This window comes from Ruegeria sp. CL7 (assembly GCF_056536445.1).
Window position 1 is genome coordinate 1,292,541 of the sequence record NZ_JBQFPQ010000001.1, and the last position, 57,671, is coordinate 1,350,211.

Consider the following 57,671-nt stretch of genomic DNA (forward strand, 5'->3'; position numbering starts at 1 on the left):
TTCGTCCAGCATGTTTTCCAGATCCTGAGGGTTCAGCGACCCGGTTTCGGGGTCGATCTGCCATTCCCTCACCTCTATCCCGGCCTCGACCAGACGACGCCATGGGCCAGAGTTGGCTTCGTGATCCTGATTGGTCACGACGATCGCCTCGCCGGGCTTCATCCATTGCCGGAACGCCTGCGCCAGGACATAGGTGTTCTGGGTGGTTGAAGGGCCAAAACTCAACTCATCCGTGTCGACTCCCAGAATTGCAGCCATACGCGCACGCGCCTCGTCCATTTCGGCACCCGCAAGGCGGCTGGCCTCATATGGGGCGTAAGGCTGAACCTTGCGCTGCGTGTAGAACCGCGTCAGCCGGTCGATTACTGGTTTGCAGGTGTAAGACCCACCTGCATTTTCGAAGAACGCCTGCCCTTGCAGGCTGGGTTCTGAAAAGGCCGGGAACTGCGCCCGAACGAAATCGATATCCAGAGATTTCATGCCTCATTGCTCCTTAGTTGTGCAGTCAGATCAATGAGATGCCCGCGCATGTTTCCGGACATCTCAGAAATCATGGCAGGTCTTCCAGCCCAGCCTGTGCTTGGGCCTTTGGCCGACGAAACACGGGGCAGCCCTTCGTCTTGGAAGGACAGCGATACTTAGACAGGGCCGTTCACAACCGTCAAGCGAAAGCAAAACAAAAAAGCCCCGGCTCGATGCCGGGGCTTTGAAAGCTTGCGGAATTGTCAGGCGACTCCTTTGGCTTCAACCCTGAACCTTGGTATAGGTCCCCTCGCCCGCGAGAATTCCGCGGAAGCCGCCGGGCTCATCAAGCCCAAAGACGATCAGGGGCAGATTGTTGTCGCGTGCCAGCGCGATGGCCGAAGCATCCATGACCCGCAACCGTTTGGCCAGCACGTCATCATAGGTCACGGTATCATAGCGTACGGCGTCAGCGTGTTCCGCTGGGTCTTTGTCATATACGCCATCCACTCCGTTCTTGCCCATGAAGATCGCCTCGCACGCCATTTCGTTGGCGCGCAGGGTGGCTGCGGTGTCTGTCGTGAAATACGGGTTGCCAGTACCGGCGGCGAAGATACAGACCCTCTTCTTCTCGAGGTGTCGAACAGCCCGGCGGCGGATATAGGGTTCGCACACCTCGTCCATGCGAATGGCCGATATCACGCGGGTGAACACTCCGATCTCTTCCAGTGCGGATTGCATCCCCAGCGCGTTCATCACCGTGGCCAACATGCCCATATAATCCGCCGTTGTCCGTTCCATGCCCTGGGCTGAACCGCTCAGGCCGCGAAAAATGTTTCCACCGCCGATGACCATGCAAATCTCAACGCCCAGATCGTGAACCGATTTCACTTCCTGCGCGATGCGTTGCACGGTTGGCGGGTGCAAACCGAATCCCTGATCCCCCATCAAAGCTTCGCCTGAGATTTTCAACATGACCCGATTGTACTTTGTTTTCGGGGTCTCGGCTGTTTCAGAAGAAGGGGAAAGGCTCATGTTGCGCTCCGGGCTGGCACGGGGTTAATTTCCGGCGCAAAATGAAGCAAAAGCTCCGCAGGTTCAATGCGGTTGGTGAGGATAGAGGCAACCGCGCATGACCCGGCGATCAACAGACCTGCTTTTTCGGCAACTGCCGCCTGTTCCGGACGACAAGCCGGTTCTGATCGCGGGGCCTACGGCGTCCGGGAAATCAGCACTGGCGCTGGAGATCGCCGAACGCCATGGCGGGGTTATCGTCAATGCGGATGCGAGCCAGGTTTATGACTGCTGGCGCGTCATCTCGGCCCGGCCGTCCGCCCAGGAAGAAGCCCGCGCGCCGCATTTGTTGTACGGGCACGTCGCCTATGATCAGGATTATTCTACCGGCCATTGGCTGCGAGAGGTCCTGCCTCTGTTAACGGGGCACCAGCGCCCGATCATTGTCGGTGGGACCGGATTGTATTTCTCGGCCCTGACCGAAGGCATGGCCCAAATTCCTGCGACGCCACCCGAAGTTCGGGCCGAGGCCGATCAGATGCCCATGGTACACCTTCTGGAGGGGGTCGATGCAGACACGCTTGCAAAGCTGGACATTCACAACCGTGCCCGCGTGCAACGCGCATGGGAGGTGCAGCGCGCCACAGGTCGCAGCCTGTTGTCGTGGCAAGCCGAAACGCCCCCACCGGCACTTCCGCTGAACGAGACCCTGCCGATCGTTTTTGACGTTGATAAAGCATGGCTGCTGAACAGGATAGAACGCCGCTTTGACCAGATGCTGGAACAGGGCGCGATCGAGGAAGTGCGTGCCATGCAGGACCGGTTCGATCCCACCCTTCCGTCCTGCAAGGCCATAGGCGTGCCGGAACTCAGGGCATATCTGGACGGCGCGATGACTTTGGATCAGGCGCGAGAGCGCGCAACCATTGCGACGCGTCAATTCGCCAAGCGTCAGCGCACCTGGTTTCGCGCCCGAATGCAGGCCTGGAATCACGTCGATCCCACTAGGTGATACCCGGCACGTCTGACATTGCACAAGCAAGATGCCCCGCCAGCTCTCGAAGCTTACGAGAACTTAATGATTTACTGCGGTTTCCCTTAACAAACCGGGAAAACAATGGGGAAACCGGCATCGTTTTGGGCTGCTGGAAGAAATGCGTCTTCACGACTTCAACGGATCGCGAATGTCGTTTTTGTACTACTTATGACGATTTCGAACATTGACCTTATCAGAAATCTGGTGCCGAATAACGACATGGGGATGAACAGAGTCCAAGAAACAAAATCCTTCACTCTGGCGACCGTAAGAAACCGGGTCGCGTAGAGCCATAATCAATCAACAAAATCAGTGTCACAGGGAGACATCCATGACGAATACCGTATCCACCGAAGACAAGGTGCACTGGGCGGCAGCGATGCACGCTCAGGAATACCGCGACGGCAAGCTAAGCCGAAGGGAATTCATGACGCGCGCAACCAGTCTTGGGGTTACTGCCGCAGCTGCCTATGGCATGATCGGATTGCCGACACCTGCTTTGGCCGAAACAGCAAAGCAGGAAGGCGGCACGCTGCGTGTCCAGCAGGAAGTCCGCGCCCTCAAAGATCCCAGAACTTATGACTGGTCGCAGATCGCAAACGTGACGCGCGGCACGCTGGAATATCTGGTCGAGTACAACTCGGACGGATCGTTCCGTGGCATGCTGCTGGAAAGCTGGGAAGTCAACGATGACGCAACCGAATACACTCTGAATGTCCGTCCGGGCGTCAAGTGGAACAACGGCGACGATTTCACGGCTGACGACGTTGCCCGCAACATTGCGCGCTGGTGCGACAAGAGCTCGGAAACCAACTCGATGGCGGGCCGCTTTGCAACCCTGATCGACGCGGATACCGGTCAGGCCGGTGAGGGTGTCATCGAAGTCGTCGACGCAACCACGGTCAAACTGAACCTGCCAAAGCCGGATATCACCCTTATTCCGGGCATGGCCGACTATCCCGGCGCGATTGTTCATAGCTCGTTCAGCGAGACTGACCTGCTGAACAATGTTGGAACCGGCCCCTATCTGATGGACGAACTTGAGGTTGGCGTAAAAGCCGTTCTGGTTCGCAACCCGGATCACACCTGGTGGGGTGAAGAAGTGTACGGCCGCCCTGCCTTGGACCGTATCGAGTACATCGACTACGGAACCGACCCTTCTGCCTGGTTGGCGGCGCTGGAATCCGACGAAGTCGACATGCTGTATGAATCGGTGGGTGAATTCATCGACGTGATGGACGGGCTTGGCTATGTGAAGTCAGAAGTGGTAACCGCCGCGACCATCGTTATTCGTCCCAACCAACTGGCCGAGATCGACGGGCAAAAGCCTTATGCGGACAAACGTGTCCGGCAGGCCCTTCAGATGGCCGTAGACAATTCTGTTTGTCTGGAACTGGGCTATGGCGGTCGCGGAGCGCCGGCGGAAAACCATCACGTAGCACCGTTGCATCCGGAATATGCCGAGCTTCCACCGCAAAAGGTTGATCCCGCGGCAGCCAAGGCGCTGATGGACGAAGCCGGTTTTGGAGATTTCGAGCACGAGATCATCTCGATCGACGATGACTGGCGCCGCAACACCACAGATGCCGTTGCCGCGCAGCTGCGCGATGCCGGAATCAAGGTCAAGCGGACCGTTCTGCCCGGCAATACCTTCTGGAACGACTGGGCCAAGTACCCGTTCAGCTCGACCAACTGAAACCCGCGTCCGTTGGGTGTTCAGATTTGGGCGCTTGCTTATCGTACGGGCGAAGCCTGGAACGAGTTCGGCTATGCGAGCCCCGAGTTTGACGCCATACTGGAAGAGGCGCTGGCCATTGCCGACGCGGACAAGCGTCGCGAAGTCATGGCGCGTGGCGAAGCACTGCTTCAGGAAGATGGGGTTACTATTCAGCCCTATTGGCGCTCGCTCTATCGCCACATGAAAGAGGGTCTTGTTGGAACCGACATGCATGTGACCTTCGAACACCATCACTACAAGTGGGGCTGGGCTGCCTAAGCACTGCAATCCACACACGAGGGGCGCCTGACACGGGCGCCCCTTTCCAGCCGCAGACTTGCCGACGCGTGGTCGGACGTCCGAGGCCAGAAAATGGTCCAATGATCTGCGGAATACCTGAACAACAGGGGCCACCATGGGACTATTCATCCTACGACGGTTCGGAGTGATGCTGCTTACGGCATTATGTCTGACATTCGTCGTCTTTTTCCTGACCAACCTATACCCGAACCTTGAAAAGCTGGCGAAAACGCAGGGCAACCAGCGTATGTCGGATGAGCAGGTCGAAGCCTGGTTGGAAAACCGCGGCTACTTGCAGCCGACACTCGTTAAATACGGCCAATGGTTGGGCGTGATGCCCGGGTTCCAGAATACACTGGAAGATGGCCAGTTCGTGGGAACCTGCACAAGACCCGGTTCGACTGCAGAGGACACGGCAAGATATTGTGGTGTTCTTCAGGGCGATTGGGGATACTCAACCGTTTTCAAGGAAGAAGTCGGAACCATCGTTGGCAAGCGCTTGGGCAACACAGGTTACCTGATGTTCTGGGTTTTGGTCCTGATGGTGCCTTCCGCCCTGATCGTTGGTGTACTGGCCGGGATGCGAGAGGGATCAGCCCTGGATCGATCATTGTCGACCTTCTCAATCATCACGACAGCGACACCGGAATACGTATCGGGCGTTATCTTCATTGCGATCTTCACCTCGTCCACCGTGGGGCTGAAATGGTTCAAGGGAACCGCGACGCAAGCGATGGAGAACCCGACATTCGAAAACTTCTTCCTGCCGGTTCTTACCATTGCGCTGTACGGTATGGGCTATATCGCCCGGATGACCCGCGCTTCGATGACCGAAGTGATGACGGCGCAATACATCCGGACCGCACGGCTGAAGGGTGTCTCGTTCCCGAACATCGTCATGAAACACGCCTTGCGCAACGCGTTGATCGCGCCGTTCACGGTTATCATGCTGCAGTTCCCATGGCTGCTGAACGGCGTGGTGATTGTTGAAACCCTGTTCAACTACAAGGGTTTCGGCTGGGCGCTGGTTCAGGCCGCTGGCAACAACGACATTCAGCTTCTGCTGGCGATCTCGGTCGTGTCGGTCTTCGTGGTTCTGATAACGCAGCTGATCTCGGATATCGGCTACGTTTACCTCAACCCGCGCATTCGCATTTCATAAGGAGGGTGAGATTATGGAACCACTAACCTGGACCGGCTCTATCGCCTTCCTGAACCCGCTTCTGATGATCGCACTGGCAGCACTTTTCCTGTCGATCCTGGTCTGGATCATCGCCAGTATCTTTTTGCCTGAACAGCAGATTGTCGTGAACCCGGATGGATCCGTCAGTTCTGGCGGCGGTGTCCGTGGATTGATCCAGCTTGCGCTGCACTACAGTTTCCTTGCCAGCGTGGGATTGGCCGTGGCTTATCTGGTGCTGGGCATCCTGATGGGCACTGGCGCAGGGATCATCGGCGCAATTTCTCAGCAATTCCTGCCTGTATGGGTCGCGCTGATCATCATGTTCGCCATGTCCATCGCCTTCAAACGACGGTTGGGGTTGTACGGCAAACTGTATGACAGTCCCATCGGAATGATCGGCTTTGGCCTTGTAATGTTTTGGGTCTTTACTGGCATCTTCGGCGCTCTTGATCTGATCGTGACCCATGACCCGCTGACACAGATCTCTGGCATGAAGAACAAAGTGCCGGGAACGCCTCTGCCAAATCTGGAGGACGGCGAGTATGCCTGGTATCTTCTGGGCGGTGACAATCTGGCGCGTGACGTATTCAGCCGGATGGTCAAGGGGGCCTGGGTTGTGGTGCAAATTGCACCGCTGGCAACGATGTTCGCCTTCATGGTCGGCATTACGCTGGGGCTTCCCGCCGGTTACTATGGGGGCCGTTTTGATACATTCCTGTCCTTCCTCGCCAACCTGATCCTCGCCTTCCCGGTGATCCTGCTGTTCTACCTGCTGGTGACACCGGAGATCGTGGCGACCGGGGTGCCGAACTACATGGCGGCCGTACTGTTCGTGTTCCCGATCCTGTTCATCGGCGTATTGCTGAATTCACGCTATTACACGCGCCCGAATTTCCGTACGCCGTTGCTGATCGGTGTTCTGGGTGTTGCGATCTGGCTGTATCTGTCGCTGATTTCGACCGGTGGCTACATCATCAACACCGACGCCTACCGGATCTGGGGCCTGCCGACCTATCTGGACCTGTTCGATATCCCCGGCGGTATTCTGGTGGTGTTCGTCTCGGTGGTCTTCGTCAACTCGCCCACGGTCTTCCGTATCGTGCGCGGCCTGGCGCTGGATATCAAAACCCGAGATTACGTGGCTGCAGCCCAGACACGCGGCGAGGGGCCGTGGTACATCATGCTTTGGGAAATCCTGCCCAACGCACGCGGCCCCCTGATCGTCGATTTCTGTCTGCGCATCGGTTACACCACCATTCTTCTGGGGACTTTGGGCTTCTTCGGACTGGGCCTTCCGCCGGAAAGCCCGGACTGGGGATCCACGATCAACGAGGGGCGCAAGCTGCTGTCGATCTACCTGCACCCTGCCCTTCCTCCTGCCTTTGCACTGCTGTCGCTGGTTCTTGGTCTGAACCTGCTGGCTGACGGTCTTCGCGAGGAAAGCCTGAAGGACTGATGTGATCGAGGCCGGGGGGCCAGCCCCCCGGACCCCCCGGGATATTTTTGGCCAGATGAAGGGGATCCCCGCATTTGGTGAGGAGTAAGCAAAATGAGCAAAATGGCGGATTATGACGGCCCGATCCTGGAGATCGACAAGCTGTCCATCTCATTCTTTACCCGCCTGCGGGAAATCCCCGCCGTTATGGATTTCTCGGTCAGCGTAGAGCCCGGTGAAGCCGTGGGGCTGGTTGGTGAATCCGGTTGTGGCAAATCAACCGTGGCACTGGGCGTTATGCAGGATCTTGGCAAGAACGGTCGCATCGTCGGAGGCACGATAAAGTTCAAGGGCCGCGATCTGGCAGAGATGTCGGCCGAAGAACTGCGCGACATTCGCGGCAATGAAATCGCGATGATCTATCAGGAGCCGATGGCATCGCTGAATCCGGCGATGAAGATCGGCAAACAATTGATGGAAGTGCCGATGATCCACGAGGGGGTAAGTCAGGAAGAGGCTTATTCCCGTGCGCTGGAAGTGGTGACGGACGTTCGCCTGCCAGACCCCGAACGGATGTTGAATTCGTTTCCGCACCAACTGTCGGGTGGTCAGCAGCAGCGGATCGTGATTGCGATGGCGCTGATGTCGAAACCGGCGCTGTTGATCCTGGACGAGCCGACAACGGCTCTGGACGTGACCGTCGAGGCCGCCGTGGTTGAACTGGTCAAGGATCTGGGCAAGAAATACGGCACCTCGATGTTGTTCATCTCGCACAATCTCGGGCTGGTTCTGGAAACCTGCGACCGTCTGTGCGTGATGTATTCGGGTGAAGCGGTCGAGCGTGGCTCGATCAAGGATGTGTTCGACGAGATGCAGCACCCTTATACACAGGCGCTGTTCCGTTCGATCCCGCTGCCGGGGGCTGACAAGAACACGCGTCCGCTGGTGGCTATTCCGGGGAACTTCCCATTGCCCCACGAGCGGCCTCCGGGTTGCAACTTCGGACCGCGCTGCGACTATTTCGAAGAGGGGCGCTGTGACGCGAAGGAAATCCTGATGGAGGCCGTTCCTGGAAATGACCGGCACCACACCCGCTGCCTTAAATTCCAGGAAATCGACTGGAACGCCCCACTTGCGCTGGCCGATCAGAAAGAAAAGGGTGAGATTGGCCGAACGGTTCTGAAAATGGACAACCTCAAGAAATATTACGAGGTTGCGGCAAATGCCTTGTTTGGCGGCGGTGAAAAGAAGGTTGTGAAGGCCAACGAAACGCTCAGCTTCGAGGCGCACGAATCCGAGACACTGGCCATCGTGGGGGAATCCGGCTGCGGCAAGTCCACCTTCGCCAAGGTGCTTATGGGATTGGAGACGGCCACAGACGGGCAGATCCTGCTGGACAACCGCAACATCGAACAGGTGCCCATCGAAGAACGCGATGCCAAGACGATCGGCGAAGTTCAGATGGTTTTCCAGAACCCGTTCGACACGCTGAATCCGTCGATGACCGTTGGCCGTCAGATCATCCGGGCGCTTGAAATCTTTGGTGTCGGAAACTCTGAAGCCGAGCGCAAGAAGCGGATGCTGGAGTTGCTTGATCTGGTGAAGCTGCCGCGCGCCTTTGCAGACAGGATGCCGCGACAGCTGTCCGGTGGCCAGAAACAGCGCGTGGGTATCGCGCGCGCCTTTGCCGGCGATGCACGTATCGTTGTGGCGGACGAACCCGTCTCGGCGCTGGATGTGTCGGTTCAGGCTGCCGTGACGGATCTGTTGATGGAGATACAGCGACAGCACAAGACCACGCTGCTGTTCATCAGCCACGATCTGTCCATCGTGCGTTACCTCAGTGACCGGGTCATGGTGATGTATCTGGGCCATGTTGTGGAATTGGGCACCACGGATCAGGTCTTTGCCCCGCCCTATCACCCCTATACCGAGGCGCTGCTGAGCGCGGTTCCGATTGCGGATACCTCGATCGAAAAGCAGCATATCGTTCTGGAAGGCGATATTCCCTCGGCCATGAACCCGCCACCAGGCTGTCCGTTCCAGACGCGTTGCCGATGGAAATCCGAGGTGCCTGACGGTCGGTGCGAATCCCACGTGCCGCCGGTGCAGACGCTGGCGGATGGGCACCAGATCAAATGCCACCTGGCCGAAGATATTCTGGCCCGGATGGAGCCGGTGATCAAAGTCGCGGCGGAGTAAACCCGTTTCTGAACCATGGAAAGGGCCGGTCAGGACCGGCCCTTTCTATTGGCGCCGCGGTTCGTGGGGAGACAGGCGGCGCTTGGGAGTGGCGTGAGTGGCGACCCCGGTAATTCGTCAGCCGGTCATGACGTTGTTGCCGAAATGCATGAATTCCTGGTTCATTCCTGCAATGCCACCGGCTTCAAGCAGAAGGCTGGCACTGTCGAGCATCTTGTAACTCTGCTGAGCTTTCACCCAGTCGTCGGCAGATTGTAGAGTGGTCAGCGTGTAGGATGTGACCTCATTCAGGTAATGAGTGGGGATGATCACCTTGGGCTGGAGCTTGGATACGATGTCGTTGCCCTGATCGAAGCTGAGGATATGTTCCGAGCCATCAACCGGCAGCGTCAGAACATCCACCCGACCGATCGCGTCCCAGAACTCCTGTGGCGGGTTGTGGCGGTTGTCGCCCCAGATCAGCGTTCGAATGCCGCCGGTCTCGACCAGATAGACGACCATATCCATGTGGCCCACGTTGTTCGGCGGGCAGGCTTCCACGCCGAACTCGGCCAGCGCATTGGTCCAATCATACCATCCCGGCGCGACGCAGGCGTGCTTGTCGGCAAAACCGGTGATCTTGATGTCTGCAAACTCGAAATTGCCCACCATGCGATCCAGCACCATGGTCGAACTTGGGCGTTCAATCGCATCGTGATCAAAATGGGCATGGGTCGACAGGGTGATATCCACCGGGATTTGCGGGAATTCGTTGCGGAACCAAAGCCCCCATGCGCCCGACGGATCATCGCGCCAGGGATCAAACAGCACTGTTGCGCCATTGGGCGAGGTGATCTTGATCGCACAATGACCATAATAGTCGATGCCAACCGTCCCGGTGCTGGCCTGACCCGTTGCGCCTTGCAGATCGATCACGTGGTTGTTGTTGCCCGGCTGTAGCCACGCCTGAGATTGCGCCTGAACCGGTCCTGCGCCCAGTACGGAAACAGTCGCGCCGACACCGGCAGCCCCCGCCGCCATAAAGAACGACCGGCGAGACAGCCCCGGCGCCAAATGATCCTTGTCGCCGTTCAGGATGGTTGGTTTCAGATCTTTGCGATCCATTTTTGTGTACCTCTCTGTTGGACATGTGCAGGTTTTCCGCACGTCCCAACCAAAGGTAACAAGCCAGGGCATATTGGCTCAGACCGAAAAAATGGGGGCGGAATATGGGGGAAAACCCCATATTCCATGTTCACGAAATCGAGAGCAAATGACTGCGCAGGTTCTGGCTGCGCCCTTCAAGGCCCAGCTTGCGGCGGATGTTGTTGCGGTGAAAATCGATTGTCGATGTTTCTCGGGACAGGGCCTTGGCGATGTCCTTGGTTGTTTTTCCAAACATGACCATCTGCGCAATCTCGATCTCGGTCGGGGTCATTGCTGCAAACGCATCCGTCAGTTTGTCCGACAATGAAGACGTGATCTCGTTCAGGTTCTTCTCGGCCAACTCTAGATAGACATACTGCGCTTCGTCCCCGGAAAGCTGCATTCGAACCTTTTCCAGATAGGGCAAAACTCGGCCGCGCACCTGTTCGACAATTTCGTGATCGCGGTTTTTGCGTTCGTCATCCAGACTGGACAGCAGGACGCGCAGCGCCGTGTTGGTTTCCTGCAATTCACGGGTGCGATCCGCGACACGGGTTTCAAGCTGCGCCAGTGTTTCGTTGAGCTTCTCTTCCAGCGCGCGGCGCAGGTAAACCTCTTGCAACAAAGCCAAATCCGACTCGACCATGCGTGCGAACTGCGCCAACCCTTCGCGGAACAACAAGGCACGCCGGTTCTGCTTTCGATCCAGAACACAAATCGTTCCGAACACCGATCCATCGGGCCATTTCAGCGGCAGGCCGATGTAAAATGACATTCCATGTTCCAGATCGTCATTGTCGGCCCAATCCGGATCGCAGGCTGCATCCTCAACCACCAGTTCTCCGTCCCGTTGCAATACGCCCTGACAATAAAGTTTGGGATTCAACTGGAAACTCAAACCAACCGGATACGGGTTTTCGGGATGATCCGAGGTGATCAGCACCGCGTGATCCGGTGCGTCGGTTTTCATGATCAGGCTTGCGGGCACATCCGCCAATTCCGCGACCAGATCAACCAGTTGCTGCCAGTTAATTAGCGTTTCTTGCGGGATCTCAGGGTGGTCAACAGGCATCAGGCGGCCTCACCAGTTGCTGGACGATACCCTTTCAGGTTAGTTGGACTGGTTGCGTCGGATCAAGAACCGGACGTTCTGCGTCGCGGCATAGGGTTTAACCGCCCCAGATAACCTTCACGTAGTTCTGGGTTTCCTTGTATGGCGGTATGCCGCCATGCTTTTCTACCGCTTTTGGGCCAGCATTGTAGGCGGCCAAAGCCAGTGGCCAGGATTTGAACTTGCGATACTGCCAGGACAGGTATCTGGCCCCACCTTCGAGATTCTGCTTGGGGTCATGCGGGTTGACCCCCAAAAGCTCGGCGGTCTGAGGCATCAATTGCGCCAATCCCAGAGCACCCTTGTGAGACTTCGCGTGCGGGTTCCATCCGCTTTCCTGCTGAACAAGGCGCAGGAACAAGTCTTCGGGAATGTTGTGAAGGCGGGCAGCCTGTTTAGCCAGATCCAGATACTGGCCGCGATACTTGCCAGTATATCGCTTGCCGGTATGCGTACGGGATGTCTTGGGTTTCAACCGCGCGGAGTCGCGATACTGCGTCGCCGCACGGGAATCCAGAATCTTCGACTGCTTGAGGAAGATATCTTTGCGGCTTTTGGTAGACAGAGTTTGCGCCTGCACAGGCAAAACGGCCAGCACAAGGCAGACAACAGAAAACCCAGCAACCCAAGAACGCATCAATGCCTATCCTGCTCGATAAGAAACCAGTCGGATTATAGGTATTCCCACGAAAAATGAAAGCTTGGTAAAGACCAAAGTAAGACTCTTGCCCAACACTGTTGTATCTACTGTTTTCATCCATGATGCAGGCCGTATAGGGTCTCACGAAACAAGTCGCGCCAGATTCGGCGCACATACGCGAAAACAGAACGAGGAATTACATGGCGGGTTCAGTCAACAAGGTCATTCTGGTCGGAAATCTTGGCCGCGACCCCGAGGTCCGGTCGTTCCAGAACGGCGGAAAGGTTTGCAATCTACGCATTGCCACGTCAGAGACCTGGAAAGACCGCAACACGGGCGAACGCCGCGAACGCACGGAATGGCACTCGGTCGCCATCTTCTCGGAACCGCTGGCCCGTATTGCTGAGCAATATCTGCGCAAAGGCAGCAAGGTTTATATCGAAGGCCAGCTGGAAACCCGAAAATGGCAGGATCAGTCGGGGCAAGACCGTTATACAACCGAGGTTGTTCTGCGCCCCTACCGCGGTGAATTGACCTTGCTCGACAGCCGCGGCGAAGGCGGCGGCGGCGGTGGTTACGGCGGCGGCCAGGCCGGTGGCAGCGGGTACGGAGACCCTTACGGCGGTCCGTCCAGTTCCCCGGCACCGGCATCGGGTGGCATCGACGACGACGAGATTCCGTTCTAGGAAATTCGGAGACACGACATGACATGGTCCTTTTCTATCGGCCGATTGCTCGGTTCCGAACTGAGGGTCCATGTCACGTTTTTCCTGCTTCTGACCTGGGTGGGCTTTGCGGCCTATTCTGCCGGTGGCCTGCCGGCCGCCATAGACAACCTGTTGTTTGTTCTGGCCTTGTTTGCCTGTGTGGTCGCGCATGAATTCGGTCATGCCCTCATGGCGCGGCGCTTTGGAATCAAGACCCCAGACATAACATTGTTGCCGATCGGCGGGTTGGCCCGTCTTGAAAGGATGCCGGAAAAACCGATGCAAGAAGTGCTTGTGGCACTTGCAGGTCCGGCGGTGAACATCGTGATCTGGGTCATACTGGTCGCCTTCGGAGCAGGAGTGCCGATCGAGACGCTTTCCCAGATCGATTCACCGGGTATCGGGTTTCTGAACAGGCTGGCCTACATCAACCTGCTGCTGGCCGTATTCAACATGATCCCGGCCTTCCCCATGGACGGAGGGCGCGTTTTCCGCGCCCTTCTGTGCCTGCGCATGGATCGCGTCAAAGCAACACGCGTGGCTGCTGTCGGAGGTCAGATCGTTGCGGTAGGTCTGGGGTTTTTGGGGCTGAGTTCAGGCAACCCGTTTCTGGTGCTCATCGCCGTGTTCGTGTTCATCGCCGCCAACGCCGAAAGCCAGGAAGTCGCCCTGCGATCCGCAGCGCGCCGGGTTCTGGCGCGGGACGCGATGATCACGGAATTTCACGCGCTTTCCCCCGACGATACGCTGAGTACCGCGGCGCAAGCCGTGATCCACACCACTCAACACGAATTCCCTGTATTGGACTCAAGCCAGGCCCTGCTGGGATTCGTCACGCGTGAACGGCTGTTCGCTGCGCTCGCAAGTGACCAACCCAGATCTGCGCCCGCCACGTCGATCATGGACGCGGCGGTCCCCGCAGTTTCGCTTACCACCGGGCTCGAGACCGTTCTGGAGCACTTGCACAACGGCGCTCCGGCCATCGCTGTGGTCACTCGGGGTGGTCGCATGATGGGTTACATCACGCGCGAGAACATCGGTGAATTGATGGTCATTCAGGGGCGCTAGGCTTTTAGGTCAAGCCGTGGCAAGCGCATCCGACAGGACCGAAAGAACCGCATCTTTCGGCACATCTGAGGTCACGAACGCCTCTCCGATCCCACGCGCCAGAATAAACCGAAGCTGGCCATCCACGACTTTCTTGTCCTGTCCCATAAGATCCACCAGCGCCTCGGCGCTTGGCAATTCGCCCGGAATATCGGCCAGATCCGTCTTCATCCCCATCGCACGCAAATGCGCGCGCACCCGGCTTGGGTCCTCTTGCGAACACAAACCCAGCCGAGACGACAACTCAAACGCCAGCACGCAGCCAATTGCCACACCTTCGCCATGCAGAAGGCGGTCAGAATACCCTGTTGCAGCTTCCAGGGCGTGGCAGAACGTGTGACCCAGATTGAGAAGAGCCCTGTCACCTTGTTCGGTTTCATCCCGCGCGACGATGTCGGCCTTCATTTGCACCGAGCGCGTCACCGCATGCACACGGGCCGCCATGTCACCCGAGGAAACGCTTGGCCCGTGCGCCTCAAGCCAATCAAAGAACTTTGCATCGCCAAGCAATCCGTATTTCACGACCTCGCCATAGCCCGACAAGAAGTCTCTTTGGGTCATGGTCCCCAGAACAGAGGCATCCGCCAGAACCAGCGAGGGTTGATGAAACGCGCCGATCAGGTTTTTGCCCTGTGGTGCGTTGATCCCGGTCTTTCCACCGACCGAACTGTCCACTTGCGCCAGCAATGACGTTGGAATCTGCACAAAGCGAACACCGCGCCGCAAAACCGCTGCTGCAAAGCCTGCCAGATCTCCGATGACGCCGCCCCCCAAGGCTACGACGACATCCCGGCGTTCGACTTTTTCTGCAAGCAGCCACTCGACGGCGCGCTCGAAATACGGCCAGCTTTTGGTTGCCTCTCCGGCGGGCAGCGCCAGTGCGGTCATCTCGATCCCCGCGGCATTCAGCCCGGCGCGCAGCGCCTCAAGATGCAGACCGGCCACGTTTTCATCCGTCAGAACCGCGACTTTTGGCCGGGCCAGAAGTGGTGATATCCAGCCCCCTGCCCGCGTCAGAAGATCCGGACCGATTTCAACATCATAGGATCGGTCACCCAGGTCCATATGTACTGTTTGGTGCATTTATTTGAGTTCCAAAACATCAGGGCGCGCCAACAGAGCGTCGACAACGCGGCCAACCATATTTTCGATCGAGGTCTCGCCATCCGAATCCACTGTCAGATCGGCCTGAGCATAAACCGGCACGCGGGCCTCGTAGAGGGATTTCAGCGTCGCATAAGGATCTGCCGTGCGGAGCAAAGGACGGGTGTCTTTGTGGCGCACACGGTTCCACAGAACATTCAGATCCGCGCGCAGCCAGACGGCAGCACCCTTTTCGGCGATGATGCGACGATTTTCCGGCTGGAGAAACGCCCCCCCACCCGTTGAAAGAATACCTTTTTGTTCATCCAGCAAGCGCCCGATGACCTGCGCTTCCTTGGTGCGAAAGAAAGGTTCGCCGTCACGCTCAAAGATTTCAGGAATGGTCATGTTGGCGGCTGATTCGATCTCGGCATCGCTGTCCAGAAACGGAACACCCAGACGTGCGGCCAACGCGCGACCCACCGCTGTCTTGCCAGCCCCCATCATACCCACCAGAACCACGGTTTTGTGCAGATCAAAACCACCCTGTGTGTCTGTCGAATGTGTGTTATGCTTAATTTCGCTCATTTAAACGTGAATGACGTGATCTTGGGAAAAATGCCAGTTATAACTTGGCCAAAATCAAAAATTGAGGCAGCGTGGGGCCATGGGCCGACTGATCAAATTCCTGATATATGTTCTTTGCCTGGTATTCATTGGGCTGGTCGCCTACGCCTATGTTGGCCCATTCTTTGGCGTGGATTTTTCTGCGCCTCAAAGTGAAATCCGCGAACCGGTCGTATTGGATGTCAACTAAACAGGCGTTGTTGGCGGTCTTTCTGGCGGGATCGGCACATGCGCAAACCCCGTTATCAGCGATCGAATGGCTTGCGGATCCGCCGGAAAACCTGCCCGGAACCGTATTGCTGGAACCGCCGGTGGCACAAAACGGCGGATTGCCCGAAATTGAGGTCACGCCGCTTGAAGCGTTGTCGCAACCTTTGGGCTTGGTCGCATCATCCGTCACCGGGTTGCCCGTGGATTTGTGGCAAGGCAGCGATGCGAACCGGCTGGCGGAGCTGATCGCGAAGACGCCCGTTCGCGACAACCCGACCATGCAACGCCTGTTGTTTACATTGCTTCTGTCGGAAACCCGCGCACCGGCGGGCCCTGATGCGCAAGAGATTATGCTGCTGGCGCGGCTGGACCGTCTGATGCAACTGGGCGCGGCTGACCCCGTGCAATCGCTGGTTCAACTGGCCGGGCCGACCGATACACAGGATCGGTTTCAGCGTTGGTTTGACGCAACGCTGCTGACCGGTGATGAGGATCGCAGTTGCACCGCCCTTATCGCCGATCCGCACCTGTCAAAGAACTACGCCGCGCAAGTGTTCTGCAAAGCCCGACGCGGAGATTGGGCATCGGCAGCGTTGACGCTTGAGGCAGCGCATGCCCTGAACATCCTGCCGCCGGCAGAGCTGGCGGTTCTGGATCGTTTTCTAAGCCCTGAACTCTATGAAGGCGCGGCTTATCTGCCCCAACCTGAAAACCCGGATCCATTGAGTTTCCGACTGTTCGAAGCGATCGGAGAACGGCTTCCTTCCGCCTCGTTGCCACGCGCTTTCGCCAACGCGGATCTTCGGGATGTGGCCGGATGGAAAGCGCAGATCGAAGCCGCCGAACGGCTTACACGCATTGGCGCTTTGACGCCCAATCAACTGCTTGGACTTTATACCGAAAGGTCCCCGGCAGCGTCCGGCGCAGTTTGGGACAGGGTCGCAGCCATCCAACGATTTGAAAGCGCGCTGGATACGCGAAACGCTGAAGCCATCGGAAAAACGCTGCCGACGGTCTGGCAGCAGATGCGCAGCGTCGGGCTTGAAGTGCCCTTCGCCGAATTGTTCGCCGAGCGTCTGTCGAAGGTTTCGCTGTCGGTGCCGGCGACTGAAAACCTGCGCTGGCGCATTCTGATGCTGTCTGGCCTGTACGAACAGGCTGCACAATCAGCGCCGGACAACTCGATCGATACCCTGTTTCTTGCGGCGCTGGCGCAGGGTGATCCGGGGCGGGCGGTTTCTCCTTCTCCGTTGGCCGACGCGGTTTCTCAGGGGTTTGCATGGGCGGCACCCGTACCCAACGACATCGACGCCTTGCTGGACAATGGTCAACTTGGTGAAGCCATACTGGAAGCCATGCAGTTGTTTGCGCATGGTGCACGGGGCAATCTGGTGGATCTGACCGCAGCAATCGCAACCTTCCGACGCGTGGGCCTGGAAGACACCGCGCGGCGTGCCGCGCTGAGCCTGTTGATCCTGCAAGAGCGCTGAAGATGGCTATTCCGGCGACAAATGAGCTATGGATTTCGACTTTTCTACAGGCCCAGGCAGCGGAACTTGGCGCGGCGACAAATACCTTGCTGGCCTATGGCCGCGATCTGAAAGACTTTGCATCCTGGTTGCAGCACAGGGGATCCGGATTCGATCAGGCAGATCGTGATCAGATCGAGGCCTATCTGATCGACTGCCAGGCACAGGGCTTGTCACGTTCCACCCGCGCGCGGCGATTGTCGGCGATAAAACAGCTGTACCGCTTTGCATTCGAGGAAGGCTGGAGCGAGACGAACCCCGCCATTCAGATCAAAGGTCCGGGGCGGCAGAAGCGACTGCCCAAAACGCTGGACGTGCCCGAAGTCGACCGTCTTCTGGCAGCCGCCCGACAAACCGGGCGCAGCAAGGGCGATCGCATACGCAATACCTGTTTGATGGAAGTTCTGTACGCCACCGGGATGCGTGTGACCGAACTTGTGTCCCTGCCCGTTTCCTCGGCCCGTGGCGATCCCCGTATGTTGCTGGTGATGGGCAAAGGCGGCAAGGAACGCATGGTACCCCTGTCCCCACCGGCGCGGGATGCTTTGGCTGCCTGGTTGATCGCGCGGGACCAAGCCGAAGACCAGACCGTCGAGAAAGGCGGTCAAATATCCCGTTTTCTGTTTCCGTCGCGCGGCAAATCCGGCCACCTGACGCGGCACAGATTCTTTCTGCTGGTCAAGGAACTGGCCGTTCAGGGTGGCGTTTCACCCGAGAAAGTCACCCCGCATACCCTGCGCCACGCCTTTGCCACGCATCTGCTGGCCAACGGCGCGGATCTGCGTTCGATCCAGACCTTGTTGGGTCATGCCGACGTTGCAACGACCGAGATTTATACTCATGTTCTGGATGAACGGCTGTCGGAACTGGTGTTACAACACCACCCGCTGAGCAAAGACCCTGACGAAGACCGGGGCTAAGCCCTTGATCCAGCAGCGCGGCATCCCCATAACGGATGCGTCACCCTAACCCACCAAGGACCAATGGAACCCTCATCTTCTCTGATCGACAGCACATTCTGGATTACGTCAGGCGCGATCCTCTTGTTGCTCGTTTTGTCCGGCTTTTTCTCGGGTTCGGAAACGGCGCTTACAGCTTCGTCTCGCGGAAAACTGCGGGCGCAGGCCGACAAGGGATCACGGGGCGCAAAAAAGGCGCTGGAAATCACCGATGACAATGAACGCCTGATCGGCTCGGTTCTTCTGGGCAACAACCTTGTCAACATCCTGGCCGCCTCGCTGGCGACGGCCTTGTTCACCCGTTTATTCGGCGAAAGCGGTGTGGCGTTGGCGACCCTGGTCATGACTTTGCTGGTGCTGATCTTTGCCGAAGTGCTACCAAAGACCTACGCCATCACCAATTCCGAAAAGGCCGCGGCGGCTGTTGCCCCGATCATCAGCGTCGTCGTGACAGTGTTTTCACCCATTGTGGCGGCGGTGCGGCTGCTGGTGCGCGGTGTGTTGCGCCTGTTCGGCGTGCAGATCGATCCCGACAGCAACATTCTGGCTGTACGCGAAGAGATTGCCGGCGCCTTGCAACTTGGTCATTCCGAAGGCGTGGTCGAAAAGGAAGACCGCGACCGCATCTTGGGTGCGCTGGATCTGGGCGACCGGACGGTGGAAGAGATCATGCTGCACCGATCGAATATCGAGATGATCGACGCCAATGCCGCCCCAGAGGAAATCCTGAAACAATGTCTGCAAAGCCCCCACACCCGTCTGCCTGTGTTCCGGGACGAGCCGGAAAACATCGTGGGTGTTGTCCACGCCAAGGACCTCTTTCGCGCCATGTATGCGCAGGCAGGCAGCAGCGACGGCGGGACCGACCGTTTGGCAAGCTTTGACATCGGAAAGGTGGCAAACGACCCTTACTTTGTGCCCGAAACCACGACGCTGGACGACCAGATGCGGGAATTCCTGCGGATGCACAGCCATTTTGCATTGGTTGTGGATGAATATGGGTCACTGCGAGGCCTGATCACGCTTGAAGACATTCTTGAAGAAATCGTGGGCGAGATCGCCGATGAGTTCGACATAGACGAAGAGGTGCCGGTAATGCGCACCGAAGATGGCCAGTATCTGGTTGAAGGATCCATGACGATCCGGGATGCCAACAGGGCGCTGGACTGGTCTCTGCCGGATGACGAGGCGAACACGCTGGCCGGTCTGGTGATTCACGAGGCCCAGATGATCCCTGACGTCGGTCAGGTGTTTTCGTTCCACGGTTTCCGGTTCGAGGTCACGGCGCGTGAAGGCAACCGTATCACGGGACTGAAAGTGCGCCCCCTGTAGCGCCTGCGATTTTTCTGAAATGTTCCGCGCGTTGCCCAAGTGCCTGCCGTCAACTGAACGACCCAATTGCACTGAACCGGGCCCGGATATTCCGATCATCGCACAGTTCGACCCAAGCACGGAGCTGGGCGAGATGGGCCAGTTTGATCACCCCGACTTTGTTTCAGCTGTGCAGTAAAGTGGAAAAGCAGCCTTCAAGGCCGAAAAACCACCGGGCGATGTCGTGCTGAACGAGGCGCAGACCGCCTGTTTGTTTGCCCTCGGCTACAGGATTTGACGACATTGGCTGCGCGAGAAGGCTGTGCAAATCCAAAGCTGGTGCAATAGATGACATGCGACACTTGTTGTCGCTAACAGACGAGTAATATCCCCATCGGCTCTACAGTTTTTTCCAAAGTCATGGGGAGGAACACTGTGAAAACCACCTGTCAGGTTGCCGTCATCGGGGGCGGCGTCGTCGGATGCTCGGTGCTCTATCACCTGACCAAGCTGGACTGGTCCGACGTGATGCTGCTGGAGAGGTCGGAACTGACCAGCGGATCGACATGGCACGCGGCGGGTGGGTTTCATACGCTCAACGGCGACACCAACATGGCCGCGCTGCAGGGCTATACCATCCGGCTGTATAAAGAGCTGGAAGAGATCACCGGCATGTCCTGCGGGCTGCACCATGTGGGCGGCATCACGCTGGCCGACAATCAGGACCGGTTCGACATGATGCTGGCCGAACGCGCCAAGCACCGCTTCATGGGGCTGGAAACCGAGATCATCGGCCCCGACGAGATCAAGAAGATCGCCCCCATCGCCAACACCGACGGCATCATCGGTGCGCTTTACGACCCTCTGGACGGGCACCTCGACCCCTCGGGCACGACCCATGCCTATGCCAAGGCCGCGCGCATGGGCGGCGCCACGATCGAGACCCACTGCATGGTGCGCGAGACCAACCAGCGCCCCGACGGTACATGGGACGTGGTCACCGACAAGGGCACCATCCATGCCGAGCATATCGTCAACGCCGGCGGCCTCTGGGCGCGCGAGGTGGGCGCGATGGCGGGCATTTACTTCCCGCTGCACCCGATGGAGCATCAATACCTCGTCACCGACAACATCCCTCAGATCGAGGCGATCATCGACGCGGGCGGCGAACATCCGCACGTCATGGACCCGGCCGGTGAAAGTTATTTGCGGCAAGAAGGGCGCGGCCTGTGCATCGGGTTCTACGAACAGCCCTGCAAGCCCTGGGCCGTGGACGGCACACCGTGGGAGTTCGGGCACGAGCTGCTGCCTGATGATTTCGACAAGATCACCGACAGCATCGAGTTCGCCTATCGCCGCTTCCCGGTTCTGGCCGAGGCCGGGGTGAAATCGGTAATCCACGGCCCCTTCACCTTTGCCCCCGACGGCAATCCGCTGGTCGGACCAGTGCCCGGCGTGCGCAACTACTGGTCGGCCTGCGGCGTGATGGCCGGCTTCAGCCAGGGCGGCGGCGTCGGCCTGACGCTGGCGCAATGGATGATCGAGGGCGAGCCCGAGCGCGACGTCTTTGCCATGGACGTCGCCCGCTTCGGCGACTGGATCACCCCCGGCTACACCCGCCCCAAGGTGATCGAGAACTATCAGAAACGCTTCTCTGTCGCCTACCCGAACGAGGAACTGCCCGCCGCGCGGCCCAACCGCACCACGCCGATGTATGACATCTTCAGCGATCTGGGCGCGGTCTGGGGCCAGCAATACGGGCTCGAGGTGCCGAACTATTTCGCGCAGGAGGACGAGCCGACCTATGAACCCCCCTCCTTCCGCCGCTCGGACGCCTTTGCGGCAACGGGCCGCGAGGTGCGCGCCGTGCGCGAGGGCGTCGGCATCAACGAGGTGCACAATTTCGGCAAATACCTTGTGACAGGCCCCCGCGCCCGCGACTGGCTGGATCGGATCATGGCCGGGCGCATCCCCAAGCCGGGCCGCCTGTCGCTGACGCCGATGCTGTCGCCCAAGGGCAAGCTGATCGGGGATTTCACCGTGTCGTGCCTGGGCGAGGAGGAATTTCAGCTCACCGCCTCATATGGTGCGCAGAATTTCCACATGCGCTGGTTCCGGCAGCATCAGGAAGACGGCATAACCATCGAGAATATCAGCGACAAACGCAACGGATTCCAGATTGCAGGCCCCAATGCCCGCGAGGTTCTGGCTGCCTGCACCCGCGCCGATATCAGCGACATGCGCTTCATGGACGTGCGCCGCATGGTCGTCGGCATGACCGACTGCATCGTGCAGCGGGTCAGCTATTCCGGCGACCTGGGGTTCGAGATCTACTGCGATCCGATGGCGCAGCGGCAGCTGTGGTGGACGCTTTGGCAGGCCGGCCAACCGCACGGCATCACCCCCTTCGGCATGCGCGCGATGATGAGCCTGCGGCTGGACAAGTTCTTCGGCTCGTGGATGCGCGAATTCTCACCCGACTATACCCCCGCCGAAACCGGGCTGGATCGCTTCATCGCCTTTGGCAAGGACGCCGATTTCATCGGCCGCGCCGCCGCCGAGGCGGAACGTGCCAACGGCCCCGCGCGCAGGCTGGTGGCCTTCGAAGTCGATGCAGTCGATGCTGACGTGAACGCCTATGAACCGATCTGGCTGGACGGCAAGGTTGTGGGCTTTTGCACCTCGGGCGGTTATTCGCATTATGCCCGCAAGTCCGTCGCCATCGGTTTTCTGCCAACCGAACGCGCAGCAGATGGGCTTGAAACGAAGATCGAAATACTGGGCCAGTTGCGCAAGGCAAAGGTCATCTCGACACCCTTGTTTGACGCAGATGGCGCCCGAATGAGGGGATGACTCGGGCTCGGGCTGACGGCATTGTGCTGAAATGACTGAAATACCCATTATCCTTCTGGCGGCTGGCCAATCCAGCCGCATGGGCGGCATCGACAAATTGATGCAGCCGATCAACGGCATCCCGTTGATCGCCCGCTCTGCAAGCGTGGCCTGCGCCGTGGGACCTGTGATCGTCGCCCTGCCCCCTGAACCAAATCCAAGATATGGCGCGCTTGATGGCATGGATGTTCAGATCGTTCCGGTCCGGGATGCGGCAGAAGGCATGAACGCCAGTTTGCGCGCCGCGATCCAAAACCTGCCACCTGATGCACCCGCCGCGATGGTTTTTCTGGCTGATCTGCCCGATCTGACAGAAGCTGACCTGGCAGCAATCCTGAAAGCGCGAGAAACCCATCCCGACAACCTGATCTGGCGTGGGACGACCGAGGAAGGAAAGCCCGGTCATCCGGTGGTGTTTGACAGATCCCTTTTTGATCAACTGTCACAATTGCAGGGGGACGACGGTGCCCAGAAGATCGTGCGAAAGCATCAAAACAGTGTTCATCTGCATCCCCTGCCCGGCCGAAACGCACTGTTGGATCTGGATACCCCGGGTGACTGGAAGGCCTGGAGCAAAAAACATGCCCCCTGAACAAACACGGCCCGGTCTTATCGACCGGGCCGGTGCCCAAAACAGGACTACCACTTTGCTCAATCTCCAAAGCGCGGCCAGTGTGCTTTCAGAAGCACCCCGGCTCTCAAACAGCCAAACCTAAACAAGACCCCCTCGTTAACACGCCGTTATCACTTTTGGTGATCGAGTTAGCCGCCAGCGCCCCCTAGCGCTTTTGGCTCCCCTCACTTGGGCACCTTCATCCTCACTTATCCGATCGTTCGAAACAACGTAAAATTGGAAGGAAGGGTTAATTTGGGTCTTGTTCAAATGGCTTTTACGCAACATCGCGCCAACCAGAAATCAACTTAAAGGCGATAGACTGTTTTCACAAGAGGTAGCGATTCGTGATTAAGCGCAAACTTATTAGCCAATATCCGTAATCATCCACATTTTTTTGTGTCAAGCCATGTCTCAACCAAACCCACCCACAACCATTGGAAGAGCAGCTCTTTTCCCCATCATTTGGAAGGATGATTGTCAACAAAACAAAACAAATTCAATGTTTTTGAAAGTTTGACGCCATTTTTAGCAACAATCCTCCGATTCGCTGCGGTCTTGGTCGGTGAAATTTCGCGAATCCCGATTGACGTCGACCGCAAGCCAACACCGACTTTGTGGCAAAATTAAGATTTATTAATTGATCAGTCAGGAAACGCCAATTCTGAGCATGCATCTGTTGTCTCAACGCGCAGCCGCAACTGCGCGACGATAATCAGGAGACACAAATGAGCATCCGCAAATCCTCGCTTTTACTTCCCCGCACTTCCAACTGGGTCGGTGTCAGTGCGCTCGGCGCGGCCCTACTGGCAACGACGGCTATCCCTTCCATGGCGGACGAGGCATTGGCTGACCTGGTTGAGACCGTTTCACCATCGGTCGTAACCATCATCGCTGAACAAGACGCAGTGCCGACCCCAGCCCAGGGGCAGAACTTTGACTTCGAAGGACACCCGTTTGGTGAATTCTTCAAACGCTTCGGCGGCCCCGAAGGGTTCAACATGCCGCAACGCGGCCCGTCTCAGGGCCTGGGTTCGGGATTTGTTCTGGACGAAGCCGGATACATTGTTACCAATCACCATGTCGTCGACAATGCCTCGACCGTGACCGTAAGGCTCAGCGATGACCGTACCTTCGACGCCGAAGTGGTCGGAACGGACCCGCTGACGGATATCGCGGTTCTGAAAATCGACGCGGGAACTGACCTGCAAGCCGTAGAGCTTGGCGACAGTGATGAAATCCGCGTAGGTGAAGACGTGGTCGCCATCGGCAACCCCTTCGGCCTCAGCTCGACCGTGACCACGGGCATCGTTTCGGCAAAAGGCCGCAACATCTCGGAAGGCCCTTATGCCGAGTTCATCCAGACGGATGCAGCGATCAACAAGGGCAACTCGGGCGGTCCCCTGTTCAACATGGATGGCGAAGTGGTCGGTGTGAACTCGGCCATCTATTCGCCCAGCGGTGGTTCTGTAGGGCTTGGATTTGCCGTCACGTCGAACATCGTTGAACACATCGCGGCCGATCTGCGGGATGACGGACAGGTGAGCCGCGGTTGGCTGGGCGTGTCGATCCAGAACGTAAGCCCACAACTTGCGGCGGCGTTGGGAATCGAGGCTTCCTCGGGCGCGCTGGTGTCTGACGTGGTTGCGGGCAGCCCGGCAGACGGCGCCCTGAAGCAGGGAGACGTTATCCTGACCTTCAACGACGATGCCGTGGAGTCCAGCGGTGACCTTCCCATCCTTGTGGGTACGACCAAGGTCGGCACCGACAGCACTCTGACCGTTTTGCGTGACGGCAAGATGGAAACGGTGACCTTGACGGTTGGCCAGCATCAGGCCGCATCGGCCGAGGCCGACAAGCCGGTCGAGGCGGAAATTGCGGGAACAACACTGGGTGTGACCGTGGCCCCCCTGACCGAAGCGGTTCGGGCAGAAACCGGTGTTGCTGAAACCGTCCAGGGCGTCGTCGTCACCGACCTGAAGCCCGACAGCCCAGCGGCAAAGGCCGGCCTGCAACGCGGCGATGTGATCGTCAAGCTCGGCAATCAGGACACTGTCTCTCCGGACGCGCTGAAATCTGCGCTGGACAGTGAGAAAACCGATCCTGCCCTGGTGCTGATCAACCGTGGCGGCAGCCAGATTTTTGTCGCGGTCGAACTGGCCTGACCTTGAACATGCGTGCGCCGCTTGATGGGGATTTTCGGCGCACGCCTCACCCGGCGGATCAGAGTTGTCCACTATCCGCCGGGCTTGCCGGGTGCCGGCCCAGCACCCGGCAAGAACTTCTTCTAACCATATGCTTTAGTTAAAATTTGTGTTTAAATATCAAAAGAAAGGATCCCGACCATGAGCCGCCGTCTGTTGATCGTCGAAGATGATGCTGACACCAGGGACTTCATCGCCAAAGGTTTTGGCGAAGAGGGGTATGTGGTCGAAACCGCTGCCGACGGTCGTGAGGGGTTGTACCATGCCACGGACGGTGGGTTTGACGCCATTGTTCTGGACAGGATGCTGCCCGGTCTGGATGGGCTGTCGCTGATCAAGTCGATGCGGGCCGCCGGTTTGAAAACTCCGGTTTTGATGCTGACGGCGATGAGCGCTGTGGACGAAAGGGTCAAAGGACTGCGCTCGGGCGCTGACGACTACCTGGTCAAGCCTTTTTCGTTTCAGGAGTTGCACGCCAGAATCGAAGCCCTTTTGCGTCGCCCTCAGGAATCCGAAGAGACGCCGACATTGACTTGCAAAGACCTTCAGATGGACTTGTTGACTCGCAAAGTCACACGCGATGGGCACGAGATCACTCTGACACCGCGTGAGTTTCAGATTCTCGAATTTTTCCTGCGCCGCAAAAACCGTGTGGTGTCGCGCACCATGTTGCTTGAAGGGGTTTGGGATTATCATTTTGACCCGAACACCAACGTCGTGGACGTGCATATTTCGAAGTTGCGACGCCAGTTGGACGAAGGCGGTGACGCGCCGTTGATTGAAACCGTCCGCGGAGCGGGTTACATGATGTCCGATGGATAACCTTCGGCTTTCCCTGAATAATTCCCGCACAAGGTTGGTCGCGACCAGCATGTTTCTGAGCACGATTCTAACGGCGTCAGTGCTCGCCATCGTCTATGTGACCGCCAACCGAAGCATCGAGGCCGAAACCCGCTCGGTCGTGTCAGCCGAGTTGACGGGGCTTGCGGATGAATACGAAAGGCGAGGGCTTATAGGTTTGATCACTGCAATTGAGCGCCGTTTGCCAAGTGCCGCCGAGCGGGATGCGCTTTACCTTTTGACAGACAGGTTGGGGGTCAAACTTGTCGGCAATCTCAAGACCTGGCCGGTGAACATTGCCGCCGGAAGCGGTTGGGTAGACTTGGAATTGCGCCGGGCCGACAATGATCAGCTTGTGCCCGTTTCAGCCGCATCCATCCGCCTGCCGGGCGGCGAGCGCCTGCTGGTCGGGCGGGATGCAGCGTCGCGCCAGCAATTCGACAGGGTACTGTTTCGCTCGGTTGCGCTGGCGCTTGGGATAGCTTTGGTTTTGAGCGTCATCACCGGCTGGTTGTTCACACGCTTGGTGTTTTCACGCCTTTCGGATATCGCCAGCACGGCCGAGAATATCGTTTCAGGCGACCTGTCAAAACGGATGCCGCTGCGCGGAACTGGGGACGAATTCGATCAGGTTTCAGGCACATTGAACAACATGCTTGACCGGATCGAGGAGTTGATAAGCAACCTTCGGACCACATCCAATTCAATTGCTCATGATCTCCGCTCACCTTTGTCTCGTCTGCGGCAAAGGGTCGAGGCCCTCTCTGAACCCGACAAAAGCGACTTGGATCGCGAGATCGACATTGCGCGGGCGACGGGTGAAATCGATCACGTCCTGCGGGTTCTGGGGCAGCTCACTGAAATCTCTCGGGCCGAGGCCGGCCTGGGGCGCGAGCAATTCGAAACCATCGATTTGCAGCAACTTGTTGGTGATGTTGTCGAGCTTTATGACCCGGTGGCCGCCGATCAAGGCGTGCAGCTTGAAGTCAAAGGTTCCGCCCCTGCCATTCAGGGGCACCGGCCCCTTCTGTCGCAAGCTCTTTCCAATCTGTTGGAAAACGCAATGCGTTACGCGCCGGAACATACTGCAATCACGATTTCGATCGGTACTCGCGACGGTTTCACCCAACTGAGCGTCAGGGATCGTGGCCCCGGCGTACCGCCTAAAGAACTGGATCGCCTTCAGCTTCCCTTCGTGACACTTGACCCCGCGCGGACGGAACGGAATGCGGGTTTGGGCCTGGCTCTGGTGGCCGCAATCTCACATATGCACGGCGGAAAATTTGCCGCCCGGAACTGCGACCCCGGGCTGGAAACCACGATCAATCTGGCGCAACTGCGTTAATCCGGAACACCGTATATCGCCATGGTCTTGTTCTTGTATCGCGTGTCGGCGGTGACATCCGCACCGAACCAATCCGGTGGCACGTATGCTTTGGCCTGCTCCTCCGAAGTGAATTCTACCTCGACCAAGCGTAGCGGCGCCAGATCGCCTGAAAAGACGTCCAGCTCAAACAGCAAACCATCCGGCAAATGGCCGGTGTAGCGCTCTTTTTCCACCCTGCGCCCTTCTGTTTCCGGCCAGAAGGTTTCGAACTGATCCGCAGTTATCTCAGCCTCTCGCTCTAACCGGACCAGGCCACCAACCCCTTTCAAGGTCAGGAAATACGCATCGTTCTTTTGCCTCAGCCGCAGCTCGGTGGAATCGTCGGGGGCCGTCAGATAACCCTGTCTTACGACGGCCTTTTTCGCTTTGCTCAGGTCCGGCAGGCTTGAAACCAGAAACTTGCGCTCGATTTCCTTGCTCATTGGTTCGAAATCACTCCGTTTTCCAGCTCTTCAAACAGCGCCCTGTAAGACGCACAGGCCGCACTGCGCCCGGCATAAGTACAGACCGGGGCACGATTCTGACCCATCTTTTCAATATCCGCAGCGAAAGGAACCACCGTCCGCAAAAAGCGTTTCGGATACAGCTTGCGCATCGCCTTCATGGTTTCCTGATGCAAAACCTTCCGGTGTTGCACCATCGAAAAAAAGGCGCGCAGCTTTTTCTTGCGCAGCTTGTGTTGTTCAAAAAAGCCTACCAACTGATCGAAACTCCGCTCGGACAGGGTTGTCGGCATGACCGGCACAACGATTTCATCGGCAGCTTTGAAGACATTTTCAGACAAAGTCGAAAAGTTGGGCGGGCAATCCAGAACGATCACGTCATAGTCGCTGCCCGCGGCCATCAAAGCTTTTTTCAGCCGCGAGCGTTTGTTTCGCATCCGCGACAGAAACACGTCGAAGTCGCGGAAGGTCAGGTTCGCCGGCAGAACGTCCAGCCCTTCGAAATCGCTGGCCCGGATCGCCTTGATGAACCGCTCCACATCCTCGAAAAACCGCGCATCCTTCAGCTTTTTTGATGGCTTCACCCGAAAGTAGAACCCTGAAGCGCCCTGGGGGTCGAGATCGCACAACAGCACCTGTTGTCCCGCCTGCGCATAGGAATAAGCCAGATTCACCGAAGTAGCGGTTTTGCCGACACCGCCCTTGTTGCTGTAACAGGCAATGATCTTCATTCCTCACTCCTTTTTTCGGTGAAACAAGTTCCGAAACAGGCGCCGGGTATCTGGCCCGTGAAACTTCTGAAAGCTGGCAATCACGCGGCTCCGCTCGGCCTTTTGGCGCTGATCCAGAACGGCAATCAATCCCCCCACGGCCAGGCCCATCCGCGCATCCACACGGCCCCGCGTGTCGCTGTGCTGCGCGACAAAAGCCGTCAAGGACTTTTGCTGAACAGCACAGTCGTTGAACACGCCCAGATTGTCCTGTAGCTTTTTCAATGGCTTGATGATTTTCTTGAAGCTCTTTTCATCGAACAGAGGCCCAAAAATCTCCATCAGATAGCGCAGTTTCTTGCAATCAATACGAAGGTCATGCACGATTTCGTCCCGAGTTTCGTCAGTGACACCGCGTGCGATTTTGCAGACCGTGCGATACCGTTTCCAGATCAATGCGCACGCGTATTCATGTGCTGCCCGTTTCGCGTTTGATCCGGGCGTCAGGCGGTCTGTTCCGTTGAACATCGCCGTCAGATCGGACATACGGGCGTTGTATTCGTCACTGCGCAACCGGCGGGACAAGCGTGACAGCTCCTTCGCGCGCTCCTTTTCGAAAAGGTCGAACATCTCTTGCAGGCCCGCGTGAAGACTGGGCGGTACAAGACTGAAGTATTTATCTTTTTCCAGAAGATAGACATCCAGATCACGCATACGCCCGGTGGCGGCCATGAGATCGGAAAAGACACGTTTCAATTGCACTGTCTGCGTGTCTGAAAAAACGCCTTTGAACAGGCTGATCACCGAGCGGACCTTTCGCAATGACACCCGGTAATCATGCAGAAACTCTGTGTCGATATCGGCTATCACCCCATATTCGTTTTGCCGGGCAACTTCTAGATATGTTTGAATAATATCTGCCGCGACCTGAATAGATGGCTCAGCTTCCCCCAACTTGATCTCTGGCTTGGCCCGATAGGCGGCCATGCCTGGGAAAAGTCCGGCACAAAGCGCTTCGACACCCGGCCCGCCCCCGGACAAGGCGGAAATCGCGGTGTTCACCTTTTGAAATTCTTTCTCATACCCCCGCAGCCGCTGAAGCTGAACGATTGCTGCCTGACCCGTATGCGAAGACAGGCACCAAGCCGTTCCCCTGATCAGCGTTTTCTCCAGCTCATCCAATACGGCGAGGGGTTTCGTCTGAATCTCTCCGGTTCCGATCTGCATCAGCGCACGCAGTTTGGGGAAACCCTTCAAAGCGGCTGTCACCGGACCCTGCGGCAGGTCTTGAACAAACCGCCCCTGCCCCTTGCAGCGTTGAGACAGCGGCGCGCGGCCATTCTGGAAAAGCCACAGTGTTTCTGCGACCTCAACCAGAACACGACCTGAATTCCGCAACGATTGATCGTGGCAATCCAAAAGCACGAAAGATCTCGATTCCGCTGGTGGGTCGATCCTGATCGTGAACCCGGGAATGAGCTTTTCAACATGCGCTTGGTCAATGGATTGGGACAGAATGCACTGAAAACCCGAAAGTTCTGTCATGATCCACCAATCCGGGGCGTTTTCAGGTGTTCATCGACATTTGCCTCAACGATCTTCTGCACGCTGGTTCCTTCTTCGACGGTTCTGATCTTTCATCACGTTCAGCGTAACCGGCTTTTACCTTGGTCAGCAGTTTGTCTGGCCCTGGACCGACCCGCGTTTGGTATCTGTTGGCTTTTGAAACCCGGACCGCCGAGGCAGCATGACTTCATGAGAGCGGAAACACCAGAAGACAGCAAGACATTATGTTGCGCCAACGCGCAAACATGGGTGACAGACCCCAGAGGTGCAATTAAGACAGGCTAATGAGCGATCCAGTTTCTTCGATCCGCAACCTTGGACCGGCTTTCGAGCAGGCCTGCGCGCGCGCCGGCATCCACTCGGCTGAAGAACTGCGACAGCTGGGACCGGATGAAGCCTATGCCCGGCTTTTGCGGGCTGGCACCAAAGCACATTTCATCGGCTACTATGTTTTGGTGATGGGGCTTCAGGGACGCCCTTGGAATGATTGCAAGGGTGAAGAGAAGAAGAAGCTGCGACAGCGTTTCGACGCGATCAAGGCCGGCAACAGCGCCGCGCCGGAAAACCAGATGGTTGCCGATCTGGATGCCATCGGGGTCCGCGTTGCAACCAAAGATCTAAAGCAGGTCTGAATAAAAAAGGCCGCTCCTGGCGGAGCGGCCCGATCTTTCGGCAAAAAACCGGCTTAGCCGACCAGTTCGATGCCCGAGAAGAAATATGCGATCTCAACAGCCGCGGTTTCCGGAGCGTCGGAACCGTGAACCGAATTTTCGCCAACCGATTCAGCGAACTCGGCGCGGATGGTGCCCGGTGCTGCGTCCGCCGGGTTGGTTGCACCCATAACTTCACGGTTCTTCGCAATGGCACCTTCGCCTTCCAGAACCTGAACAACGACCGGAGCCGAAGACATGAATTCGCACAGTTCGTCATAGAACGGGCGCTCGGCGTGCACTTCGTAGAACTTGCCGGCTTGTTCCTTGGTCATGTGGATGCGCTTCTGCGCAACGATACGCAGCCCGGCTTCTTCGAACTTAGCGTTGATCTTTCCAGTCAGATTGCGGCGCGTTGCGTCGGGTTTGATGATCGAGAATGTACGTTCCAGTGCCATGTCGGCCTCTCCTTACAATGTGGCGCGGGTCCGCGCCGAAATCCATCGCGCGCCGCGTATCACGGTCTTTCGCTCATGAAAAGTGTTATGATGGTTTGCCTGCCGCTTTGGCGCTCAGAATGTATCCGGCAAAGGGTCTGTCCGGTCCAGACGCCGAACGTAAAGCACTGCAAGCAGACCTGCAAAGCTGCTGGCCCACATCATGCCCAGAACCAGAAACGGCCCGTTTTCAGGGCTGACAAACGCACCCGTCATCGAGGTCAGGATCGCGCCAAGCCCGACCACCATCGCCCCGGACAACCCTGCCGCGCTGCCTGCCAGTTTGGGTCGCACGGACATGACCCCTGCCGAAGCGTTTGCATTGGTCAGTCCATTGCCGAACCCAACGCAGATGGCCGAACCGAAGAATACCCAGACTGACCCCAGCCCGGCGATGAACAGAAGCAATCCGCAGAATGGCCCGGTCGAAGCCACAACGCGGCCGATCAGGATCATTGTGGTCAGACGTGTCCGTGCCGCGATCCGACCAGTAACGAAGTTACCGACCATGAACCCGCCTGTTATGATACCAATCCCAAGTCCCAACATGGCAGGGCTCAGTTCAAACCACGCGGCGGCGACCAATGGCGCACCGGTGATGAAGCTGTAGAACCCACCAATCGAAAACGAAGCGCATAAGGCATAACCCCAGAATCGGCGGGCGCGAAACAGATCCGGATACTCGCGCAATTGGGCTGTAAAAGTTGAAGAGCGGTTTGTATTGGTCTCGCCCATGTCGAACCAAAGCAAAACCAGCAGCCCTGCCCCCAGCACAGTGTAAAGAACAAATCCCGAGCGCCAGCCAAAGAGCATGTCGAGTGTCCCACCCAGCATAGGGCCAAGCATTGGGGCCAAAGCCATGGCCATCGCCACATACCCCAGTTTGCTTGCAGCCTCATTCGGCGGATACCGATCTCTGATCGATGCGCTTGAAAGAACTGACCCAGCCACCACCGCGGCCTGCAAAAGACGAAAGCCCAGAAAGGTCCAAATGGCCTCGGCCAGAGAGCAACCGATTGAGGCGATGACGAAGATGGTGATGCACATCAAAAGTATCGGTCTGCGCCCGTAACGATCGGAAAGCGGACCCATGATCAGTTGCAACACGGCTGAGACCGCCAGATACCCGGCAACCGACAGGTTAACCAAGCCATAATCCACACCGAAATCCGTACTCATGTGGGCCAGAGACGGCAGGAACATGTTCAATGACAAAACCGACAGTGCCGTGGCAAAGATCAGAGTGACCAAGTGCGGAGGTGTCCGGGCCGCGCGCATGTGAAAACCGTTCTGAATAGCAAACGACACAGCGCTATCACATTGCTGAAAGCTTGAACATGCCGAGCCGCTGGCGGTGGCAACACAGCTCTGCTAAGAGCGCCCCATGTTACGGATCGAAGACATCACCTATGCCGTTGAAGGTCGCCCGTTGTTTGACGGCGCAACCGCGACAATTCCCGATGGTCACAAGGTTGGCCTTGTCGGTCGGAACGGAACCGGAAAGACCACGCTGTTCCGCCTGATCCGGGGCGAGTTGGCTTTGGAATCGGGAAATATCTCGGTCCCGAAACGCGCTCGGATTGGTGGCGTGGCGCAAGAGGTGCCCTCCTCTGACGTCTCGCTGATCAACACGGTCTTGGCCGCCGATAGCGAACGCAGTGCATTGATGGCCGAGGCCGAAAGCGCCGAAGACCCGATACGCATCGCCGAGATTCAGACACGTCTGGCCGATATCGACGCCTGGTCCGCCGAGGCCCGCGCAGCTTCGATCCTCAAGGGGTTGGGCTTTGACGACGAAGACCAGCAGCGCCCCTGTTCGGATTTCTCGGGCGGGTGGCGGATGCGCGTTGCGCTGGCGGCGGTGCTGTTTTCTCAGCCCGATCTGCTGCTGCTGGACGAACCGACCAACTATCTGGACCTCGAAGGCGCGCTTTGGCTGGAAAGCTACCTGGCCAAATATCCGCACACTGTGATCATCATCAGCCACGACCGCGGCCTTCTGAACCGCGCCGTGGGGTCGATCCTGCATCTGGAAGACCGCAAGCTGACCTATTACGCGGTGCCCTACGACAAGTTCGCGGAACGCCGTGCGGAACGGCTGGCACAGGCGGAATCGGAAAACGCCAAGGCCAAGGCCCGCATCGCACATCTGCAAAGCTTTGTGGATCGGTTCCGTTATAAGGCGTCGAAGGCCGTTCAGGCCCAGTCGCGCCTGAAGATGATCGAACGCATCCAACTGGTCTCGACCCCGCAAGAGGCCGCCCTGCGCGCCTTCAGCTTTCCGGAACCCGAGGAACTGTCGCCGCCGATCATCCAGATCGAAGGCGGCGTCACCGGCTATGGCGAAACCGAAGTGCTGCGCCGCCTGAACCTGCGTATCGATCAGGATGACCGTATCGCGCTGTTGGGCAAGAACGGACAGGGCAAGTCGACCTTGTCCAAGCTGCTGTCGGACCGGCTGCCCCTCATGGGGGGCAAGATGACCCGCAGCAACAAGCTGCGCATCGGGTATTTCGCACAGCATCAGGTGGATGAGCTTTACGTGGACGAAACGCCGCTGGACCACCTGCGCCGTCTGCGCCCTGACGAAGCGCCGGGCAAGTGGCGCTCGCGTCTGGCCGGGTTCGGGTTGAATGCGGATCAGGCGGAAACCGAGGTCGGGCGCCTGTCGGGCGGACAGAAAGCGCGGCTTTCACTGCTGCTCGCCACGATCGACGCGCCCCATATGCTGATCCTTGATGAGCCGACCAACCACCTTGACATCGAAAGCCGCGAGGCGCTGGTCGAGGCGCTGACGGCCTATTCCGGCGCGGTGGTTCTGGTCAGTCACGACATGCACCTGCTGAGCCTTGTCGCGGATCGTCTCTGGCTGGTTTCGGACGGTACCGTCAAACCTTTCGACGGCGACCTTGAAGCCTATCGGTCCCTGCTGCTGGCGCGCGACAGACCTGTCAGGGAAAAGCCCCGCGCGGTCAAATCGAAACGCCCCCCACGCGAGACGATACTGGCCTTGCGTGCGGATCTGCGCAAATGCGAGGACCGAATCGAAAAGCTGACGGAAATGCACGACAGGCTTTCGACCAAACTGGCCGATCCGGCGCTGTACGAGGACGAAAGGATCAACGATCTGGAAACCTGGAACCGCAAGTTCACCGAAGTCACCGAGGCCATGCAAAAAGCCGAGGCATTGTGGGTCGCGGCCGCCGAACGGCTTGAACAGGCAGAAACCGCATGAGTACGCCCATCACGGACACCGACGCCATGATCGCAGGTATGCAGCCCGACTTGCAGCCCGGTGAATTTGCCTTTGTCGTCTGGCCTGACAACAAACCCTGGCCTGACGGAACACGTGCAAGCTGCGTAGAGGCGGAGGGGTTGTCCCTGATCGTCCCGATTGACAGCGCGCCACAAGACACGGTCGCCATGCACTGCATCACATTGCAGGTTCATTCCTCTCTGGAGGGCGTGGGCCTTACCGCTGCCGTATCTGGTGCTTTGGCGCGGCAGGGAATACCTGCAAACATGGTCGCGGGATATCACCACGACCACATCTATGTCCCCGCAGCGCAGTCGCAAGACGCCTTGCGGGTCCTACAAGACCTGCAACGGAGCAGCAAACAGTGATAGACAGCGCATTCCTGATTACTGCGTTCACGACGCTATTCGTGGTGCTCGACCCGCCTGCGCAAACACCGATCTTTGTGGCACTGACCCAGGGCATGGATTGGAACACGCGCCGCTCGATCGCAATCCGCGCGTGTCTGACGGCGGGCGTCATTCTGGCCATGTTTGCCGCCTTTGGCGAAGCCCTGCTGGGGTTTGTCGGTATCTCGATGGAGGCATTCCGGGTCGCAGGTGGCGTCCTGCTGTTCCTGACAGCGCTCGACATGCTGTTTGAACGCCGAACAAAACGGCGTGAAACCAGCGCCGAGGAAGAAGAGCACCCGGATCCATCGGTCTTTCCGCTGGGCATCCCGCTGATTGCAGGCCCCGGATCGATTGCAACGATGATCCTGCTTGCGGGTCAGCAGCCCGGTATACAGGGGTTGGCCATCGTCATCGGTGTGATGCTGGTCGTGCTGGCGATGGTGTTCGTGATGTATCTGACATCCGGCGCTGTGGCCCGTATTCTGGGCAAGACCGGGCTGAACGTACTGACCCGCCTGCTGGGCATGTTGCTGGCAGCTTTGTCGGTTCAGTTCATCTTGGATGGCCTCAAGGCCTTTGGATTTGCGTCCTGAATTCCCATGTATCACTCAGATAGTCTTGTTGGGATAACGGTATGGATGGCGACAGCATTGCACGTTTGGCGTATCTGAGCTTGCTCGGCGCAGCGGTGGTGGCCTGGTTCATCTCTCAGAACCGGCAATCGCTGAACAAGACCCTGCAACAGATGATGGCCTGGGTGTTCATCTTTATTGGCGTGATAGCCGTCATCGGCTTGTGGGAAGACATACGGTCTTCGGTTGGCCCTGCCCCGCAGATGACCGTCACCGGCAACGCGATCGAGGTGCCTCGTGCCTATGATGGTCACTATTACCTTCCGGTTTTGGTGAATGGTGAGCCGATCAACTTTCTTGTCGACACCGGCGCCAGCCAGATCGTTCTCAGTGCCCGGGACGCAGAACGTGTAGGCATCGATCCCGATCAACTGAACTATTTCGGCCGCGCCCTGACCGCCAACGGCGAGGTGCGCACGGCGCCGGTGCGGCTTGACACCCTGACCGCAGGGCCCATTACCGACCAGAACGTATCGGCCTGGGTCAATGAGGGCGAGCTGGACAAGTCGCTTCTGGGGATGGAATATCTGCATCGTTTCTCGAGCGTCCAATTTGCAAATGGTAAGTTGATCTTGTCTCGTTGACGGCCCGGGCAGCTTGAGAACAAAAATAGAACATGCTAGTGTTCCGGCATGTCCACTCAGCTTCTTGGCCACAAAACTGCGCGTCAGGCACCGGGGGTAAAGCTCCATCCGCAGATCACCCTGGAACTGGGCCGCGTGCACGAGGCATGCGGCCCCGCCCGGCGCAGCTTTGCCATGTGGCTGGCCAGTCAGACGCAGGGGCCGGTCTTGTGGATTTCCCCCGCCTGGGAACCCGGCCAGCTGAACCCCGATGGGATGATGGCCTTTGCCGATCCGGCCCGGTTCATATTTGTTCATCCCACCCGTGCCGAAGATCTGCTGTGGTGCCTGGAGGAGGCGCTGCGCAGCGGGGCCATTCCGCTGATAATCGGCGACCTGCCCGGCGCACCGGGGCTCACGCCGATACGCCGGATGCATCTGGCTGCCGAACAGGGGGGTGCGATGGGGCGGGCTCCGCTTGGTTTGCTGCTGACACCCGGAGATGGCGGCGCGCAAGGGGTTGAAACGCGCTGGCACATGGCGGCCACCCATCGGGATGAGGCTCGGATCTGGGCTCTGACACGCCGCCGCGCCCGTGCCCTGCCCCCGGTCACATGGCAGGCCACCATGACCGCCGCTCGTGCCGGGTTGCATCTGGAACGGATCGAAACCGAAGACACACCGGCATAAAGCCACACGGATCACGCAAGAAGTGACTGGTCAAAACCCGGGCCGCGCCCTAGCGTCACGACATGAGCCATCCGATCCATGACAGCCGCTATTCCTGGCTTCGCCTTCTGATCACGCTCGCCATTGCAACAGTGGCGAATGTCGGCATGTGGGCCGTGATCGTGGTCATGCCCGCAGTTGAAACCGAATTCGGGGCCGGTCGTGCCGAAGCCTCGATGCCGTACACTCTGGCAATGATCGGTTTTGCCCTGGGCAACATGTGGCTGGGGCAGGTAGTGGACCGGCTGGGCGTCACCAGCGCCCTGATCGGAGCAGCCGTCTTAAGTGCGCTGAGCTACGTGCTGGCAACGCTGGCACCAAGCATAATGTTGCTATCCGCGGCACATCTCCTGCTGGGGCTGGGCACATCGATTGGGTTTGGCCCGCTGATCGCAGATATCTCACATTGGTTCATGAAACGGCGCGGCATTGCCGTCGCGTTGGTCGCCAGTGGGAATTACCTGTCCGGCGCCATCTGGCCCACCATGCTGTCCGGAATTCTGGCGCGGGATGGATGGCAACAGGTCTATCTGACGCTCGCCGTGCTGACGCTTGTCGTCGTCATTCCCCTGTCGCTGCTGCTACGCCGCAGGGTTCCGGTCGAGGCACACAGCACCGCCGCAGCATCCGCCAAAATCAATGCACGAAGTGTCGGTGTATCACCGCGCGCGCTGCAATATATTCTAGGCGTGGCCGGGATCGGTTGTTGTGTCGCCATGTCGATGCCACAGGTTCATATCGTCTCCTATTGCGTCGGGCTGGGATATGGGCCCGCGGTCGGGGCCGAGATGCTGTCACTGATGTTATTGGGTGGTGTTGTCAGCCGGATCATCTCGGGTTTGTTGGCAGATCGGCTGGGCGGGGTCCTGACGCTTTTGATCGGTTCGCTCCTGCAATGTATCGCCCTGTTCCTGTTCCTGCCCTACGATGGAATGGTGTCGCTTTATGCCATCAGTCTGCTCTTTGGTCTGGCACAGGGCGGCATCGTGCCCAGCTATGCGTTGATTGTCCGCGAATACATGCCGCCGCGAGAAGCTGGCGCGCGCGTCGGGTTCGTCATGATGATGACCATTCTTGGCATGGCACTCGGTGGCTGGATGTCAGGATGGATCTACGACCTCACCGGAAGCTACCAACTGGCGTTCGTGAATGGTATCCTTTGGAATGGTCTGAACATTGCGATCGTTCTGATGCTGCTCAGAAGATCCCGCCCCACACGGGAAAGCGTCATGGCATGACCCCTCTGACCCGTCGCAACCTGCTTGCCGGGCTGGCAACCCTGCCCCTGGCCCGGGCGGCACAAGCCGCATTGCGGCCATACATCCTGTCGGATGAAGGCACCCGGGTCGGGTTCACCTTTGATCTTGCGGGGGTGACACAGTCAGGGACGATGCCGATCCGGACCGCCGATGTTCAGATTGACACAGGTCGGCTACAGAACAGCCAGGTCACGGTGACACTGGACGTCAGCAAAGCCAGAACACGGCTGCCCTTTGCCCGTATGCCCATGCTCAGCCCCAGCGTTTTGGACGCGAAACAGCACCCAACGATCCGGTTTGTGTCAACGGACATACAACTGGGCGCGGAAGGGCGGATATCAGATGGCGCTCGGATCACGGGTGATCTGACGGTCCGCGGCGTGACCCGCCCGATCACGTTGGAGGCCAATCTGTACCGGCAGGTAGGAAGTGCAGTGAACGATCTGAGCCGCCTGACCATTGGCCTGAAGGGCGCTCTGAACCGGCACGACTTCGGAGCTTCGGGCTATCCTGACCTGGTTGACGACACCGTCGGCCTGGACATCCGCGCCGAGATCATACGCGCGACCTGATCGCCGAACGGCAAAAAACGACTCGCTAAAGTCGAATTGATGCGCGCATTGTGCGGCGACCCTGCCAATCTGAGACCACCATGCGCACGATCATTTCATTTGCCGCCCTGTTTCTTTCGGTCATTCTGCTTCAGCTTTCCACAGGAGGCGTCGGGCCACTCGATGCCATTTCCGGCATCACTCTGGATTTCACGACCGAACAGATCGGTCTTTTGGGGTCTTCGCACTTTCTGGGGTTTTTCATCGGCTGCTGGTGGGCACCACGTCTGATGGGCAATGTCGGTCATTCGCGCGCATTTGCAGTTTGCACCGCGTTGGGCGCGATGGGCCTCATCGGACATACGCTGACCGAAAACCCATATATCTGGGCCGCCCTTCGTGTGGCCTCGGGCACCTGCGTCGCAGGCGCATACACGGTGATCGAGGCCTGGCTGAACGCGAAGGTCACCAATGAAACCCGAGGGCGTGCAATGGGAACGTACCGGATCGCGGATATGGGCGCGTCCCTGTGCGCCCAGTTGATTATCGCCGTTCTGCCCCCGGCCTCTTACGTCTCGTATAACCTGCTGGCGATCCTTTGCTGTGCGTCACTGCTGCCGCTGACGCTGACCAAAGCAAGCCAACCCAAAACACCTGACGCGCCCCGCCTGAAACCCGGGCTGGCTTGGCGCAGCTCACCCTTGGCCGTGGCTGGCGTGATCGTGGCCGCGCTCAGCTCGGCCTCGTTCCGAATGGTGGGTCCGGTTTACGGGCAAGAGGTCGGACTGGGCGTCGATCAGATCGCATTCTTCCTGGCCTCTTTCGTACTGGGTGGAGCGCTTGCTCAATACCCTGTCGGCTGGCTGGCTGATAAATATGACCGGCGCTGGGTGCTGATCTGGCTGTCAGCTGCCGCGGTATTCAGCTGCGGCGTCACCATGGCGGCCAGCGGCACCGGAACGATCGGAGTCATGTCGGCGGCCGTGTTCTTTGGTCTGACAACCTTCCCGATCTTCTCGGTCTCTTCCGCCCACGCAAACGACTTTGCCACGTCCGAGGAACGGGTGGAACTCTCGGCTGCCCTGATGTTCTGGTTTGCCTTGGGGGCAATTGCATCGCCCTACATAACCTCGACCCTGATCCAGCAATTTGGCCCCGGTGCCCTTTTTGCCTTCGTGGCGTTCGGGCATGTCTTCCTGATCGTGTTTGGTCTGGCGCGGATGCGGTCTCGCCCCACCCCCGAGGAGCGCACGAATTATGTTTACGCCCCGCGCACCTCATTCACGATTGGTCGCCTTCTGAAACGATCACGGGAAGACTGAACAACCCAACGCCCCCGTTTTTTGAATATCTTTTGTGATCGCCCCGGCCTTTTCGGTCGGTTCGGTATGGAACAAGGAGAAGGCGCTGCCACTCGGTGTCGAAGCGTTGAGATCCCTCTGTTCACTTCAGTGGCATTTTACGTCTCCGGAACGCGATCCAGACCGTCGCGGCAGCACGATTTTCGATCCCTTCGGGATCTAAATCGACAAGCAAGTCAATGCCGGGCTTTTGCTGGGCGATCACATCATGTAGACGGGCGCGCAGACAGTTACGCGGAAACGGATCATGGCTCGGATTCTCATCACCTCGGCGATCCCCTACATCAACGGGATCAAACACCTCGGCAATCTGATCGGCTCGCAATTGCCGGCTGATTTGTACGCACGCTACCAGCGTGGCCGGGGGAACGAGGTCATGTTCCTGTGCGCCACGGATGAACACGGCACACCCGCCGAGCTGGCCGCCGCCAAGGCTGGCAAGCCGGTGGCGGAATATTGCGCCGACATGTATGCGATTCAGGCCGATATCGCCAACCGGTTTGGTCTCAGCTTCGATCACTTCGGCCGCTCGTCCAGCGACCAGAACAAGCGCCTGACCCAGCATTTTGCGGGCAAGCTGGATGACGCGGGCCTGATCCGCGAAGTCAGCGAGAAACAGGTGTATTCCAACGCCGATGGCCGCTTTCTGCCTGACCGCTATATCGAAGGCACCTGCCCCAATTGCGGCTATGATCGCGCACGCGGCGACCAGTGCGAAAACTGCACCAAACAATTGGATCCGACGGACCTGATCGAGCCGCGCTCGGCCATTTCCGGATCCACCGATCTGGAAGTGCGCGAGACCAAGCACCTGTATCTGCGTCAATCCGCGATGAAGGACAAGCTGGATGCGTGGATCGACAGCAAGACGGACTGGCCGGTCCTGACCACTTCGATTGCCAAGAAGTGGCTGCATGACGGCGACGGCTTGCAGGACCGTGGCATTACCCGCGATCTGGACTGGGGTGTACCGGTCAAGAAAGGCGATCAGGATTGGCCGGGGATGGAAGGCAAGGTCTTTTACGTCTGGTTCGACGCCCCCATCGAATACATCGCCTGCGCCAAGGAATGGGCGGACGCCAACGGCAGGACTGATGCGGATTGGGAACGCTGGTGGCGCACCGACAAGGGCGCGGACGACGTGCGCTATGTCCAGTTCATGGGCAAGGACAACGTGCCGTTCCATACCCTGTCCTTCCCAGCCACCATCCTGGGCACCAACGCGCATAATGAAGAGGCCGGATCACCCGAAAGCTGGAAGCTGGTGGATTACATCAAGTCGTTCAACTACCTGAATTATGACGGCGGCCAGTTTTCGACCAGCCAGGGCCGTGGCGTGTTCATGGATCAGGCGCTGGATATTCTGCCTGCCGATTACTGGCGCTGGTGGCTGCTGAGCCATGCACCCGAAAGCAGCGACAGCGAATTTACTTGGGAGAATTTCCAGCAATCGGTGAATAAGGACCTTGCAGACGTTCTGGGCAACTTTGTCAGCCGCATCACCAAATTCTGCCGCTCGAAATTTGGTGAGACCGTGCCCGAAGGTGGACAGTTCGGCCCCCGCGAACAGGCCTTGATCGAAGAGCTCACCAAACGTGTCCGCGCCTATGAAGGCCATATGGAGGCGATGGAGGTTCGCAAATCCGCGCAGGAGCTGCGGGCAATCTGGGTCGCAGGAAATGAATATCTACAGGCCGCAGCTCCGTGGTCGACATTCAAGGAAGACCCCGAGCAGGCCGCCGCGCAGGTACGTCTTGGCCTGAACCTGATCCGGCTTTACGCCGTTCTCAGCGCACCGTTCATCCCCGACACCTCGGCCCGCATGCTGAGCGCGATGAACACTCTGGATACCAGCTGGCCCGATGATGTTGCCACCGCATTGAACGCCTTGCCGTCCGGCCACGACTTTGCCGTGCCAGACGTTCTGTTCGCCAAGATAACGGATGAACAGCGCGAAGAATGGCAGGACAGGTTCGCGGGAACCCGCGACTGATCGGTCCGGCACAATAGACCCGGGGGGCCCATTTCGGGCCCCTTTTGTTTGGGCCACGCGGCCGCGTCAGGGCCTAAGCCAGCATAAGTGCTTGAACTTTTGACCTCCGCCCTGACCAGCGCGGGACTCATCACGCTTGAGATATCGGCACAAAAAAGTCATCCTGAGACAAGGTTCCTCCGACTCGCGTCGCCGTGGCGACTGGGTCGGTATCTTTTGTTTCTGCATCGATCGAGGCTTTCGCCATGTCCCCAGCATTCCTTTCACCCAACAAGACCAGCAGGCATTTGGCCGCCGCATTCATGCTGATGTCCTTGGGTTTGGCGCATCCGGCGACCGCGCAGGAAGAAGGGGCACCGCCAAAGGTTTCGATAGCGGCGGCCTATACCGAGGAAATCACCGACGAAGCCACGTTCATCGGACGCGCCGAGGCAATCAACAAGGTCGATATCGTGGCGCGGGTGAACGGATTTCTCAACAGCCGCGAGGTCGAGGATGGGGCGACCGTCAAAGAAGGCGATCTGCTGTTCACCATCGAACCCGACCTGTACGAGGCGACGCTTGAGGCCCGAAAGGCCGATCTGAACCGGGCCGAAGCAAATCTTGAACTGGCAAAGGTCGATCTGGCGCGTAAAGAAGAACTTTACAAACGCGACGCGACACCAGAGTCAGAACGCGACATTGCCCGCGCCAACGAACTGGTCGCCGAGGCAGAGGTGAAGGCGGCCAATGCTGCAATCCAGCAGGCCGAGCTTGACCTGAGCTACACGCAGATACATGCGCCATTCGACGGCCGTATCGGCAGGATCACGACCAGCGTCGGAGATGTGGTAGGCCCAAACAACCCTCCTCTGGTCAATATCGTCAGCGAGACGCCCATATATGTGAATTTCTCGTTGAACGAAAAGCTCTTCACCTCAGTCTTGCAGACTTACGGTGAAAACTCGGCATCGCTGGCGGAAAGCCCGCAAAGCCCGAATGTACACGTCATCCTGCCCAACGGCACCAAGATGGATGAAGTCGGCAGAATTGTATTCGTTGACAACCGTATCGACCCATTGACCGGCGCAATTACCATTCGCGCCCAGTTCGACAACGCGGACCGGCTGATTCTGGATGGCGCCTTTGTGAATGTGCAGATCGAAGCGCTGGAACCGACCTTGCAGGTGTTGGTGCCTCAAGCCGCCTTGCAGCGCGATCAGCGGGGTGAGTTCGTCCTGGTGGTCAACGACAAGCAGATGGTTGAACAGCGTTACATCACTACCGGTGACACGGTCGGAACCGCGATTATCGTGCTGGACGGGCTGCGCGAAGGCGAAAGCGTCATTGTCGAGGGCCTGCAACGGGTTCGCCCCGGCGTCGCTGTTGACGCAGTCGTCGCCTCTGAGCAACCGGGAGAGTAACAGATGTTCTCAGCCCTGTTCATCAGCCGGCCCAAGCTGGCGCTCGTCATTTCGCTGGTGCTGACCATCATGGGCGGTATCGGATACCTTGTGCTGCCGGTCGCGCAGTTTCCCGATATCACCCCGCCCGTGGTCAACGTCTCGACCACCTATACCGGCGCAAACGCCGAGACCGTTGAAAACACCGTTGCCGCGCCGATTGAGGCGCAGGTCAACGGTGTGGACGACATGATCTACATGACATCCAGATCATCGGACAACGGGTCCTATTCGCTGGATGTGACCTTTGAGGTCGGCACAGATCCCGACATCGCATCGGTCAACGTTCAAAACCGGGTGGCGCAGGCCATGTCGTCGCTGCCAGCCGAAGTGACTTCGTCCGGCGTGGTGACACAAAAATCTTCGACCAACATGCTGATGCTGGTCACTCTGACTTCACCAAATGGGACCTATGACAGTGTGTTCCTGTCGAACTATGCCTCGATCAATCTGCGCGATGCGCTGGCCCGCGTGCAGGGCGTCGGCAAGGCCGATGTTCTGACCAACCTTGAATACGCCATGCGGATCTGGATGGACCCGGACAAGATGGCGGCGCTGTCCATCACACCGGGGGATGTCATCAATGCGATCCGGGAACAGAATATCGAAGTATCCGCCGGTTCGATCGGTGCGCCACCCGTTCCCGAAGGGCAGACGTTTCAATACACGATTAAATCCAAAGGCCGTCTGACCTCCGCAGAGGAATTCGGTGACATTGTCATCCGGACAGGTGACGCCGGTGCCATCGTCCGCGTCAAAGACATCGCCCGGGTAGAGCTTGGCGCGGAATATTATGCGGCTTCCGGCTATTTTCAGGCGGTTCCAGCCACGGTTATCGGCATCTATCAGGCCCCCGGTGCAAACGCTTTGGCGGTTTCGGAACGCGTGCAGGCGGAATTGGAGCGGCTGTCCCGCGCCTTTCCGACAGATGTCGAATATGATGTCCCCTTCAACACGACCGACTTTGTCGAGGCGTCTTTGAACGATGTGGTCACGACCCTGATCCTGACCTTCATTCTGGTTATTTCGGTTGTGTTCGTGTTCCTTGGAAGTTGGCGCGCAACGATCATTCCGGCGGTGGCAATCCCGGTATCCCTGATCGGTACTTTTGCCTTCCTGCTGGCGTTTGGGATGTCGCTGAACACCATCTCGCTGTTCGCCTTGGTGCTGGCCATCGGTATCGTGGTGGATGACGCCATCGTCGTCGTCGAAAACGTGGAGCGCATCATTGCCGATGAAGGGTTGCCCCCTGCTGAAGCCACCCGTAAAGCCATGGGCCAGATCACGGGGCCGGTCATCGCGACCACACTGGTTCTTTTGGCGGTGTTCGTGCCGGTCACGTTCATGCCCGGCATCTCGGGGCGGCTGTATTCCCAATTTGCCATAACGATCTCGACCGCTGTCGTAATCTCTTCCATCAACGCCCTGACCCTTTCGCCTGCCCTGTGCGGCTTGGTTCTTCGTCCTCGGTCCGGCCCTCCCAAAGGGGTGCTTGCGATGTTCGAAAACTTCATCGGCACCGTGCGCAACGGCTATGTGGCCATTGTACGAAAGCTGTTGGTTTTTCCGGCCATTGCGCTGGCCATCGTGGTTGGGCTTGGCATGGGAACCGGAACAATCATGTCCAACACCTCGGCCGGGTTTATTCCGCTTGAAGACAACGGGTATCTGTTCGTTGATGTTCAGTTGCCTGATGCCGCAACGTTGGAACGGACCGAGGCGGTCACTGCTCGTCTGGACGAACAGATAAGTGAAATCCCGGGCGTCGCGAGCACGGTTCTGGTCAACGGCTTTTCGATGCTGAACGGCACGATCACCAACGGCGCTGCGATTTTCGTCAACCTCGAAAACTGGAGCGAACGGCAGGAAGAGGATCTGAGCGCGGACGCCATTCTGGCCAAAGTGCTGGCAATCGCGAACGGTGAATCAGCAGCTTCGGTCCTTGCTTTCAACCCACCGCCCATCCAGGGCCTTGGTATGTCCGCCGGTGTCGAGATGGAAGTTCAGCAAACCGGTGGTGGCACTCCGCAGGATCTGGCCTCGGCCGTGGGTTCGTTCGTGTATTCGGCCAATCAGAGGCCCGAGATTGGGCAGGCCTATACGACCTTCCGCGCCAACGTCCCACAGCTGTTCGTTGATCTGGACCGCGAAAAAGCCAAAACGCTGAATGTCTCGGTCGCCGAGATATTTCAGACCATGCAGGCGCAGCTGGGATCTTACTATGTCAATGACTTCAACCTGTTCGGCCGTGTCTATCGCGTGATGATTCAGGCCGATGGGACCTATCGGGACAATGTCGAAGATATCGCGAACCTCTATGTCCGTTCTCAAAACGGAGACATGGTGCCGCTGGGGACACTGATCGACGTTGAAAACGTGCTGGGTCCGGTTCTGCTGAAGCGCCACAACCTGTTCCGGTCGGCCACGGTGACGGCGGTCCCTGCACCCGGCTTGTCCAGCGGCGATGCAATCAACGTGATGACCGAAGAATCCGCGACCGCCCTGCCCCCGGGCTATGCGTTCGAATGGACAGGGACAGCGCAGCAGCAGCTGGCCTCGGGAAGTCTGGTGATCATCATCCTCGGGCTTGCCATCCTGTTCGGTTACTTGTTCCTGGTGGGTCAGTATGAAAGTTGGACGCTACCTGTTTCAATCCTGCTTTCCGTTGTCGTTGCCTTGTTTGGGGCCGTGGCGGCGGTGGCCATCGTGGGCAGTGACATCAACCTCTATACGCAGATCGGTATGATCATGCTTGTCGGGCTGGCCTCGAAGAACGGTATTCTGATCGTCGAGTTCGCCATGGAGCAACGCGCCAAGGGGCTGTCCATCAAAGAGGCCGCAGCAGAGGCGGCATATCAGCGTTTCCGCGCTGTGATGATGACTGCGCTGTCCTTCCTACTTGGCGTTGTCCCCCTGCTGGCCGCCAACGGAGCCGGTGCCGCCAGCCAGAAAGCGATTGGTGTCGCGGTATTTGGCGGGATGCTGGCCGCAACGCTGGTTGGTGTGATCGTGGTGCCCGTGCTCTATGCCCTGATGCAAGGCATGCGGGAATGGTTGAAGGGCAACAAGAGCGACCCCGACCCTACGGAAAAAGCCGCCTGAACACCGAAAGCCCCATCTGAACTGATGGGGCTTTTTTGCAATTCCGCTACCAGGATTCAGGCGTTTTCAGGCTATCCCTTATCCTCGGACCGTTCAGACATCCATTGATCGATCCGCGCAATCTGCTCGGCACTCAGCCGCAAGCCCAGCTTGTTGCGGCGCCAAACCACATCTTCGGCTGAGCGGGCATATTCCTTGTTCATCAGCCACGCGACCTCTTTCGCTGTCAGGGTTGCGCCAAACTCCTCTCCCAGATCGGATACCTGTTTTGCATCACCCAAAACATCCCTTGCTTCAGTCCCGTAAGCTCTGATCAGGCGGGCAGCCCAGCTTTCGGTCAAAAAAGGATAGGCCGCCATAAGATCGCTTTTCAGGGTTTCGACAGCATCCACCGGAAAATCACCCCCCGGCAGTGCGACACCTGCGGTCCAGGGGCCGGGCAGGTGCGGAAAATACTCACCGACCTTCTCAAGCGCGCTTTCTGCAAGCCTGCGATAGGTCGTGATCTTGCCGCCGAATACATTCAAAACGGGCGCCCCGCCCTGCGCATCGACTTTCAACGTGTAATCCCGCGTTGCCGCAGTGGCACTGCTTGCTCCGTCATCATATAGAGGCCGCACGCCGGAATAGGTCCACACGACATCGTCGCGCGTTATGCTTTTTTTGAAGTACTTTGATGCAAAGGCGCACAGGTAATCCTGCTCGGCCTCTGTGCAGACCGGTTTGGTCGACGGGTCCGGATGATCCTGATCCGTTGTCCCAATCAAGGTAAAGTCCTGCTCGTATGGTATGGCGAAAATGATGCGACCATCTTCGCCCTGGAAAAAATAGCATTTGTCGTGATCGTAAAGCCTGGGCGTCACGATATGACTGCCCCGCACAAGCCGCACGCCCTCGCGAGAGTTCACGCGGATCTTGGATTGAATAATGTCGCCCACCCAGGGCCCACCTGCATTGATCAGCATCTTGGCCCGGACCAAACGGGTCTCACCGCTGATCCGATCCCGAACGGACACTTCCCAAAGATCGCCGACCCGCTCGGCCGAGGTCACTTCGGTTCGGACCATGATCTGCGCGCCGCGCGACTCGGCGTCTCGCGCATTCAGGACCACCAATCGCGAGTCTTCGATCCAGCAGTCGGAATATTCATAAGCCGTTTCGAACTTGTCCTGCAACGGGGCCCCCTCGGGCGCTGACCGCAGTTTCAATGACGTCGTGCCCGGCAGGATTTTGCGCCCGCCCAGATTGTCATACATGAACAGGCCCAACCGGATCAGCCAGGCCGGACGCCGCCCGCGCATCCACGGCATGACCGTGCTGAGCAACCGCGAGGTCGGCGTTTCGGAATCAAACCGCATATCCTTGTGGTAGGGCAACACAAAACGCATGGGCCAGCTGATATGCGGCATCGCGCGCAGCAGGGTTTCACGCTCGATCAGGGCCTCACGCACCAGGCGAAATTCAAAATACTCAAGATACCGCAATCCACCGTGAAACAACTTGGTCGAGGCAGAGGACGTGGCAGAAGCGAGATCGTTCATCTCGACCAGCGTCACCGAAAGACCCCGCCCGGCGGCGTCCCGCGCTATTCCACAGCCATTGATCCCGCCGCCGATAATGAAAAGGTCTGTGATCTGGTTGTCCGTTGACTGCATATCCATTGATTCCCTGCCTGACACGGTTGCGGGCATTAGCCAGAATGACCTTCGCTTCGTCAATGTTTATGTTCGTTTTTTTTCTTTTTGCAACACTGGTATGAATTTCCAGCAAGTTGGCTTGCCAAAATCGACAAAAAGAACAAAAACGAAAATCAATCCTCTACACCGGAACTGCCCATGTCCTTGTCCTTTCGCCAATCCGACATTCTGGAAATCGCCAGCACCGATGGGCGCGTTACCGTCGAGGGGCTGGCTGAACGCTTTGGCGTCACCGTTCAGACGATCCGGCGCGACCTGACCGAGCTTGCAGATGCGGGCAAGCTGGACCGGGTTCACGGGGGCGCTGTTCTCCGCTCGGGTGTTTCAAATATCGGATACGAGGACCGCCGCGCGCTGAACGCGGACGCCAAGACCCGCATCGCTCAAACCTGCGCGGCTGATATCCCGGATGGCGCATCAATTTTCATGAACATCGGAACCTCGACCGAGGCCGTGGCAAGGCAGTTGCTGAACCACAAGAACCTGCTTGTGGTGACCAACAACATGAACGTTGCAAACATTCTTGTCGAAAACCCGGACTGCGAAATCATCATGGCCGGCGGCGTTTTGCGTCGGACAGACGGGGGGCTGATCGGCAACCTGACCGTATCAGCCATCCGGCAGTTCAAATTCGACATCGCCGTCATAGGATGTTCGGCGCTGGACGCGGATGGCGATCTTTTGGACTTCGACTTTCAGGAGGTTCAGGTCAGCCAGGCCATCATCGAGAAGGCGCGCCGCACTTTTCTGGTTGCCGATCATTCAAAGTTTCAACGCTCGGCCCCGGCGCGGATAGGATCAATTGCCGAACTTGACACAGTGTATAGCGACCTGCCCCTGCCCGGCAAGCTGCCAGAGCATTGTCGCGAGTGGCAGACTGATGTCGTCATCTGCGACTAGAGGCGGGCAAATAACAACGTCCGGGCGAGTTGCGCGGCTTGCCAGATCGAACTTGGCCTGACACTATCCTTCATACAAGAATTTGTGCACGGGAGGGGAGGACCGGGCCATGATTGCGCTTTTATTTTCGTTGTTTATCGCCACGATGGGCCTGAACTATTTCAAGTTGACCAAAGCTGGCAACGCCTTGTTTTTCGTCACATTGGCCATGTGTATCTACTGGTTGAAATTCCACGCCACCACACCGCTTACAATTCAACTCTGAGGGGCTTGCCATGACACCTGAACTGTCCCGCACCCTCAACGCGATCGGTATGCTTGCCGTCTGCCTTGTACTGGCGTTGGCGTTTTTCTATCAGCTTGTCCTCTATGAACTGCCCTGCCCGCTTTGCCTGCTGCAACGTGTTGGGTTCGTTGCCGTCGGTGTGGGGCTTGGTTTGAACCTGCTCTACGGTCCACGGCCGCAACACTATGCCATCGTGCTGATTGCGGCCTTGTATGGAGGCACTGTATCGATCCGCCAGATTCTTCTGCATATCGTACCCGGCACCGGGCACTACGGCTCTCCGGTTTTGGGTCTGCACTACTATACCTGGGCCGGGATCGCCTTTTTCCTTGTGTTGCTGGGCACGTCGATCATGCTGTTATTTGATCGCCAATACGCCGACCCTTCTGGTCAGGAACCAAGGTTCGGAGGAAATGCTCTGGCAAAGATCGCGTTTTTCGTCATGCTGGCTTTGGCGGTGCTGAACGCGGGTTCGACCTTGCTGGAATGCGGGCCGGGTATCTGCGCTGACCCGCCGACAAGCTACAAGTTGATTGACGAATTGGACGCCGGCAACTGAAGATACCGTAACCTTCCCGAAAAGGAGGAGCGAGCATGGGACTACTGGGACAGCCGCTTGGCTATTATGACTATCTGACTTTCGTGGCATTGATCCTGCTTCTGGCGGCTGTGATGGCGTTGTTTCTTTTTCTCATGGGTCTTCCGGGTCGGATCGCCATCAAGCGCAACCATCCCCATGCCGAGGCCGTAAAGATAATGGGCTGGATGGGATTTCTTGCCGTAGTGCCCTGGGTCCATGCCTTCATGTGGGCGTTCCATGATGGCGTTACGGTCGACATTCGCCGTGGCCCTGACGAGGAAAAAGACGCCATTCGTGATGAAATCAAACGTCTGGGTGGCGATGTCCGACCTGAATATCAAGGTCGACTGGACACAGACGATCCGCAGCAAAGCTAAGGCCAGAGGAAGTCACAAAACATGTTCGTCGCCCTTGGCATCACGTTATTTTACATCATTTTCGTCTGGCTTATTTTCTTCAAGCTGGAACTGCTGAAATTCAACATCGCCTGGGGCATCGTATCCTTTTGGGTTGGCGCGCACCTGTTGCTGATTTTTCTGGTCGCATTGCGGTTCTTTCAACCCTTCTCGGCCGACAGCCACGTGGTGCGTTCGACCATACAGATCATTCCCAAACTGACACAGCCGACGATCCTGACCGAAGTTCTTGTGGAACCGAACACACCTGTCACCAAGGGCGATCCACTCTACCGCTTTGATGACACGGTGTTTTCACTGGCGGTGGACAATGCGCAGGCGCAATTGGTCGCCGCTGAACAGAATTCCAAGATTCTGGAACAGGATGTGATCGCGTCGACCGAAGCTGTTGAACGCGCAAACGCACAGCTGGCCTATGCGCAGACTCAGCAAGCCCGGTATGAAACTCTTGTGCCCGCCGGTGGAGCGCGGCAAGACGAACTGGACCGCTGGAACGAGCAGGTGACCGAAGACCTTGCTGCCGTCAAACAGGCCGAAGCAAATCTGGAAAAGGCGCAACTGGCTGTGGAGTCCCAGATAGACGGTGTTAACACGGGTATTCTCCAGGCAAGGGCGCAATTGGCCGAGGCTGAGTATTTTCTTGAAAACACAACGATCTACGCGCCTGAAAACGGCATGATCGTATCGCAGCAAGCCCGCCCCGGGCTGGTCGTCGGCGATGTTCGACTGGGCGCGATAGCCAGTTTCGTGACCGAGGACAGCCCATATCTTCTTGCCACCTTTCGCCAGCAGAATCTGAAATTCGTGGAACCGGGGCAAGAGGTCGAAGTGGCGCTGGATCTTTACCCGGGCGAAATCCTGACGGGCAAGGTCGAGGCGATCTGGTGGGCCACACGCCAAGGGCAACTGATCCCTTCAGGCCGCCTGCCCGGCTTTGAACTGCCGAAACTGCCCGGTCGAATTGCCGTGCAGATCACCGTCGATATCCCGGAAGGGCACACTTTCCCGGCTGGCGGCCACGCCGCAGTGGCGATCTACACCGGCATGGGCAAAAGCTTTGAGTTCCTGAGACGCATCAACATCCGTCTCTATTCCTTCGCCAACTTCATTCGACCGCTGGATATCTGAGGATGCGCGCCATGACACTTAGCCGGTTGATGGGAACTGCACTTTGCGCCGCCACTTTCGCGGCCTGCACGCCCGTGGGGCCCGATTTCGTGCGCCCGAACTCTCCGGTCGTCAAGCAGTGGATCGAGGTAAACAGCCCCAGCGTCGGTCAAAGCGGCCTGACATCGCGCAGCGCACCTGTGGTCAAATGGTGGGAGACATTCAATGACCCGACCCTCAACCGGCTGATTGCCGAAGCTTATGCTCAGAACCTGACGCTTCAGGTCGCGGGCGCGCGGGTGCTGCAAGCGCGGGCACAGCTGGGGATCGCTTTCGGCGAATTGTACCCGCAATCCCAGGCCATAGGCGCGTCTTTGCAGCGGCGGCAAATCAGCGACAACCTTGGGCCTGTTGCCGATATCAACCGGATCATCCCCCTGGATACCGAATTCTCGACGTCTCAGGTTGGGTTCGACGCCCAGTGGGAGCTGGATGTCTGGGGCGCACAACGGCGCGGTGTGCAGGCGGCGCGGTCGAATCTGGCTTTGCAGGTCGCAAACTATGATGACGCATTGGTGACACTGACCGGCGACGTGGCCGCGCTCTACGTCAATATCCGCGCGCTGCAGGAATCGTTGGCGGTCGCCCGGGAAAACATCAAATTGCAGCAGGAATCGGCGGACCTGACCCAGCTGCGGTTCAACAACGGGGTCACGACCGAACTGGACGTTCAGGAATCCACTGCCCTGCTTAACAATACCAAAGCCTTGGTGCCCGAGTTGGAAAGCGACCTGCAACAGACCAAGAATGCGCTGGCCGTGCTGCTAGGGGCCACGCCGTCCCGGATGACCAACCTGCTGGGGAATTCCGGCCGTATCCCGTCAGCGCGAACAAATGTGGCCGTTGGGGTGCCAGCAGAATTGCTGCGCCGCCGCCCGGATGTCCGCGCGGCGGAACTGGCCGCTGCGACTCAATCCGCGCAGGTGGGTATCGCAATGGCTGACCTGTATCCTCAGTTCGTGCTGTCAGGCGCGATCGGTTTACAGGCTTCGGGCGGGCGCGATCTGTTCAGCGGCAACAGCACCACCGGTCTGGCCAGTGCCGGCGTGGTCTGGAACGTGCTCAACTATGGCCGCATCAAAAACAATGTCCGTGCGCAGGATGCGGCATATCAAGCGCTGATTGCCAATTATCAGAACACCGTTCTGACCGCGTATTCCGAGGTGGAAAGTGCGATGGTCGCCTATGCGCAAGCACGCAAACAGGTTGGGTTCTATCAGAAAAGCGTCGAAGCTTCGCGCAAGGCCGCAGATATCGCCGTAAGCCAGTACAGGGATGGAATCGCCAGCTATTCTCGCATTCTGAACACGCAGACCGCGCTTTTGCGGTCGCAGGCAAACCTGATCGAAGCGCGGCAGCAGGTGTCCAGCAATCTGGTTGCCGTTTACAAGGGTCTGGGCGGCGGATGGCAGATCCGGCAAAACCAGGAATTCCTGCCTGAAACCGTGCTGGCGGAAATGGCCTATCGAACCGATTGGGGCGATCTGCTTGAAAAAACCCCAACCCGGGCCAGCCTGAACTAGGCGCTAATTGGTCAACCCGCGCAGACCACCCGAGATCAAAATATTGACCTCGTAAAGGATGCGGGGGGCGGCCAGCCCGCCGGGGCTGGCCAGATAGTTGGGGCTCCATTCCGGATCGAATTTCTGTTTGAAGGCGCGCAAACCTTCGAAATGATAGAATTGCTCGCCATGCTCATAGACAAAGCCGCCGATGCGGTTCCAAAGTGATGCAAGCTGACGGTTTTCGATGCCTGAGAACGGCGCCGCACCCAATGAGAACCAGTGGAACCCCTGTTGCGATCCCCAGTTCATCATCTCGGCAAAAAGCGCATCCATGACAAAGCTCGGGCTGTCAGGCTCATAGCGCATCAAATCCAGTGACAGCTCGGATTTGTTGCCGCCCTGAAACAGGTTGGCGAAGGCCATGATCTTGCCGGTCTTACCGTCACGCAGAACCGCATGATCGAAATATGACAGGTACTGATCGTCAAAGCCCCCCAACGCAAAGCCCTTTTCGGCACCCGCCTTTTGCGCCAGCCAATGGTCTGAAATCGCGCGCAGTTCCGGCAATACCGGGGCCAGGTTCTCTTTCGGGATGATCTCGAATACATAGCCCTCCCTCTCGGCCCGGTTTCTGGCCTGTCTGAACCGCTTGCGCGACTTTCCGTCCAGCGAGAAATCCCTGAGTGGCACCCGCGCGACCTCGCCGATCTTCAGGATCGACAGGCCCAGATCCAGAAATGTCGGCAGGTACTTGGTTGAAACACTGTAGAAGGCACACAGTTTTCCTTCTCGGTCCGCCAATTCCCTGAGTTGCCAGATCAATTGCCGCCCCGCCGTTTCATCGCCAACCGGCTCTCCCTTCGAGATCAGAGCGTTGCCCGTGTCTGCATAGGCAATAAATGCGGTCTCATCCGGTGAGATGAGGAACTGCTTGTCACCGGTAAGCGAGATTTGGGATTCGGTGTCCTCGCACTCCATCACAAGCCGTTCAACGACCTCGGGGATTTCCGTGCGCACAGGCGTCGGAATATCTCGCCCGAACAGAGAGTTCACGGCCACGACGCCCACGATCACCGCCACGATGAGGCTGGAGCGCAAAAAGCGCGAAGCGTCACCGTTCCAGGCAAATTCCCACCACAGGGCGTTCTGGTACTCGACATGGGAATAGGCGAACAATCCGATCCAGAATATCACCGCCAGCAGCGCCACGACACTGACCAACCAAGGAATATTCAGCCTGAAGATCGACGCGCCACTGACCCGGTAAAACGCCCCGCGGAACATCGCCAGAAGGCCAATCGTGCCCAGCATCGACAGCGCTTCGTGAGTGTCCAGCCCCTTTGCCAGCGAGGCAAAGAACCCGGCCACCATCAACAGCATGGCCACCACCCATGCGCGGTAGAGCTTTCGAAACAAACCGCGGGACACCAGCAAAAGCAGCACGCCGACAGCACTGCCGGCAAGGTGCGATGCCTCGACAAACGACAGCGGCAAGACCTCTCTCAGAACGCCAAGGTTCTGCGTGCCCGCTGGCAATGCGCCGGATATCAGCAGGACCACCCCTGCCACGGCCGCAACCCCGGCTGCCACCATCGGAACAATGGGACGAATGACCCGATAGACCCATGTTGCGGCGCCGCCAATCCTGTGCCTTTGCGTCAGTGCGGACGCGATCGCAATGGACACGCTGGCGATACCGAACGGCAAGAAGGTGTAAACGACGCGATACAGCAACAAGGCTGCGATCACATCCGAACGTCCCGACGCTCCAAGCCCCGCGATCAGCGTGGCTTCGAATACCCCAAGCCCGCCCGGCGCGTGGCTGAGGATTCCAACGGCAATGGCGGCGATGTAGATCGTGAAGAAATAGGGATAGCCAACGCCCAGATCGTCCGGCATCAGGACATAGAGCGCCATGGACGCGCCAACCAGATCTCCGATGGCGGCCAGTGTCAGAAGGCTGGCCAGTTTGCCACCCGGCAAGTCAAACCCGATACCTGCGACGGCCAACCGCCTGCCGCCGCTGGACAACCATATGAACATCGCGACCAATGCCCCCAAAAGGCTCAGCCCGATGGCGGTTTCCACCGTTTCGCTGACAGGCATCACTTTCGAGATCCCATCCGGATGCACGGTCAGCAACACACCCAGAACCAGAACAAGCCCCATCCAGAACGCGACCCAGGACGTTGCGATAACCCCGGCCACCCGCCCCAGATCCAAGCCCAGCGACGCATATATCCGATACCGGATCGCCGTTCCGGTAATGTAGGAAAAACCCAGACAGTTCGACACGGCATAGCCGCTGGCCCCTGCCATTCCGGCAACAGGCAATGGCACTTTGCCGCCCGCCACGCTTTGCACGGCAAACACATCATAGAGCGACAGCGACAGGAAACTGAACGCGGTCCAGCACAATGCGAAAAACATCAGTTTCCACGACGTCGTTGCGATATCGGTCTGGACATCTGACCATTTCACATGCGCCGACAAATCATGCAGAACCGTCAGCGCGATCCCGGTCACGAGAACCGGTATTGCAATCCGCAGCCACGGTTTTTCCAACATGGCCGTAAGCTTTTCGGCCCAGTGTACGGCCAGAGGTTCACCGTCACTTTCCGCATTGGTCATGCTGCACGTCCCCGCCAGTTTCTGATCGCAGATACCACGCGCGGCTCACCCGCCCGTCGACGATTCAGACATCATCTGCCAACGGACTCTGGCACATTTTGGTTTTATCTCAAAGCGCTAGAGCCGCCCCTTGCGTGTTGACAGCAAAAGGTTCGTTTCCGAACGCGTCACGCCGTCGATCCTTCGGATCTGAAACAGAACCTCATCCAGTTCGGCCAGGGTTTCCGCGCTGATCTCGGCGATCAGATCCCAACTGCCATTTGTCGAATGAACTGCCGTCACCTGACGCATGGCACCGATCCGGGCCATGACGCGTTCCGTCCCGCGCCCCTCAATCTCGAGCATCATCAACCCGCGCACCGGGCTTTGCGCCAGGTCGCGACGCGTCAGGACGGTGAAGCCGACGATTTCACCGGACTGTTTCAGCCGCTGCAACCTGCTGCGGACCGTGGTGCGTGTCACGCCCAGTGTTTCCGACAGCTCTGACAGGCTTGCCCGTGCATCCCGTTGCAACGCATTGAGCAGCCGATTGTCCAATTCGTCCATAACATCTTCTCATAAAGGAACTTCCGAGACCATTTTGAGCATTTTGCCGACTTCACGCAAGACAGTCCGACGGCCTAAATGAACACATGGAAATCAAGGATATCATACTGGTCGGCGCCCCAATGGACGCCGGGAAACGTCGTCAGGGATGCCGGATGGGACCTGATGCGTATCGCGTGGCAGGGTTGGATGAGGCGCTGTCTGATCTTGGTCACACCGTCCAAGATTGGGGCGACGTGCAGGCCGAAAACGTCGACATTCCCCGACACCCGCACCTATTCGCCCTGCCCGAATGCGTGGGGTGGACGCACGCTCTCAGCAAAGCTGCGCAAGACGCGGCGGGTCAGGGCATTCCGATTTTCATGGGGGGTGATCACGCCCTGTCCATGGGTACGGTGGCCGGGATGGCCGCCCATGCTGCTCGGATCGACCGCCCTCTTTTTGTGCTATGGCTTGACGCCCACAGCGACTTTCACACTCCGGACAGTACCGGCAGCGGCAACCTGCACGGAACGCCGGTGGCGTATTTCACCGGCAGACCCGGATTTGAGGATTTCCCCCCTTTGCCGGCCGTCATCCCAACGGATCGCGTCGGCATGATCGGATTGCGCTCTGTCGACCCGGCTGAACGGGCAGCGCTGGAGCAAGACCGTGCCATGCTGGCGGATATGCGCAGCATCGATGAAAATGGAATCAAAGCCCCCCTTTTGGCCTTTCTTGATCGCGTGAAGGCAGAAAACGCTCTGCTACATGTATCTTTGGATGTCGATTTCCTCGACCCGGCAGTGGCGCCCGCAGTCGGCACGACCGTGCCCGGCGGTGCAACCGAGCGCGAAGCCCACCTGGTAATGGAACTGCTGCATGAAAGCGGGCTTGTCTGCTCGCTGGACCTGGTCGAACTGAACCCGTTTCTGGATGAGAGGGGCCGAACCGCAAAACTGATGGTCGATCTGGCCGCCTCGTTGATGGGTCGCCGTATCTTCGACCGTCCCACCCGGAGTTTTTGATGCTGTCTCTGCAAGCGCCATCTGCCGCTATCATGATCCGGCCGCACGCTTTTGCGTCCAACCCAGAAACACGCGATGACAATGCCTTTCAAACGC

General features: G+C 58.2%; 50 protein-coding genes and 1 pseudogene (2 of these 51 cut by a window edge). 36 read left to right on the forward strand and 15 right to left on the reverse strand.

What is annotated here, in order from left to right; all coding sequences use genetic code 11:
- A protein-coding gene (locus ACR0LI_RS06545; RefSeq protein ID WP_171723399.1) for an aminotransferase class V-fold PLP-dependent enzyme crosses the window boundary here: on the reverse strand, nucleotides 1–480 show its beginning. It extends 747 nt beyond the left edge of the window; 480 of the gene's 1,227 nt are visible here — the first part of the coding sequence; it begins with the start codon at nucleotides 478–480; its stop codon lies beyond the left edge, outside the window.
- Nucleotides 481–744: 264 nt separating this feature from the next.
- A complete protein-coding gene (gene pyrH, locus ACR0LI_RS06550; RefSeq protein WP_152457773.1) occupies nucleotides 745–1,497 on the reverse strand; it encodes a UMP kinase in 753 nt (250 codons plus the stop codon).
- A gap of 97 nt (nucleotides 1,498–1,594) precedes the next feature.
- Here pyrH and miaA point away from each other — a divergent pair, with 97 nt between their 5' ends.
- The 5 genes and pseudogenes from miaA (at nucleotide 1,595) to ACR0LI_RS06575 (ending at nucleotide 9,349) form a co-directional block, all read left to right on the forward strand.
- Nucleotides 1,595–2,488, forward strand: coding sequence for a tRNA (adenosine(37)-N6)-dimethylallyltransferase MiaA (gene miaA / locus ACR0LI_RS06555; RefSeq protein ID WP_480718211.1), 894 nt, complete (start codon nucleotides 1,595–1,597; stop codon nucleotides 2,486–2,488).
- A 355-nt stretch (nucleotides 2,489–2,843) separates the two neighbouring features.
- A pseudogene (locus ACR0LI_RS06560) lies at nucleotides 2,844–4,508 on the forward strand (ABC transporter substrate-binding protein).
- A gap of 136 nt (nucleotides 4,509–4,644) precedes the next feature.
- Nucleotides 4,645–5,691: an ABC transporter permease gene (locus ACR0LI_RS06565; protein WP_152457770.1), complete on the forward strand. Its 1,047-nt coding sequence runs from the start codon at nucleotides 4,645–4,647 to the stop codon at nucleotides 5,689–5,691.
- 13 nt (nucleotides 5,692–5,704) lie between these two features.
- Nucleotides 5,705–7,168, forward strand: coding sequence for an ABC transporter permease (locus ACR0LI_RS06570; RefSeq protein ID WP_171723402.1), 1,464 nt, complete (start codon nucleotides 5,705–5,707; stop codon nucleotides 7,166–7,168).
- A gap of 93 nt (nucleotides 7,169–7,261) precedes the next feature.
- The gene (locus ACR0LI_RS06575) at nucleotides 7,262–9,349 is read left to right on the forward strand and encodes a dipeptide ABC transporter ATP-binding protein (protein WP_152457768.1); all 2,088 of its coding nucleotides are present in this window, start codon (nucleotides 7,262–7,264) and stop codon (nucleotides 9,347–9,349) included.
- Between the two features lie 117 nt (nucleotides 9,350–9,466).
- Here ACR0LI_RS06575 and ACR0LI_RS06580 read toward each other — a convergent pair whose 3' ends face one another.
- The 3 genes from ACR0LI_RS06580 to ACR0LI_RS06590 form a co-directional block, all read right to left on the reverse strand.
- Complete coding sequence (locus ACR0LI_RS06580; RefSeq protein ID WP_480718212.1) at nucleotides 9,467–10,453, reverse strand: MBL fold metallo-hydrolase; 987 nt, start codon at nucleotides 10,451–10,453, stop codon at nucleotides 9,467–9,469.
- Between the two features lie 130 nt (nucleotides 10,454–10,583).
- The gene (locus ACR0LI_RS06585; RefSeq protein WP_480718213.1) at nucleotides 10,584–11,546 is read right to left on the reverse strand and encodes a LuxR C-terminal-related transcriptional regulator; all 963 of its coding nucleotides are present in this window, start codon (nucleotides 11,544–11,546) and stop codon (nucleotides 10,584–10,586) included.
- Between the two features lie 97 nt (nucleotides 11,547–11,643).
- Nucleotides 11,644–12,222 carry a lytic transglycosylase domain-containing protein gene (locus ACR0LI_RS06590; RefSeq protein WP_171632935.1) on the reverse strand — a complete coding sequence of 193 codons (579 nt, stop codon included), beginning with the start codon at nucleotides 12,220–12,222 and terminating at the stop codon, nucleotides 11,644–11,646.
- Nucleotides 12,223–12,425: 203 nt separating this feature from the next.
- Between ACR0LI_RS06590 and ssb the strand changes: the two genes are divergently transcribed.
- Nucleotides 12,426–12,911 carry a single-stranded DNA-binding protein gene (gene ssb, locus ACR0LI_RS06595; RefSeq protein ID WP_480718214.1) on the forward strand — a complete coding sequence of 162 codons (486 nt, stop codon included), beginning with the start codon at nucleotides 12,426–12,428 and terminating at the stop codon, nucleotides 12,909–12,911.
- Between the two features lie 18 nt (nucleotides 12,912–12,929).
- The gene (locus ACR0LI_RS06600) at nucleotides 12,930–14,000 is read left to right on the forward strand and encodes a site-2 protease family protein (protein WP_480718215.1); all 1,071 of its coding nucleotides are present in this window, start codon (nucleotides 12,930–12,932) and stop codon (nucleotides 13,998–14,000) included.
- Nucleotides 14,001–14,009: 9 nt separating this feature from the next.
- Here the strand turns inward: ACR0LI_RS06600 and aroB are convergent, their stop codons facing one another.
- Together aroB and ACR0LI_RS06610 are read right to left on the reverse strand one after the other, a co-directional pair.
- Nucleotides 14,010–15,122 (reverse strand): 3-dehydroquinate synthase, encoded by a 1,113-nt coding sequence (gene aroB, locus ACR0LI_RS06605; protein ID WP_480718216.1) that lies wholly within the window; start codon nucleotides 15,120–15,122, stop codon nucleotides 14,010–14,012.
- Entirely contained in the window at nucleotides 15,123–15,710 is a 588-nt protein-coding gene (locus tag ACR0LI_RS06610; protein ID WP_480619217.1) for a shikimate kinase, read from the reverse strand.
- Nucleotides 15,711–15,789: 79 nt separating this feature from the next.
- Here ACR0LI_RS06610 and ACR0LI_RS06615 point away from each other — a divergent pair, with 79 nt between their 5' ends.
- The 9 genes from ACR0LI_RS06615 to ACR0LI_RS06655 all read left to right on the forward strand — a co-directional run bounded on the left by ACR0LI_RS06615 (nucleotide 15,790) and on the right by ACR0LI_RS06655 (nucleotide 27,652).
- Nucleotides 15,790–15,939 carry a hypothetical protein gene (locus ACR0LI_RS06615; RefSeq protein ID WP_480718217.1) on the forward strand — a complete coding sequence of 50 codons (150 nt, stop codon included), beginning with the start codon at nucleotides 15,790–15,792 and terminating at the stop codon, nucleotides 15,937–15,939.
- Complete coding sequence (locus ACR0LI_RS06620; RefSeq protein ID WP_480718218.1) at nucleotides 15,929–17,449, forward strand: hypothetical protein; 1,521 nt, start codon at nucleotides 15,929–15,931, stop codon at nucleotides 17,447–17,449. Before ACR0LI_RS06615 ends, ACR0LI_RS06620 begins: the two co-directional genes overlap by 11 nt.
- Nucleotides 17,450–17,451: 2 nt before the next feature.
- On the forward strand, nucleotides 17,452–18,408 hold the full coding sequence (locus ACR0LI_RS06625; RefSeq protein ID WP_171723408.1) for a site-specific tyrosine recombinase XerD: 957 nt from the start codon (nucleotides 17,452–17,454) through the stop codon (nucleotides 18,406–18,408).
- A gap of 63 nt (nucleotides 18,409–18,471) precedes the next feature.
- Complete coding sequence (locus tag ACR0LI_RS06630; RefSeq protein WP_480619213.1) at nucleotides 18,472–19,779, forward strand: HlyC/CorC family transporter; 1,308 nt, start codon at nucleotides 18,472–18,474, stop codon at nucleotides 19,777–19,779.
- Between the two features lie 414 nt (nucleotides 19,780–20,193).
- A complete protein-coding gene (locus ACR0LI_RS06635; RefSeq protein WP_480718219.1) occupies nucleotides 20,194–22,611 on the forward strand; it encodes a GcvT family protein in 2,418 nt (805 codons plus the stop codon).
- A 31-nt stretch (nucleotides 22,612–22,642) separates the two neighbouring features.
- Entirely contained in the window at nucleotides 22,643–23,242 is a 600-nt protein-coding gene (locus ACR0LI_RS06640; RefSeq protein WP_171632956.1) for a nucleotidyltransferase family protein, read from the forward strand.
- Between the two features lie 749 nt (nucleotides 23,243–23,991).
- Nucleotides 23,992–25,428, forward strand: a complete 1,437-nt coding sequence (locus ACR0LI_RS06645) for a DegQ family serine endoprotease (protein WP_480487340.1) — start codon at nucleotides 23,992–23,994, stop codon at nucleotides 25,426–25,428.
- Nucleotides 25,429–25,608: 180 nt separating this feature from the next.
- Nucleotides 25,609–26,289 carry a response regulator transcription factor gene (locus ACR0LI_RS06650; RefSeq protein WP_152457754.1) on the forward strand — a complete coding sequence of 227 codons (681 nt, stop codon included), beginning with the start codon at nucleotides 25,609–25,611 and terminating at the stop codon, nucleotides 26,287–26,289.
- A gap of 49 nt (nucleotides 26,290–26,338) precedes the next feature.
- Entirely contained in the window at nucleotides 26,339–27,652 is a 1,314-nt protein-coding gene (locus ACR0LI_RS06655; protein ID WP_253284951.1) for an ATP-binding protein, read from the forward strand.
- Here the strand turns inward: ACR0LI_RS06655 and ACR0LI_RS06660 are convergent.
- Genes ACR0LI_RS06660 through ACR0LI_RS06670 form a run of 3 tightly spaced genes read right to left on the reverse strand, consistent with a single transcriptional unit; the run spans nucleotide 27,649 to nucleotide 30,392 of the window.
- The gene (locus ACR0LI_RS06660) at nucleotides 27,649–28,116 is read right to left on the reverse strand and encodes a CYTH domain-containing protein (protein ID WP_171723413.1); all 468 of its coding nucleotides are present in this window, start codon (nucleotides 28,114–28,116) and stop codon (nucleotides 27,649–27,651) included. The two genes, ACR0LI_RS06655 and ACR0LI_RS06660, sit on opposite strands and share 4 nt — an antisense overlap.
- Complete coding sequence (locus tag ACR0LI_RS06665) at nucleotides 28,113–28,868, reverse strand: ParA family protein (RefSeq protein ID WP_480718220.1); 756 nt, start codon at nucleotides 28,866–28,868, stop codon at nucleotides 28,113–28,115. The genes ACR0LI_RS06660 and ACR0LI_RS06665 overlap by 4 nt, the downstream gene beginning before the upstream one ends.
- A 3-nt stretch (nucleotides 28,869–28,871) precedes the next feature.
- Complete coding sequence (locus ACR0LI_RS06670; RefSeq protein ID WP_480718221.1) at nucleotides 28,872–30,392, reverse strand: CHAD domain-containing protein; 1,521 nt, start codon at nucleotides 30,390–30,392, stop codon at nucleotides 28,872–28,874.
- Nucleotides 30,393–30,697: 305 nt separating this feature from the next.
- On the opposite strand from ACR0LI_RS06670, the gene ACR0LI_RS06675 reads away from it, so the two are divergent.
- The gene (locus ACR0LI_RS06675; RefSeq protein ID WP_171632970.1) at nucleotides 30,698–31,045 is read left to right on the forward strand and encodes a TfoX/Sxy family protein; all 348 of its coding nucleotides are present in this window, start codon (nucleotides 30,698–30,700) and stop codon (nucleotides 31,043–31,045) included.
- 53 nt (nucleotides 31,046–31,098) lie between these two features.
- Here the strand turns inward: ACR0LI_RS06675 and ndk are convergent, their stop codons facing one another.
- A complete protein-coding gene (gene ndk / locus ACR0LI_RS06680) occupies nucleotides 31,099–31,521 on the reverse strand; it encodes a nucleoside-diphosphate kinase (protein WP_068334875.1) in 423 nt (140 codons plus the stop codon).
- Between the two features lie 114 nt (nucleotides 31,522–31,635).
- Nucleotides 31,636–32,838 carry a multidrug effflux MFS transporter gene (locus tag ACR0LI_RS06685; RefSeq protein WP_480718343.1) on the reverse strand — a complete coding sequence of 401 codons (1,203 nt, stop codon included), beginning with the start codon at nucleotides 32,836–32,838 and terminating at the stop codon, nucleotides 31,636–31,638.
- A 106-nt stretch (nucleotides 32,839–32,944) separates the two neighbouring features.
- Here ACR0LI_RS06685 and ACR0LI_RS06690 point away from each other — a divergent pair, with 106 nt between their 5' ends.
- The 11 genes from ACR0LI_RS06690 to ACR0LI_RS06740 all read left to right on the forward strand — a co-directional run bounded on the left by ACR0LI_RS06690 (nucleotide 32,945) and on the right by ACR0LI_RS06740 (nucleotide 46,840).
- Nucleotides 32,945–34,795 (forward strand): ABC-F family ATP-binding cassette domain-containing protein, encoded by a 1,851-nt coding sequence (locus tag ACR0LI_RS06690; protein ID WP_480490010.1) that lies wholly within the window; start codon nucleotides 32,945–32,947, stop codon nucleotides 34,793–34,795.
- Nucleotides 34,792–35,184 (forward strand): ACT domain-containing protein, encoded by a 393-nt coding sequence (locus ACR0LI_RS06695; protein WP_171723418.1) that lies wholly within the window; start codon nucleotides 34,792–34,794, stop codon nucleotides 35,182–35,184. Before ACR0LI_RS06690 ends, ACR0LI_RS06695 begins: the two co-directional genes overlap by 4 nt.
- Nucleotides 35,181–35,801, forward strand: a complete 621-nt coding sequence (locus ACR0LI_RS06700) for a MarC family protein (protein ID WP_171632979.1) — start codon at nucleotides 35,181–35,183, stop codon at nucleotides 35,799–35,801. Before ACR0LI_RS06695 ends, ACR0LI_RS06700 begins: the two co-directional genes overlap by 4 nt.
- 41 nt (nucleotides 35,802–35,842) lie before the next feature.
- Nucleotides 35,843–36,424: a retropepsin-like aspartic protease family protein gene (locus tag ACR0LI_RS06705; protein WP_171632981.1), complete on the forward strand. Its 582-nt coding sequence runs from the start codon at nucleotides 35,843–35,845 to the stop codon at nucleotides 36,422–36,424.
- 48 nt (nucleotides 36,425–36,472) lie between these two features.
- Nucleotides 36,473–37,093 carry an ImuA family protein gene (locus tag ACR0LI_RS06710; protein WP_152457744.1) on the forward strand — a complete coding sequence of 207 codons (621 nt, stop codon included), beginning with the start codon at nucleotides 36,473–36,475 and terminating at the stop codon, nucleotides 37,091–37,093.
- 62 nt (nucleotides 37,094–37,155) lie between these two features.
- Nucleotides 37,156–38,370, forward strand: coding sequence for an MFS transporter (locus tag ACR0LI_RS06715; RefSeq protein WP_480718222.1), 1,215 nt, complete (start codon nucleotides 37,156–37,158; stop codon nucleotides 38,368–38,370).
- Nucleotides 38,367–38,963: a YceI family protein gene (locus ACR0LI_RS06720; protein ID WP_480718223.1), complete on the forward strand. Its 597-nt coding sequence runs from the start codon at nucleotides 38,367–38,369 to the stop codon at nucleotides 38,961–38,963. Before ACR0LI_RS06715 ends, ACR0LI_RS06720 begins: the two co-directional genes overlap by 4 nt.
- A gap of 80 nt (nucleotides 38,964–39,043) precedes the next feature.
- Nucleotides 39,044–40,264 carry an MFS transporter gene (locus tag ACR0LI_RS06725; protein ID WP_210092243.1) on the forward strand — a complete coding sequence of 407 codons (1,221 nt, stop codon included), beginning with the start codon at nucleotides 39,044–39,046 and terminating at the stop codon, nucleotides 40,262–40,264.
- A 286-nt stretch (nucleotides 40,265–40,550) separates the two neighbouring features.
- On the forward strand, nucleotides 40,551–42,296 hold the full coding sequence (gene metG / locus ACR0LI_RS06730) for a methionine--tRNA ligase (protein ID WP_480718224.1): 1,746 nt from the start codon (nucleotides 40,551–40,553) through the stop codon (nucleotides 42,294–42,296).
- A gap of 302 nt (nucleotides 42,297–42,598) precedes the next feature.
- Nucleotides 42,599–43,699, forward strand: a complete 1,101-nt coding sequence (locus ACR0LI_RS06735; protein ID WP_171639648.1) for an efflux RND transporter periplasmic adaptor subunit — start codon at nucleotides 42,599–42,601, stop codon at nucleotides 43,697–43,699.
- A gap of 3 nt (nucleotides 43,700–43,702) precedes the next feature.
- The gene (locus tag ACR0LI_RS06740) at nucleotides 43,703–46,840 is read left to right on the forward strand and encodes an efflux RND transporter permease subunit (RefSeq protein ID WP_480718225.1); all 3,138 of its coding nucleotides are present in this window, start codon (nucleotides 43,703–43,705) and stop codon (nucleotides 46,838–46,840) included.
- 71 nt (nucleotides 46,841–46,911) lie between these two features.
- On the opposite strand, the gene glpD is transcribed toward ACR0LI_RS06740, so the two are convergent.
- Nucleotides 46,912–48,495, reverse strand: a complete 1,584-nt coding sequence (glpD, locus tag ACR0LI_RS06745; protein ID WP_480718344.1) for a glycerol-3-phosphate dehydrogenase — start codon at nucleotides 48,493–48,495, stop codon at nucleotides 46,912–46,914.
- A 180-nt stretch (nucleotides 48,496–48,675) separates the two neighbouring features.
- Between glpD and ACR0LI_RS06750 the strand changes: the two genes are divergently transcribed.
- From ACR0LI_RS06750 to ACR0LI_RS06775, 6 genes are all read left to right on the forward strand, one after another.
- Nucleotides 48,676–49,437, forward strand: coding sequence for a DeoR/GlpR family DNA-binding transcription regulator (locus tag ACR0LI_RS06750; protein ID WP_171633000.1), 762 nt, complete (start codon nucleotides 48,676–48,678; stop codon nucleotides 49,435–49,437).
- A gap of 109 nt (nucleotides 49,438–49,546) precedes the next feature.
- Complete coding sequence (locus tag ACR0LI_RS06755) at nucleotides 49,547–49,702, forward strand: DUF5993 family protein (protein ID WP_171116330.1); 156 nt, start codon at nucleotides 49,547–49,549, stop codon at nucleotides 49,700–49,702.
- Nucleotides 49,703–49,712: 10 nt separating this feature from the next.
- A complete protein-coding gene (locus ACR0LI_RS06760; protein ID WP_152457736.1) occupies nucleotides 49,713–50,282 on the forward strand; it encodes a disulfide bond formation protein B in 570 nt (189 codons plus the stop codon).
- A 35-nt stretch (nucleotides 50,283–50,317) separates the two neighbouring features.
- The gene (locus tag ACR0LI_RS06765; RefSeq protein WP_152457735.1) at nucleotides 50,318–50,680 is read left to right on the forward strand and encodes a DUF3302 domain-containing protein; all 363 of its coding nucleotides are present in this window, start codon (nucleotides 50,318–50,320) and stop codon (nucleotides 50,678–50,680) included.
- A gap of 21 nt (nucleotides 50,681–50,701) precedes the next feature.
- On the forward strand, nucleotides 50,702–51,847 hold the full coding sequence (locus ACR0LI_RS06770) for an HlyD family secretion protein (RefSeq protein ID WP_171633005.1): 1,146 nt from the start codon (nucleotides 50,702–50,704) through the stop codon (nucleotides 51,845–51,847).
- An 11-nt stretch (nucleotides 51,848–51,858) separates the two neighbouring features.
- Nucleotides 51,859–53,409, forward strand: a complete 1,551-nt coding sequence (locus ACR0LI_RS06775) for an efflux transporter outer membrane subunit (RefSeq protein ID WP_245217982.1) — start codon at nucleotides 51,859–51,861, stop codon at nucleotides 53,407–53,409.
- A 3-nt stretch (nucleotides 53,410–53,412) separates the two neighbouring features.
- On the opposite strand, the gene mprF is transcribed toward ACR0LI_RS06775, so the two are convergent.
- Together mprF and ACR0LI_RS06785 are read right to left on the reverse strand one after the other, a co-directional pair.
- Nucleotides 53,413–56,022, reverse strand: a complete 2,610-nt coding sequence (gene mprF, locus ACR0LI_RS06780; RefSeq protein WP_480718226.1) for a bifunctional lysylphosphatidylglycerol flippase/synthetase MprF — start codon at nucleotides 56,020–56,022, stop codon at nucleotides 53,413–53,415.
- A 117-nt stretch (nucleotides 56,023–56,139) separates the two neighbouring features.
- Nucleotides 56,140–56,568: an Lrp/AsnC family transcriptional regulator gene (locus ACR0LI_RS06785; protein ID WP_171633011.1), complete on the reverse strand. Its 429-nt coding sequence runs from the start codon at nucleotides 56,566–56,568 to the stop codon at nucleotides 56,140–56,142.
- An 86-nt stretch (nucleotides 56,569–56,654) separates the two neighbouring features.
- Between ACR0LI_RS06785 and rocF the strand changes: the two genes are divergently transcribed.
- A complete protein-coding gene (rocF, locus tag ACR0LI_RS06790) occupies nucleotides 56,655–57,575 on the forward strand; it encodes an arginase (protein WP_171633014.1) in 921 nt (306 codons plus the stop codon).
- Nucleotides 57,575–57,671, forward strand: partial view of a citrulline utilization hydrolase CtlX gene (ctlX, locus tag ACR0LI_RS06795; RefSeq protein ID WP_480718227.1) — the beginning only. Its footprint extends 824 nt past the window's final position; only the first 97 of its 921 coding nucleotides appear in the window; the start codon lies at nucleotides 57,575–57,577; its stop codon lies off the right edge, out of view. The genes rocF and ctlX overlap by 1 nt, the downstream gene beginning before the upstream one ends.

Bases quoted from the DNA above. Each gene is read 5' to 3' on its own strand.
- ACR0LI_RS06690 (WP_480490010.1), top strand. From the start codon at position 32,945: ATGTTACGGATCGAAGACATCACCTATGCCGTTGAAGGTCGCCCGTTG.
- ACR0LI_RS06710 (WP_152457744.1), top strand. From the start codon at position 36,473: ATGTCCACTCAGCTTCTTGGCCACAAAACTGCGCGTCAGGCACCGGGG.
- ACR0LI_RS06770 (WP_171633005.1), top strand. From the start codon at position 50,702: ATGTTCGTCGCCCTTGGCATCACGTTATTTTACATCATTTTCGTCTGG.
- ndk (WP_068334875.1), bottom strand. From the start codon at position 31,521: ATGGCACTGGAACGTACATTCTCGATCATCAAACCCGACGCAACGCGC.
- ACR0LI_RS06640 (WP_171632956.1), top strand. From the start codon at position 22,643: ATGACTGAAATACCCATTATCCTTCTGGCGGCTGGCCAATCCAGCCGC.
- ACR0LI_RS06610 (WP_480619217.1), bottom strand. From the start codon at position 15,710: ATGAGCGAAATTAAGCATAACACACATTCGACAGACACACAGGGTGGT.
- ACR0LI_RS06650 (WP_152457754.1), top strand. From the start codon at position 25,609: ATGAGCCGCCGTCTGTTGATCGTCGAAGATGATGCTGACACCAGGGAC.
- ACR0LI_RS06615 (WP_480718217.1), top strand. From the start codon at position 15,790: ATGGGCCGACTGATCAAATTCCTGATATATGTTCTTTGCCTGGTATTC.
- metG (WP_480718224.1), top strand. From the start codon at position 40,551: ATGGCTCGGATTCTCATCACCTCGGCGATCCCCTACATCAACGGGATC.
- ACR0LI_RS06735 (WP_171639648.1), top strand. From the start codon at position 42,599: ATGCTGATGTCCTTGGGTTTGGCGCATCCGGCGACCGCGCAGGAAGAA.
- ACR0LI_RS06755 (WP_171116330.1), top strand. From the start codon at position 49,547: ATGATTGCGCTTTTATTTTCGTTGTTTATCGCCACGATGGGCCTGAAC.
- miaA (WP_480718211.1), top strand. From the start codon at position 1,595: ATGACCCGGCGATCAACAGACCTGCTTTTTCGGCAACTGCCGCCTGTT.
- ACR0LI_RS06705 (WP_171632981.1), top strand. From the start codon at position 35,843: ATGGATGGCGACAGCATTGCACGTTTGGCGTATCTGAGCTTGCTCGGC.
- ACR0LI_RS06570 (WP_171723402.1), top strand. From the start codon at position 5,705: ATGGAACCACTAACCTGGACCGGCTCTATCGCCTTCCTGAACCCGCTT.
- ACR0LI_RS06590 (WP_171632935.1), bottom strand. From the start codon at position 12,222: ATGCGTTCTTGGGTTGCTGGGTTTTCTGTTGTCTGCCTTGTGCTGGCC.
- ACR0LI_RS06765 (WP_152457735.1), top strand. From the start codon at position 50,318: ATGGGACTACTGGGACAGCCGCTTGGCTATTATGACTATCTGACTTTC.
- ACR0LI_RS06785 (WP_171633011.1), bottom strand. From the start codon at position 56,568: ATGGACGAATTGGACAATCGGCTGCTCAATGCGTTGCAACGGGATGCA.
- ACR0LI_RS06645 (WP_480487340.1), top strand. From the start codon at position 23,992: ATGAGCATCCGCAAATCCTCGCTTTTACTTCCCCGCACTTCCAACTGG.
- aroB (WP_480718216.1), bottom strand. From the start codon at position 15,122: ATGCACCAAACAGTACATATGGACCTGGGTGACCGATCCTATGATGTT.
- ACR0LI_RS06565 (WP_152457770.1), top strand. From the start codon at position 4,645: ATGGGACTATTCATCCTACGACGGTTCGGAGTGATGCTGCTTACGGCA.
- ACR0LI_RS06715 (WP_480718222.1), top strand. From the start codon at position 37,156: ATGAGCCATCCGATCCATGACAGCCGCTATTCCTGGCTTCGCCTTCTG.
- mprF (WP_480718226.1), bottom strand. From the start codon at position 56,022: ATGACCAATGCGGAAAGTGACGGTGAACCTCTGGCCGTACACTGGGCC.
- ACR0LI_RS06695 (WP_171723418.1), top strand. From the start codon at position 34,792: ATGAGTACGCCCATCACGGACACCGACGCCATGATCGCAGGTATGCAG.
- ACR0LI_RS06625 (WP_171723408.1), top strand. From the start codon at position 17,452: ATGGCTATTCCGGCGACAAATGAGCTATGGATTTCGACTTTTCTACAG.
- ACR0LI_RS06655 (WP_253284951.1), top strand. From the start codon at position 26,339: ATGTTTCTGAGCACGATTCTAACGGCGTCAGTGCTCGCCATCGTCTAT.
- ACR0LI_RS06660 (WP_171723413.1), bottom strand. From the start codon at position 28,116: ATGAGCAAGGAAATCGAGCGCAAGTTTCTGGTTTCAAGCCTGCCGGAC.
- ACR0LI_RS06620 (WP_480718218.1), top strand. From the start codon at position 15,929: ATGTCAACTAAACAGGCGTTGTTGGCGGTCTTTCTGGCGGGATCGGCA.
- ACR0LI_RS06675 (WP_171632970.1), top strand. From the start codon at position 30,698: ATGAGCGATCCAGTTTCTTCGATCCGCAACCTTGGACCGGCTTTCGAG.
- ACR0LI_RS06665 (WP_480718220.1), bottom strand. From the start codon at position 28,868: ATGAAGATCATTGCCTGTTACAGCAACAAGGGCGGTGTCGGCAAAACC.
- ACR0LI_RS06670 (WP_480718221.1), bottom strand. From the start codon at position 30,392: ATGACAGAACTTTCGGGTTTTCAGTGCATTCTGTCCCAATCCATTGAC.
- ACR0LI_RS06685 (WP_480718343.1), bottom strand. From the start codon at position 32,838: ATGCGCGCGGCCCGGACACCTCCGCACTTGGTCACTCTGATCTTTGCC.
- ACR0LI_RS06725 (WP_210092243.1), top strand. From the start codon at position 39,044: ATGCGCACGATCATTTCATTTGCCGCCCTGTTTCTTTCGGTCATTCTG.
- ACR0LI_RS06750 (WP_171633000.1), top strand. From the start codon at position 48,676: ATGTCCTTGTCCTTTCGCCAATCCGACATTCTGGAAATCGCCAGCACC.
- pyrH (WP_152457773.1), bottom strand. From the start codon at position 1,497: ATGAGCCTTTCCCCTTCTTCTGAAACAGCCGAGACCCCGAAAACAAAG.
- ACR0LI_RS06630 (WP_480619213.1), top strand. From the start codon at position 18,472: ATGGAACCCTCATCTTCTCTGATCGACAGCACATTCTGGATTACGTCA.
- glpD (WP_480718344.1), bottom strand. From the start codon at position 48,495: ATGCAGTCAACGGACAACCAGATCACAGACCTTTTCATTATCGGCGGC.
- ACR0LI_RS06720 (WP_480718223.1), top strand. From the start codon at position 38,367: ATGACCCCTCTGACCCGTCGCAACCTGCTTGCCGGGCTGGCAACCCTG.
- ssb (WP_480718214.1), top strand. From the start codon at position 12,426: ATGGCGGGTTCAGTCAACAAGGTCATTCTGGTCGGAAATCTTGGCCGC.
- ACR0LI_RS06760 (WP_152457736.1), top strand. From the start codon at position 49,713: ATGACACCTGAACTGTCCCGCACCCTCAACGCGATCGGTATGCTTGCC.
- ACR0LI_RS06575 (WP_152457768.1), top strand. From the start codon at position 7,262: ATGAGCAAAATGGCGGATTATGACGGCCCGATCCTGGAGATCGACAAG.
- ACR0LI_RS06585 (WP_480718213.1), bottom strand. From the start codon at position 11,546: ATGCCTGTTGACCACCCTGAGATCCCGCAAGAAACGCTAATTAACTGG.
- ACR0LI_RS06600 (WP_480718215.1), top strand. From the start codon at position 12,930: ATGACATGGTCCTTTTCTATCGGCCGATTGCTCGGTTCCGAACTGAGG.
- rocF (WP_171633014.1), top strand. From the start codon at position 56,655: ATGGAAATCAAGGATATCATACTGGTCGGCGCCCCAATGGACGCCGGG.
- ACR0LI_RS06775 (WP_245217982.1), top strand. From the start codon at position 51,859: ATGACACTTAGCCGGTTGATGGGAACTGCACTTTGCGCCGCCACTTTC.
- ACR0LI_RS06580 (WP_480718212.1), bottom strand. From the start codon at position 10,453: ATGGATCGCAAAGATCTGAAACCAACCATCCTGAACGGCGACAAGGAT.
- ACR0LI_RS06740 (WP_480718225.1), top strand. From the start codon at position 43,703: ATGTTCTCAGCCCTGTTCATCAGCCGGCCCAAGCTGGCGCTCGTCATT.